Raw genomic sequence first — 45,645 nt, 5'->3', positions numbered from 1 at the left:
ACGATCAGGTAGATAGGCTAGAAGTGGAAGTGCAGTGATGTATGGAGCGGACTAGTACTAATCGGTCGAGGACTTATCCAATGGATAAAAGATTGTATGATGGAATGGTCGATGACTTACAGATTCAGTTTTGAGCGAACAAGAGCTCATATAAATATTGTGTGGTGATGATGGCAAGAAGGACACACCTGTTCCCATCTCGAACACAGAAGTTAAGCTTCTTAGCGCCGAATGTAGTTGGGGGTTGCCCCCTGTGAGACTAGGACGTTGCCATGCAGTATTTTTATTCCGCAATAGCTCAGTTGGTAGTAGCGCTTGACTGTTAATCAAGATGTCGTAGGTTCGAGTCCTACTTGCGGAGTTGGTAGAGTTCCTTGCCCATGGAGAGTTGTCCGAGAGGCCGAAGGAGCACGATTGGAAATCGTGTAAACAGGAAACTGTTTCGAGGGTTCGAATCCCTTACTCTCCGTAAAAAAACTTATATTATGGCCCGTTGGTCAAGCGGTTAAGACACCGCCCTTTCACGGCGGTAACACGGGTTCGAGTCCCGTACGGGTCATTATTCTAGGAGAATTAGCTCAGCTGGGAGAGCGTCTGCCTTACAAGCAGGATGTCGGGGGTTCGAGCCCCTCATTCTCCATTAGAATTTTGTTTCAAAAATATTTGGTCCCGTAGTGTAGCGGTTATCACGCCTCCCTGTCACGGAGGAGATCGCGGGTTCGATTCCCGTCGGGACCGTTAGTTTAAAATATTATTATTATGGTCTGATAGCTCAGTTGGTAGAGCACTTGATTGAAGCTCAAGGTGTCGGCAGTTCAAATCTGTCTCGGACCATATGGAGGGATAGCGAAGTGGCCAAACGCAGCGGACTGTAAATCCGTTCCTTCGGGTTCGAAGGTTCAAATCCTTCTCCCTCCATTTACATTTTTAAACTATGGGATATTACTTGGATAGGGACATAGTTAAACGGTATAACTACGGTCTCCAAAACCGTCATTGTGGGTTCGATTCCTACTGTCCCTGTTTTATTAATATTATTTTGGCGAGTGTGGCGAAGTGGTTAACGCATCGGTTTGTGGCACCGACACTCGTGGGTTCGATTCCCATCACTCGCCCTTTTTTATTGGGATATAGCCAAGCGGTAAGGCAACAGACTTTGACTCTGTCATTCGTTGGTTCGAATCCAGCTATCCCAGTTTTTTATTTATGGCGGTATAGCCAAGTGGTAAGGCATGGCTCTGCAAAAGCTTGATCGCCGGTTCAAATCCGACTACCGCCTTTCACGCTTTTAGGAAGACATGCAAATATGATTGATTTGCCGGTGTGGCGGAATTGGCAGACGCGCTGGACTCAAAATCCTGTGTCCTTACGGACGTGCCGGTTCGACCCCGGCCACCGGTATTAATATAGTGTAAAAGAGTATCAAATAAAACTCTTTATAACTCCTAGAATGTTGTTAAATCAACGTTTTAGGAGTTTTTTTATTTATTACGAATACCAAAAAGAATCAAAGAATTACAAATTATTTGGCTCTTCGTCAAATAAGATTGATGAGCAAATTTCCAAGTAATTATTTGATTACTTGTTTTTTATTTATTATTCATTGTCCCTAATATTTACCTTCCGTACCCAGGCAGCGCTTAGGCTGCTTGCGTAAGTGGCAAAAGTACTTATTTTATTCATTACTGCTGTATAATGGAAATGATACTTGATAAGCTTTTATTTAGAAGGGAGATTTATGGACAGTAAACATACCGATAGTAAGTTAGCGATCTTACGAAAACTATTTATGTCGACCCTTGTCTTGAGTGCTTTCACATTTGGTGGTGGTTATGTCATTATCACTTTGATGCGTAAAACTTTTGTGGAGGATCTAGGGTGGATTGAGAAAGACGAGATGTTAGATTTAGTGGCAATTGCGCAGTCAGCACCAGGTGCGATAGCGGTGAATGGTGCCATTGTCATTGGGTATAAATTAGCTGGTTTATTAGGTGTATTAACGGCAGTCATTGCAACCATTATTCCTCCGTTTACGATCATTACTTTGATTTCTTTCTTTTATGATGCTTTTAGATCGAACGTCTGGATTTCTTTGCTACTAGAAGGAATGCAAGCTGGAGTGGCAGCAGTTATAGTAGCGGTAGTGCTTCAAATGGGTAAAGAAGTGACAGATACAAAAAATCCATTACTCATCACAGCAATGTTAGTTGCTTTTGTTGCCAATTATTTCTTCAATGTGAATGTAATTTTAATTATTTTTGTTGCAGCAACTTTAGGTATTGGTAAATACTTACTTGACCGGCATATGGGAGGTAAAAAAGTATGATCTATTTGCAGCTATTTTGGTCTTTTTTAAAGGTTGGCGCTTTTAGTTTTGGTGGCGGTTATGCAGCTTTACCATTAATTCAAGATGAGATTGTGACCAATCATCAATGGTTGACTCAGCAAGAATTTACAGACTTAATTACTATTTCTCAAATGACGCCAGGGCCGATTGCAATTAACTCTGCAACCTTTGTAGGTAATCAAATTGCGGGGGTTCCCGGAGGTATTGCAGCGACGCTTGGTTCAGTCTTCCCTTCGATTATTCTGGTAACGCTTTTAGCTTATGTCTATATGAAATATCGTAATTTAGCTTCACTACAGTATGTGTTAAAGGCGCTACGACCAGTAGTTGTCGCTATGATAGCAACCGCAGGGATGTCTATTTTAGTGACAAGTTTTTGGGGAGATCAAGTTATTGGCATCCAGACGGTCAACATTATTGCGGTCATTATTTTTGTGATATGTCTTACTTTATTATTTAAAACGAAGTGGGATCCGGTAATGGTGATGATGTTGGCAGGTGTTCTGAATGTTGTGGCTTATTTAGCCAAAGGATTAGCCGTTTAATTAAAGTCAGGATTAGTCAAGGCATATTTCTTTCTCGTTTAGGATGCATCGGCTATAATAATAGGGAGTATAAGAATAGAGAGGATGCTTTATGTGGAATTAGGGGTACACGATTTAGTAACGATAAATAAAGGGGAATCTGCAGAAGGTGCAATTGAACGCACAATGCGATTTGTTCAAGAGATTGAGAAATTAAATTATAACCGGTACTGGTTTGCAGAACATCATAACATGTCTAGTTTAGCCTCTGTATCACCAGAAATGCTAGTTGCTTATGCTGCAGCGAAAACTAACCGTATACATTTAGGTACGGGCGGCACAATGATTATGCATTATTCTCCTTTAAAAATAGCAGAGAACTTCAAGACATTGACCGCTTTAGCTCCAGGTCGAATTGATATTGGGCTAGGTAGAGCGCCGGGATCTGGTCCGGATGAGATTAAGGCATTAGCTGAAGGGCGTCCGCAAACCTTTACAGATATGTACGATAAAATCCAAGTGATTTTAGATTATCTGGCAGACAAGCAAGCACCTGATTTTTATGGAAAGGTACGGGCTATGCCCCAAAATCTGAAACATCTAACGGAACCTTGGATGCTAGGGTCTTCTGGACAATCAGCATTGGTGACGGCACAAATGGGCTTGGGTTATGCCTTTGCGAAATTTTTTGGTATTGAAACGGATCCGGACGTTTTTAAATTGTACCGGGACCGGTTTGAGCCGAGTGCATTTTTCCAAAAACCCAAGGTCATGGTGTCTTATATGATCATTGTGGGCGAAACAGATGAGGAAGCAGATTATTTAGCTAAGCCCATTGAATTGGTGCAAATGGGGATTCGAACTGGTCAACTTATTCCGAATATGACCCCTGAAGAAGCCAAAGACTATAGTTTAGGAGCAGGCGCACAAGCTATATTGGATGATTATCTAACTAAGCGATTTATTATTAAGGGATCAAAAGAAACGGTAAAAGCTATTTTAGATGATGAAATTGAAAGCTTAGGTATCGATGAAATCTTAGTTTACGCGCCGATTTTTGATGAGGACAAGCGACTACAATCATACCGTTATTTAGCGGAGATGTTTGATAAAATTTAATTCGTTATACTTGAGGGGAACTATCGTTGGATAGTTCCCTTTTTAAATGAGATGATAGGCAAAAATGTATTAACTATTTGTTTAGAAAGATTACAATTAGCTAAATGTTTTATTTACATAGTGAAACGATTTAGAAAAATAAAATTATCGTGATAGGTTTCACCGATTATAATTGATATAAATCCCAAAGCTCTCTAACATTGACAGGTTTAGTTGATTTAGATAATATTTAAATAGATATTACCGAAGATGGGATAAGTAAATAGGCATCAATTTAAGAGAGGTTTCGTTTGGTGAAAGAAACTATTGATAAGCATTGAAGATGGTCCTTGAGGTTAAAGTGATTCGAGTGTTTTTGATATAAAAAATCATAAGATGAACTCGTGTGGCGCCGTTATCTGCTAGCCCTATTTTATTTTCTTAATATGATGTGGGGATAAGGGAAAGAAGTTCTTTCTGAATTAAGGTGGTACCACGTGAAATGCGTCCTTAGTCGAGATAGCTAGTTTAGCTGTTTGGACTAAGGACTTTTTTGTTAAAAAATTAGGAAAATGAAAAGAGGAAATAATGATGAAAAAATTGGTTAAATTAATTGGGTTTACTTTAGGTTCTTCATTGCTTTTAGCAGCATGTGGTAGTGGGGCAGATAGCACAGTAAAAGTTGGCCTTGTAGGTGATGATACAACAGTTTGGGATAGCGTTGCTGAACGAGCTAAAGAAGAATACGATATTGATATTGAGTTGGTTAAATTTAATGACTATAACACACCCAATGACGCATTAGCAGACGGTTCAGTTGATTTGAATTCATTTCAAACGATTATTTTTATGAATAATTATGAGGAAGCCTCTGGTAATGATTTCACACCAATTGGTAATACAATCATTACACCACTAGGGATTTATTCAAAGAAACATGACACTATTGAAGAAATTAGTGAAGGTCAATCAGTTGCCATACCAAATGATGTTACTAATGGAGGTCGCGCATTAAATTTACTACAAGAGGCTGGTTTTATTACGCTTGATGAAGAAGCCTCGGCTTCATTCACCCCAACAGTTGATGATATTACAGAGAATCCGTATAATTTAGATATTCAAGAAGTTGATGCAGCACAAACTGCCCGTTCAGTTAGCGATGTGGACTTCTCAGTTATTAATGGTGGTTATGCAGTAGATGCAGGTTATTATCCAAAAGAGGATGCTCTATTCTTAGAGCCAAATTCTGAATCAGCACAACAATACATTAATGTAATTGCTGCTAGAACAGATGAAGCTGATAATGAAACATTTAAACAGATTGTAGAAATTTATCAAACAGAAGAAACAGCAGCCTTAATTGAGGAAGTATATCACGGAGGTCAAGTGCCTGCTTGGGATGACTATGGTTTTGCACCAGTTGAATAATACTCGACCTGATCTCAGTTATATTAAAGTATTCATCAGTTTACGAATTTAATCAAAAAAACGAGCTACCTGAATTAAAAAAATCATGAGCTCGTTTTTTGAGTTATTATGATATCATTTTAAACATTTTCTGCGATATAACGCACTAATTCTGCTGATTTTTCCCAACCTAGACATGGATCAGTAATAGATTGGCCAAATACGTCCCCGCCTGGTTCTTGGCGGCCATCTTGTAAGTAAGATTCAATCATGAATCCACGAACATAAGATTTAATGTCTTCATTCCATTGACGGTTTTGTAAAACTTCTTGAACAATTCTAATTTGGTCTAAATGATTCTTACCTGAGTTATCATGATTGGTATCAATTACAACAAATGGGTTTTTGTAGTCTTCTTTTTTGTAGTAATTAATTGTCTTCACTAGATCTTCATAGTGGTAGTTCGGTACAACTTCTTTATTCTCAAGCGTACCACCACGCAAGATAATATGGGCAAAAGTATTACCACTTGTTAAGACTTCTTGACCTGAGTACATTAGCTCTTGAGGTTTTTGTGCTGCATGCAAGGCATTAAAAGTCACAGTAAGGTTACCAGACGTTGGATTCTTTAAACCAACAGGGCAGTCTAAACCAGAAGCAACGAAACGGTGTTGTTGGTTTTCTACAGAACGGGCACCTACAGCGTGATAAGAAACTAAATCTTCTACAAATTGTAAGTTATCTGGGTACAGCATTTCGTCAGCAGTAGTCATACCTGTTTCAGTAATGACACGACGATGCATGTTGCGAACAGCTTTCATTCCACGAATTAAGCTTGTTTCACCAGTTGGATCTTGTTGGTGTAATAGGCCTTTATATCCGTCACCATTTGTACGAGGTTTATTCGTATATACACGTTGTACAATAAAGACTTTATCTTTCACTTCTTCTTGTAACTTTGCTAAACGGTGTGCATATTCGACAACTGCCTCTTCATTGTCAGCGGAACATGGTCCCATGATTAATAGAAAACGATCATCCTCACCAGACATAATTGCCTGCAATTCTTTATCGCGTGCTTCCTTAATCGCATTCTCTTCATCAGTTAATTTCGCATGTGATTTAATCGCATCGAAATCAACAGTTTCACTTATTGGTTTAAAGCTCATCATATACCCTCCTGTAATCATAGCTCTGAGTATATTCTAACAAAATTGTAATAAAATAGCATTTTTAATCAGCAAATACTTGTATATTCTAATGAATAGTCCTAGTTAAATTATTTGAAAATGCTTTCTTTTTGAATTATGATCATGGCATCGAGGAAAATCAATAGAGGAGAGTGAATCTAATGACAACAAGAATTTATATGATGCGCCATGGGCAAGCTCTATTCAATGTCTTACATAAGATACAAGGTGGGTCAGACTCCCCACTAACTGCCAAAGGTATTCGGCAAGCAGAAATTGCGCGTGATCATTTTGAACGTGAAGGGATTACTTTTGATGTAGCTTACGCATCAACATCAGAACGTGCCAGTGATACATTAGAGATTATTTTAGGACAAAATAAAGGTTATCACCGTTTAAAATCACTTAAAGAATGGAACTTTGGTACATTTGAGGCAGAATCAGAACACTTAAATCCTCCTTTACCATATGGTGATTTCTTTGCGGGTTATCAAGGTGAAAGAGAAGCAGATGTTAGAAATCGAATTAGTAAAGCAGTTAAAAACATTGCGGACAACCATCTTGACCAAACGATATTAATTGTTAGTCACGGTGGGGCAATCGCACAATTCTTTAAAGATAAAACCAATTTTGAAGGCTCTATTTCAAAAGACATTGGTTTTACTAACTGTTCAGCACTTATATTTGATTATCAAGATGGTGAATTTGAATATAAAGATGTGTTAAACCATGATTATAGCCAGCTGTCTGATTAATCGTCTTGGAAAAGGGAAGATGAGAAAAAATCGTTTAGAATTGACGTACTGGACCAAAGCCGAACAATCACGACATATTATTGGCGCATTTTGGGAAGTATCGGACCTTTTTGACTTGTAAAATCCAATGATAAATATTGATATATAACAAAGAGTTGCTTAGGGGCATATTTTTTTGAAAAATGTAAGCGATTTCTATTGACTGAATCATTTTATACCCTTATAATTATTTTCGAAGATGACAATTCGTTTGTTTGTGTAGATAGAATTATTGAGGTTATATTTTTTTCTTAATATTTGTAAGCGGTGTCATCAAAAAAGTTAGGAGATGGGTGAATGAATAATAATCGTATGCAGTTTCCAGAATCGTTCTTTTGGGGGGCATCAACGTCTGCGTATCAAGTTGAAGGCGCAAGTTTAACAAACGGTAAGGGCCCTTCTAGTCAGGATACAAAGGAGTTACCTGAAGGGACAGCTGACTTAACGGTTTCAGTTGACCACTATCATAAGTTTAAAGAAGATATTGCTTTGATGGCAGAAATGGGCTTTAAATCATATCGCTTTTCAATTTCTTGGTCGCGGGTAATACCTGAAGGTACTGGGCAAGTGAATCAGGAAGGATTAGACTTTTATTCAGATTTAATTGATGAATGTTTAAAATATGATATTGAACCAATTGTTACTATGTTCCATTTCGATATGCCAGCAGCTTTAGATGAACGTGGCTCTTGGGGGAATCGAGATTCGGTTGAATGGTTTGTTGACTATGCTAAATTGCTCTTTGATCACTATGGTGATCGAGTGAAATACTGGTTAACAATTAACGAACAAAATATGTTAACACTAGTAGGGAATGTAATTGGAACTTTACGCATTCCTGAAGGTACTGAGAATGTAACCAAAGAAATTTATCAACAAAATCATCATATGTTAGTAGCCCAAGCAAAAGTGATGGAAATCTGTCATCAGGTATTACCAGAAGCGAAAATTGCGCCAGCGCCAAATATTGCTATTGCTTATGCAGCCAGTATGAATCCAGAAGATAATCTAGCAGCACAAAATGCAAACGCTATCAGAAACTGGTTGTATCTAGATATGGCAGTTTATGGTAAATATAATAATTTGGTATGGACTTGGTTAGAGAAACAAGATGCCTTACCAGATATAGTAGAGGGTGATTTGGAATCTTTAGCGAATGCCAAACCAGACTTCTTAGGCATTAATTATTACAATACATTAACGGTTAAAGCTTATGAAGCACCGGAATCAGGAGAAGTAGCCTTTAAGAGCCAACAAGAAAATTCTGGTTTAGAGGATATGTTTCTTGGTGTAGATAACGACTTTTTACCTAAAACAGAATTTGGTTGGGAAATTGATCCGATTGGCTTTAGAGCCACTCTTAGAGAAATATACTCCCGCTACCATCTACCAATTCTTATTACGGAAAATGGTTTAGGGGCTTATGATGAATTAACTGAAGATGGCAAGATTCATGATGAATACCGAATTAACTATTTACGTACACATATTGAACAAATGAAATTAGCTATTGGTGATGGTGTAGAGATGTTAGGTTACAATCCTTGGTCAGCGATTGATTTAATTTCAACGCACGAAGGTATTCGTAAACGTTATGGTTTCATTTATGTTGACCGTGATGATGAACAGCTAGGAACGCTAACTCGTTACAGAAAAGATTCATTCTTCTGGTATCAAGGGGTCATTGCAAACAACGGTAGTGATTTAAGTTAAATCATGAGGAGGTGGTTTCATGGTCAAATATAAAAAGATAGCGCAAGAAATCACCAACTATATTTTGGATAATAAATTAAAACGACATGACAAATTGCCAGTGATTGATGAATTGGTGGTTGATTTTAACGCTAGTAAATCGACAATTATTAAAGCGTTAGATATTCTAGAAGCTAAAGGTCAAATCTATCAAGTCCAGGGGTCAGGGATATTTGTAAGAGATGTTTATATCCCTGGAAAAATCAATTTAAATCGCCCAGAAGGATTGTCAAGGACGCTCCTCGATGAGACGATCGTTAGTCGAGTTGTCAAAGTTGAGTTGATTAAACCGGATGCGACTATCCAAGAATACCTTGAATGTGAACCAAATGAAGATATTTATATGGTACAGAGGACTCGCTATATTAAAGGAAAAATTCATTCTTTTGAGACATCTTATTTAAGAAAGAAATATGTCAGGTATATGAATGAGCAGATTGCTCGCGGATCAATTTTTACCTATTTGGAAGATAATTTAGATTTAAAGCCTAGCTTCTCTAATGCTTTCTTTCAAGTCAAGCAAATAGGAGATGAAGTTGGTAGATTTCTGAATGAACCTGCTGATAATTATGGTTTAGAGTTGATCAACCAGTTCTTCCTATCTAATGGTGCCATATTCGATTACAGCATTTTATGGTATAGCTCAAAACATGCACAATTTTTTGTGCCGTCAAATTTTTACTAAATTAAATAATACAAATTTATTGGAGGAATTATTATGAAAAAAGCACTAATTATTTGTAACGCAGGGATGTCATCATCATTAATGGCTAAGAAAGCCACTGACTTCTTTAAAGGTAAAAATGTTCCAATCGAATTAGATGCAACTACAGTAAGTAAGTCATCAGAATTCTTTAAAAAAGGTGAATTCGATTTATATTTAGTTTCACCACAAATTAAAATGTACTATGATCAAATTGCCAAAGAAGCAGAAGCATCTAATAAATTAGTTGCGAATATCCCGCCACAAGCTTATATCCCAACAGGAGATGGGGTATCTAATTTAGCCAAATTGACTTTCACCGAATTGAAGCCTTTGTTGCAAGCTGAAAAGAATGGTTAAGAGAGGAGGATAAAGAATGGAATCATCAGAAATTCAAACAATTGCATTTACAATTATTCTACACGCTGGGAACGGCCGGACCTTAGTTCATGAAAGTTTCCTATTAATGCGTGCAGGTAAGTATGAAGAAGCAGAGGCCAAATTACAAGAAGCAAATGATGCATTAGTTGAAGCGCATAATGCGCAAACTGACTTATTACATCAATATGCGAACGGTGAAGATATCAATATGGAAATTATTATGGTTCATGCCCAAGATCATTTGATGACTTCAACCACTTTACGTGAAATGGCAGTAGAAATGTTAGAAATGTATAAAGTACTTAAAGGGTAGCTAGAGAAAGGAATGCGGTTAACGTGGTAAGAAGTAAAGAAGTGCAACAACAAGAAAAAGAATTGGCTTTGCGGAACTTTAAGTTTAATCGTTTCTTATTTATTCGTTATGCTTTAGCCTTTAGTGTTATTGCCAATTTATATTGGCTGTTTATGAATCTATTTACACAAGTTTCATCAGTTGTTCTGCCAGCTATTATGGTAATAATTGGGGGAATGGCCGCATTTGAATATTTACGACTGTATTGGACACATGACAATACATTGAAATTTTCAAAAATATATTTTCAAGTGCAGCTTGTTGTAAGCGTATTACTATTTTTTACAACTTTTAGCGAAACCGCATTCAACTATCTATATCCTTTTTTAGGAATGTCAGATGAAGCTATATTACTTGTTTACATTATCCTGGGAGTGGGGTTAGTGGTAGCAGGCATATCTTTATTCAAAATTCAACGAATTGCTAAGAATAAAGATAAGAAATATCAATATATTCAACGATATGAAAAATACACATCTTAAATGATGAAAAAAATTGAAGAAAAGAGTTGTTGAACATGTCTGAAGAAAATAAATCTACTGGAGCTTTTGGCTTCTTAGAAAAATATATTATGAACCCCTTAGGTAAATTGGCGACAACTAAATTTGTCCGTGCCATTATGAATACGGGTATTGCCGTTATTCCATTTACCATTGTTGGGTCTATGTTCTTGGTATTAAACGTATTACCAACAGCTGTTCCAGCGCTGCAAGGTATTTATGACGCAACGATCGGTAACTTTACAGAGTTATACATGTTAGCCAATACAGCCACTATGGGTGTTTTATCCCTATACTTCTCGATTGTCCTAGGTTATGAATTTACAAAAGTTTACGTTGATGATGAAGGGTTAGATATGAACCCAGTTAACGGTGCTTTATTATCACTATTTGCATTCTTGATGGCTATCCCACAATTGGTTTGGCAAGATGGTGCAATGGTTCGTACAACTGAAATCACTGATGCATCAACTATTATCAATGGTTGGGCAATGGGTGGTGACGGGGTAACTCGTTTTGGTACGATTGGTATTTTTACAGCGATCATCATGGGTGTACTTGCTGTGCAATTATACCGTCTATGTATTGTAAACAACTGGGTTATTAAAATGCCAGATGCAGTACCACAAGGGGTTGCAAACTCATTTACAGCCTTAGTACCAACATTTGTTATTGCTTTTACTGTTATTATCTTAAACGGTGCCTTAGTAATGTTTGGTACTGACTTGTTCCAATTAATTCAAGCGCCATTTGGTTTCGTAACACAAATTACGGGTACTTATGTTGGGGTATTGGTTATCGTATTCTTAATCCATGCTTTATGGAGTGTTGGGATTCACGGTTCTACCATTATCACTTCTCTAGTTAACCCAATCTTATTAGCAAATATGGCAGAAAACGCTGCTGGTGCAGACCACGTATTAGCAGGTGAGTTCTGGAATGGATATGTTATTGTCGGTGGGGCGGGTGCTACATTAGGTCTAACAGTATTCTTAGCCTTCTTCGCTCGTTCAGAACAATTGAAAGCCTTAGGTAAAACGGCCATCGTTCCAGCATTATTTAACATTAACGAACCGATTATCTTCGGGGTGCCAATGATCTATAACCCATCAATGTTCTTACCATTTATTGGTGCACCAATGGTTGCAGCAACAATTGCTTACTTTGCAACAGCATTAGACTTTGTAAAACCTATTATTGCGCAACAACCATGGCCAATGCCTGTTGGTATCGGTGCCTTTATTGGGACAGCAGACTGGCGTGCGATTATATTATCATTTGTCTGTGTATTAGCAGCCTTTGCTGTTTACTACCCATTCATTACAAAATACGACAAGACTTTATTATTAGAAGAACAAGCACGTGAGGAAGCAGCAGAAGCTGAGGACGATGACTTCTTTACTTTCTAAGATCTAAATATAATATCATAACAATATAAAAAGGTGATTGCGCCAAGCGCAATCACCTTTTTGACTTTGATTTTAATGGTTATCAGCCATTACACCTACCAGTGGGTGAGGGGGATACAATTCTTCTAAATATTGAATTTCTTCAGCGGATAAAGTGAGGTCAACAGCAGCAACTGCACCATCAATATGGTGAACCTTTGTTGCGCCAACCACTGGAGCAGTCACCTTAGTCAATAGCCAGGCTAATGATATTTCAGTCATAGTAACATGGTGTTTTTCAGCCAATTCATGGACACGTAAGATAATAGCATGGTCTTGATCAGCTGTGTTTTGGTACTTACTTTTCGCATAATTGTCTAGATTCATTCGACGGCTTGCGTTATCACCTGGTAACCTAGATAATCGACCAGAAGCTAGCGCAGAGTAAGGTGTAAGGGCAATATTATTTTCATTAGCAAATCGATTCATTTCTCGTTCTTCTTCTCGGAAGATGAGATTGTAGTGACCTTGTATAGAAATAAATTCAGTTAGATTGTTAGCACGAGCATATGCGTTGGCAGTAGCGATTTGATAGGCATAAGCGTTAGAAATGCCGATATATCTCGTTTTTCCAGCTTTAACCATAGCATCTAAAGCATGCATAATATCTGCCATTGGTGTGTGGTAGTCCCACATATGATAAATATAGAGGTCAACATAGTCCATACCTAGATTAGTTAAACTGGTATTTAATGATTGCTCGATATGTTGATGGGCACTTACTTGATTGTGGCGTTCTTCTTCACTTCGAGGGAGAAATTTAGTGGCTACGACGATATCTTGCCGATTTGCCAGCTGCTTGAGAGCCTTGCCGACATATTTCTCACTTGTCCCGCCTTGATAAGCGATAGCTGTATCAAAAAAGTTGACCCCTTGATCTAGTGCGTGACTGATAATAGCAGTAGTGTCTTCTTGGTTTAAAGTCCAAGCGTGTCCTCCCTTATCTGGATCACCAAAACCCATACAGCCTAAACAAATCCGAGAAACAGATAAATCTGAGTTACCTAATTTGACATATTTCATAATAGCTCCCTCCTCAATAGAGTTAGATTAGGTTAAAGTGTTTAAATGCATTATATAAGCCATCGTCTTCTACAGCATCGGTGATATAATCAGCGGCAGCCTTAATCTCATCGCCACCATTTCCCATAGCAACACCTGTCTCACAAATATTAAACATAGGAATATCAATTTTGGCATCTCCGAAAGCGAAAGTATCTTTGGCATCGATATTTTCATAGGCTAATAAATCCTTAATAGCTGTTTCTTTAGTAATATTGGCTAAAGCTACGTCACCAAAGAGGGCATGTTCGCCGTGACCACCCCAAGTTCCGACTTGATAATCAGGGAATTCTTCTCTGGCATCAAGGTAATCCTGGTATGATTCCAAAATAAAGGAAATCTTGTTAATATCATCACGGTAAAGATCTTGATCAAATAACATTTCAGGGAATGTAGATTCGACTGACACGTCATTAGGATTATGATTACCTTTGTAAGCTACGTAATCTTGTACGGTTTGGCGACCGCGTTCTCTAAAGCCGCTTGACCCGTATAAGCCAGAATTTGCTTCTAGGTAAAATTCTAAGTTGAGTTTCAATAACCAATCAACAATTCTACGGGTCTCTTCACCAGTAAGGTGTTTATGGTAAATAATCTCTCCATCTACTTCAATATAATTACCGTTTCCACCTACATAACCATCAAATCCAATATCTAAAATTTCTTTATACATTTCGGCTTTTGAGCGACCGGTGACTGTAAAAACTTTGTGGCCGTTTGCTTGGGCCTGATGAATGGCTTCTACAGCTGAATCAGGTAATATATTCTCGTAACTTACTAAGGTACCATCTACATCTAGAAAAATATACTTACTTGTCATTAATTAGGCTCCTTTTAATGAAATAAAACGTTTTCATATATAACACTTATATAATAATCGAAAATATTAAGTGGTGTCAAATTGTATGGTACTAATTATTTAAGTCAGTATAAGTTGAAAAAGAAACCGGTAACATGCTATATTATTTTCAATAGGAAAAGCGTTCGGGGGTGTCAGCGTGCAAATCGTGCGAATATTCAATAACAATGCTGTATTAGCGCTAGATGAAGAGGGTGATGAAGTTGTCGCAATGGGTAAGGGGTTAGGCTTTAGTCAGCGGATAGGGAATTTGGTTGACCAAAATAAAATTGAAAAAATTTTTAAAGAAAATGCTGTAGATATTCCTGTCGAAGAATTATTTGTTACCTTATCTACGCCTGAAATTGATAGCTTGTTATCAATTATTGACCTAGCAACTACCGAACTTGGGGAAAAATATCAAGCAAATCTTTATATTACTTTGGCTGACCATATTCATTTTGCCTTGGAACGATTTGAAAAGGGGCTTGTCATTACCAATCCACTTGCTTGGAATATTCGACGACTTTTTCCGGATGAATATGCTATTGGCTATCAGGCCTTAGATATTATTGAGAACTATCTTCGTGTGCGCTTACCCAATGATGAAGCATCGTCTATTGCCTTACATTTAGTGAATGCACGGATGAACCAAGGTCAGATGGACCAAACTATGGAAGTCGTCAAGATTGTGCGAGGTATTCTAGAAGTAGTGACACTTTTTTTCGGCAAAAAGTTTGATACGGAGTCAATTGCCTATAATCGCTTTATGACCCATCTGCAGTATTTTGCCTTGAGGGTTATTCAAGGAGAAGCGCAAAATGGTTCAGGGCAGTTTTTATATGATCAAGTAAAGGAAAATTACCCTAAAGCGACGGCTTGTGCGGAAAAGGTTGATGATTATATTCAACATCAATTTGCCTACAGAATTACGGCTGAAGAGAAGTCATATTTAGCGATCCATATAAACCGTTTAATTGAATCCAACTAATATAAGAAAATATAACGATGTTGAGGAGCATGGTCTTATTTCATATCAGAAGATGAAGAATTGTAGGCCAAAGAAGTAACAGTTATTTGCGGATAAAATGATCATAGCAGAAGTTTGGTAATTACTGCGGGAGTTCAAGTATCTTTTGCAAATTGAATCAAGTGATAGATCAAGTGTAATAAAATGCTAAATATTGAATGTCTTTTGAAAAAGTATTTGCTTTATATAAATGAACGTGATATTATGATGGTGTATTAAGCGCTTACAAAAGAATATACATTCCACTATGGATTGTTACTGATTAGCAGGCAAAACCTAAATGGAAACATAGTAAAGGGGAGACTCTTTATTTCGCTATGTTTTTGTTTGGGTTTTTTTGTGTAAAAAATGAAAAGAGGGATTAGAAATGGCAATAAAAGATTATAAAGCTTTAGCAAACGATATTGTTAAAAATGTCGGTGGTGAAGAGAATGTTAATGGGTTGCGTCATTGTGTTACGCGTTTACGGTTTAATTTAAAGGATGAATCAAAGGCAGATACAGATACCATTAAGCAATTAGATGGCGTTGTGACTGTTATGAAAGCATCTGGCCAGTATCAGGTTGTCATTGGTAATGAAGTTTCCAATGTGTATGAAGCCATTGTAGCGTCAACTAATTTAGGTGGGGATGAATCTAATGGTCAAGATGAACCGGAAAAAGATGACCGTAAGTTAGTTGACAAAGCCATTGACTTTATTTCAGGTGTTTTCCAACCGTTCTTGATGCCTCTTGCGGCAACAGGGATGATCAAAGGTATTGTAGCGATATTGGGAACGATGGGCTTAAATGCTGGAAACAGTGGTTTATATCTCTTACTTCAAGCAGCTGGAGATGCCTTCTTCCAGTACCTACCAGTGATGGTTGCAGTGACTACAGCTAGAAAGCTGAAGATGAATGTCTTTACAGCCTTAGCAATTGCAGTTGCTTTCTTACATCCAGCACTTTCAGCATCAATGCAAAATGATGTGTTATATACGTTATTTGAGGGGACACCATTTGCTTCAGATATTTATTCAACAGTCTTTGGCTTACCATTGATCTTACCTTCAAATGGTTACTTCTCAGCGATTATTCCAATTATTTTAGCGGTTTGGTTAGGCGCTCGATTAGAAAAATGGTTCAAGAAACGGATTCCATCAACAGTGAATTCATTTTTAACCCCATTCTTTACGATTATGATTGCTGTACCGATTGCTTTAATGGTTGTTGGACCAATTGCGACATGGGCAGCTAGCCTGATTGGTGTATTCTTTACTTGGTTGCAAGGTGTATCACCTTTAGTATTCGGTGCGTTACTTGCTGCTTCTTGGCAGTTATTAGTCATCTTTGGATTGCACTGGGGGATTATTCCAATTTCATACTTATTATTAGCTGAAACAGGGTTAAACCCACTTGGACCACTAATGCAAATTTCAACATTTGGTGTGCTAGGTGTCTTAATTGCTATGTTAGTTAAAGGCAAAGAGAAGAAGTTAAAAGATATTGCCATTCCAGGTACAATTTCAACTCTATTCGGCGTTACTGAACCTGTTATCTACGGAATCATGATTCCATTAAGAAAGCCATTTGTTTATGCAATCATAGCGAATATTTTTGCTGGTGCGTATGCTGGTGCGACAGCAACTACAGCGTATCGTACAGGTGGATTAGGTATTTTTAGCTTGATGAACATGATTGATAATGAAGGAAACCTTGGCGCAAACTTTTGGAATGTTGTGATTTCATACGCCATTGCGGTAGCCATTGGTTTTATTTTACAAATGGTATTTCCAGTAAATCGCTTAGCAGAAGAATTGCCAAATGAAACGCTAACCTCTGATCCATTAAAAGGTGAGACTGCTAGTACTGAAGGTGCTGTATCCGATGCGGAAATGGCAGTATCTGCTAAAGAAGAAATTATTGCTAGCCCATTAGTCGGTGACATTTTACCATTATCAGCTGTTGCAGATGAAGTGTTTGCTAGTGGTGCTTTAGGTAAAGGGGTAGCTATTCAACCAAGTGAGGGCAAGGTCCTTGCGCCAGCTAACGGAACAGTTTCTGTACTTTTCAAAACTGGACATGCTGTTGGTATTACGACAGATACTGGCGTAGAATTATTGATTCATATCGGCTTAGATACTGTGAATTTAGATGGTCGCGGCTACACTATTCATGTGGAAGAAGGACAGAAAGTATCTGCTGGAGATTTGCTTGTCGAGTTTGAAATCGGTACCATTAATGAGGCTGGTTATGATACGATAACACCTGTAATAGTAACCAATACGGATAACTTTACAGATGTTTTAACCACAACAGCACCAGCTGTTGCTGAAAATGATTATCTATTCACGATTGTGAAATAAAAGAAAAGGAGTATGAATATGTCTAGAGAATTATCTAAAGATTTCTTATGGGGTGGCGCTACTGCCGCTAATCAATTAGAGGGTGGCTACCTTGAAGGGGGTAAGGGGTTAACAAGTGTTGACCTAATACCTCATGGTGAACAACGATTTGCTGTAACAGCCGGTGAACTGCATTATTCTGAAGTGGCAGAAGGGTCACACTTCCCATCACATGAAGCCATCGACTTCTACCACCACTATAAGGAAGATATTGCCTTATTTGCTGAAATGGGCATGAAATCTTACCGTTTCTCAATGGCTTGGTCCCGCATTTTTCCTACAGGTTTTGAATCAGAACCAAACGAAGAAGGACTAAAATTCTATGAAGCTGTTATCGATGAACTGTTAAAATATGGTATTGAGCCGGTCGTAACAATCAATCACTTTGATGTACCAAAAACATTAATCGATGAGTTGGGTTCATGGCGTGACCGTAGAATGGTTGATTTATTCGTGAATTATGCAACAGCTTTATTTAACCGTTATAAAGGTAAAGTAAAATACTGGATTTCTTTCAATGAAATTAATATGTTGCTACATTTACCATTTATGGGTGCAGGGATTTACTTAGGCGACTTAAGCGAAGCAGAACGGACACAAGTGTTGTATACAGCAGCACATCATGAATTATTAGCGAGTGCCAAAATAACAAAAGTACTTCGTGAAATTGATCCCGAAGCTAAAATGGGTTCAATGCTAGCAGCTGGGGAATACTATCCTTACTCATCTAACCCAGAGGATGTTTGGGCAGCCAACTTGAGTAACCGTGATAACTACTTCTTCATTGATGTTCAAGCGGGTGGAGAATACCCAGAATGGGCAAAAATCATGTTTGAAAATGAAGGAATTGATATTAGGATTACGGCTGAAGATGAAGAAATCTTGCGAGAAAATACCGTAGATTACATTACTTTCTCTTATTACTCAAGTCGTGTATCAAAAGCTGAAATCTCTTCTGATGATATGGTAACAGGGAACGCTTTTAAAGGTGTGAAGAACCCTTACTTAAAAGAATCTGAATGGGGCTGGGCAATTGACCCATTAGGTTTACGTACAACAATGAATGCATTATGGGACCGTTACCGTAAACCATTATTTATTGTAGAAAATGGTCTAGGTGCTGTAGACAAAGTTGAAGCTGACGGTTCAATCAACGACGATTATCGTATTGAATATTTAAAAGCACATATCAATACATTTATGGATGCTGTTGAAGAAGATGGCATTCCATTATGGGGCTATACACCATGGGGGATTATCGACTTAGTATCAGCAGGTACTGGTGAGATGTCTAAACGTTATGGGTTAATTTATGTTGACCGCCAAGATGATGGTAGTGGTGACTTACACCGTTCTAAGAAGAAATCATTCGACTGGTATAAAGAAGTTATTGAAACAAATGGGCAAGCAGCACGCTCCTAATCCGAATTTGCTGATTTGAATTTAAAGTCACTCTTTTACGAGAGTGGCTTTTTTCAATTATATGGAACAAATTTTGTCCAAAGACAAATTGTTTTCACTGAAAAGAGCGAGAATATCATGATTTTCTATCCACACAACTTTGTTTATTTATGTTTTTATAAGGGTATAATGTTTTTTGATGGTAATCATTTTACAAGAAAGCGCTTTAATGGTATCCTAGTTGTGTAAATAAATTGAATGATAAAATAATAAAGAATGGAGCGAATTGTAGAATGGGTCAATATAGATTTCCAGATGGTTTCTTATGGGGCGGAGCTGCTGCTGCCAATCAATTTGAAGGTGCTTTTGATGTAGACGGTAAAGGATTAACTGTTCAAGATGTTACGCCTAATGGTGGAATGGGCGAAATTACAGATGGTCCAACAGAAGATAACTTGAAGTTAGTGGGGATTGATTTTTATAACCGTTATAAAGAAGATGTGGCCCTATTCGCTGAAATGGGCTTTAAAGTTTTCCGTACTTCTATCGCGTGGTCTAGAATCTTTCCTAATGGGGACGATGCTGAGCCGAACGAAGCTGGTTTACAATTCTACGATGACTTATTCGATGAGCTCCACAAATATGGTATTGAACCATTGGTAACCTTATCGCATTATGAAACACCCTTAAACTTGACGAAGAAATATAATGGTTGGACCAACCGTAAATTAATTGGCTTCTTTGAAAAATATGCCACAACTGTATTTAACCGTTATAAAGATAAGGTAAAATACTGGTTAACTTTTAACGAAGTAAATTCAGTATTACATGCACCATTTATGTCCGGTGGTATTGATACACCACCTGAAGAATTATCGAAACAAGACTTGTATCAAGCTGTTCACCATGAATTAGTTGCTTCAGCTTCAGTGACAAAGATTGCTCATGAAATTAATCCAGACTTTCAAGTAGGTTGTATGGTTTTAGCAATGCCAACTTATCCAATTACACCAAATCCAGATGACGTAATGGCTGCGCACTTAGCTGAAAACCAAAATTACTTATTCTCAGATATCCATGCACGTGGTGAGTGTCCAGCTTATATTCATCGTTACTTTGAAGAAAATGATATTGAAATCCAATTTGCTGAAGGTGACAAAGAAGTAATGAAAGAAAATACAGTAGACTTTATTTCTTTCTCTTACTATATGTCGGTTGCTGAGGCAGCAAATCGTGACCAATATCAAGCGGGTGAAGGGAATATTATGGGGGGGATTGCGAATCCTTATCTAGAAGCTTCTGAGTGGGGTTGGCAAGTAGACCCAGTTGGTTTACGCTTAGTCTTAAATCAATTTTATGATCGTTACCAATTACCTTTATTCATCGTTGAAAATGGTTTAGGCGCTAAAGATGTCTTAGTAGAGGGGCCAAATGGTGAAAAAACAGTTGAAGATGATTACCGAATCAAATACATGAATGACCACTTAGTACAAGTGGGGGAAGCCTTGTTAGATGGTGTAGATATTATGGGTTATACAAGTTGGGGATGTATTGACCTTGTTTCAGCATCAACTGCACAAATGTCTAAACGTTATGGATTCATTTATGTTGACCGCAATGATGACGGTACAGGTACGCTTGAACGCTACAAGAAAAAATCTTTTGATTGGTATAAAGACGTGATTGCTACGAACGGTGGCAATTTAAGATAATTGATTAAAGAATGCTGATAGTCGTAAAATGGCTATCAACTTTTTTATTTGGTGAAATTTACCGTTTTGTAGTAGCAATTCCAAGGGACATTTGAATTGAATAGGGTCAAATAGCAAATTCAATTTCAATCTAAATTGGACTACCTCTGGTCAAACGGTGTATAATGCAATTAATTGTGGTAAGAAAATATTAGCCAAATAGAATTTTGGGGGCACAAGTTTGAACAAGCGAGATGTAAATCGTAAGGGAACTAAGGACGATCATTCGTTTCGTCATGTCTATAAAATTGAGCTGAGTGGTTTATTGGGAAACAATTATGATGAATTAGATGACAATAACTTGAAAGTTAATATCAAAAGTATACTATTCAAGATAGTGGCATTCCTGATTGTGGGTGTGATTGCTTTCTTTATTTTTCAAGAGGGTATGTGGGCTACGGATACACGATCAGCTTCCTTGTCAACATTAGCTTTCATTGGGTCAACCTTAGTGGTTGGTTATCTAGCCACATTATTGGTAGAACTTTCATTTGGACGTAAAAGAAAATCTAAGTAAGACCACTAGTTGGCGTTTGACTAGGATGCAAGTGTTAGCATCCTGGCTATTTTTTCGTTCAAAAGTGAAAGTAGATTATTTAGATAATTAAAATATGATAAATTAGTTGAATATTACAGAAATATTACAAGAAATACGGTACAATAAAAGAAAGCTTTTAAGCAAATAGAAATGTGAAGGGAGATAGTTGAATGAAGAAAGTTTCGATGTGGATACTTGGGGCAGTTTTAGCCGTACTAGTAGTGGGATATGGGGTTGGTATTTATTATTATCAATCACATTTCTTACCAGCAACCACTATTTCTAGTGTGAATGTCAGTGGCATGACGCAATCTGAAGCAGAAGTAGCAGTGGCAAAAGCGAATAACGAGCGTACAATGACAATTACAGACCAGAATAGAGAAGTCTCTACAATTAACTTACAAGAAGCTGGCTTTAAACCCAAAGAAACGGATGCGTTCGATACGTTGTTAGCACAACAATCGACTTTCACATGGCCAGTAGAATTTGTTAGCAATGCTTTAAAAATAGTAGATGCTAATGAGAATCATGAATGGACAGTTGACCGTGATGCCTTTAATGCATATTTTGATCAGTTAGATATTGAACAAGCAGATAGCAAACCTTCAACCAATGCCCAGGTAGTGATTAACGATGATACTAAGGCTGTGGAAGTGGTTCCTGAAACGCAGGGAACGGAGGTTACATCAGATTCGTTAGCGGATGCTATTCTATCCAAAGTTGAAGCAGGAACAAGTGAATTAGCATTAGCTGATGCTTATGTGAAGCCAACAGTAACAAGCGATGATGAAGTTATTCAAACAGCGAAAGCTAAATTGAAAGCTATTTTATCAGCGAAGATTGGATTACAAATTGAAGATGAAGTAGTGAATATTCCAAGTGAGACGTTGGCTGCATGGGTAAGTACGGATGATCAAGGAGAAGTTCAAGTAGATGAAGAGGCAATTGATCAATACTTATATGAGTGGAATGTTGAGAATGCCGGTTTAAATCAAAATCATCAATTCCAATCTACTGAATCAGGTGAAGTTACAGTGACATCTGGCACTTATGGTTGGTATATTGAGCGTGACATGACTACACAACGGATTTCTGAAGCTGTTCTTTCTGGTGAAGATACTGTCATTGAACCAAATGTTTGGGGTAGTGGCTATAATCAAGATGATTTCTTTGGTACATCTTATATTGAAGTAGATTTAAGTAAACAAAAGATGTTTGTTTATATTGACCGTGAACAAATGATTGCGACTGATATCGTAAGTGGGAATACAGGTACTGACACGGTGCCAGGCGCTTATGAAATCTGGAACATGGAAAAACCATCTGTTCTAAAAGGGTATAATCCAAGAACGAAAAAAGATTATGCTCAACCAGTAGATTATTGGATGGCCTTTGATTATACAGGACAAGGAATTCATGATGCGAATTGGCAATCAAACTTTGGTGGAAATACTTACCAACAAAATGGTTCCCTAGGGTGTATTAATACACCGCCAGCAACAATGGCCAAAGTTTACGAATTAGCTTATATTGGCTTACCAGTTATCGTATTTTAAAAAGATATTTTTAAAAGAATAGCTTGATATTCTTAGGTTAATAGTTTTTTGGATAGCCTATAAATTGCTAAGGTCGAGAAGTTAACTTCTCGACCTTTTTCTAACTGTACAATTATTTATATAACAGATTGACGTTGGTAATATAACAGTTAAATATGCTAGACATCAAGGATAAATGTTGGTAATATGGAACACAAGATATATAAGAAGGTGAAAGGTACATGATTGAATTTAAGCAAGTAGCGAAGGATTTTATGAATAGTGGTAAGCGTATACAAGCGCTCAATCAAGTGACACTAACCATTCAAAATCAAGAAATATTCGGTTTGGTTGGCGAGAGTGGTGCGGGAAAGTCTACTTTACTACGATTTATTAATGCTTTAGAAAGACCTACTTCGGGGCAGGTAGTTGTAGACAATGTCTCAGTGAATAAACTATCTACTAAAGAACTACGGACATTTCGAAAAGATATTAGCATGGTCTTTCAACAATTCAATCTCCTCAATAACAAAACAGTGGCTGAAAATGTGGCTTTACCTTTGAGTCTACATCAATACGAGAACCCTCTAACGGTAGATGAAGTGTTAGGCTTTGTGGGTTTAAAAGATAAAAGGAATCACTATCCAAGTCAATTGTCAGGTGGACAGAAACAGCGAGTTGGCATTGCACGAGCTTTAATTACACGTCCTAAAATCTTATTAGCTGACGAACCTACATCGGCCCTAGATACGCGCACTACGGGTGAAATTGTTAATGTTCTAAAGGCAGCTTATGATGCTTATCCTATGACTATGATTGTAGTAACACATGAGTTGGAAGTGATTAAGGCATTGTGCCAGAGAGCAGCTATATTAGAAAATGGTCAAATCAGTCAAGTGCTCACAGTTCAATCAGATATACAGGCAGCTTGTGACAATAGCCAGTCTTACGCACAGCAGGTCTTGGAGGTGCTAACAGGTCATGAGTAACTTACAAGTTTATTGGGAACGGTTGATTGATTTTATGCCTGATATCATTGAAAGTCTTGGCGAAACAGGCATTATGATGGGATTCGCTATGATAGCGGCGATTATTTTAGGTTTGCCTTTAGGCACACTTTTATTTCTAACGAATGAAGACAATCCACGGGCGAATAAAGTTGTTTATCAAGTGTTGTCTTTTATCATTAATATCATTCGGTCATTTCCTTTCTTACTTCTGGTGGTATCTATGCAACCGTTAATTCGAGCTACTTATGGACGTGCAACGGGAGATCCAGTAGCTGCATCATTTCCGATGATGGTGATTGCCATCGCCCTCTATGCTCGATTTGTTGAGCAGTCTTTAATGGATGTAGATCGAGGCGTCCTGGAAACGGCGGATGCTTTAGGCGCTAATACTTGGCAATTGATCACTAAATTCTTATTCGTTGAAGCTAAGTCATCTTTGATTATTGGCTATACAACGGCTTTTGTGTCTTTCATTTCCTATTCAACGATTATGGGAGTTGTTGGTGGTGGTGGTATTGGCGATTTCGCGATTAGGTATGGCTACCAACGTTATGAAACCGATATGATGTATACAGCAATTATAATGATTATTGTCATTGTCCAGCTTTGTCAATGGTTAGGGTTAAAAGTTGCGAAAAAAGTCGATCATAGGTAAGTGTTGGTGGTCTTCTTGGCATCATTTATGAAAAAATATTTTTTAATAAGTTGATGTCAACTTAGTATATGGGAATGTTTTTGGGAAAGATTTGGAGGTAAGGTTTATGAAGAAAGGTTTATTATTTACTGGTATGTTGTCAGTAGGCTTATTGTTAGCTGCTTGTGGAAATGGGAGCGAAAGTGCTGAGTCTACAGCTACTGAATCAACAACTAGTGAGGATACAGTCATTAAAGTCGCTTCACATACAACACCGATGACTGATATTGTGGAACTAGCTGCTGAAGCTGTGGAAGAACCTTATACCATTGAGTTGGTTGAAGTTTCAGATAATATTCAATACAATGAAGCGGTTTTAAATGATGAAGTGGATGCTTCTTTTGCACAACATGAACCATTTATGGAAGTCTTTAATGAAGAACGTGATGGTGATTTAGTAGCTATTCAACCGATTTACAACGCAATTGTTGGTTTTTATGCCCCTAAATATGAAAGTTTTGGGGATATTGAAGATGGTGCTGAAGTGGCTATTCCAAGTGACATGACTAATGAAGCTCGTGCTTTACATATTTTAGATGCACAAGGTTTGATTGATGTACCGGATGAAACTTTTGTAACAGTAGATGACATAACAGAAAACGATAAAAACTTAACATTTACTCATGTAGATTTATTGAATTTAAATGCTTCATATGAAGATGGGGTTGACTTAGTATTTAACTATCCAACATATATTTCGGAAATTGGTTTAACACCATCTGATGCTCTTTTCTTAGAAGAAGATGAATCTAATCGATTTGCTATTCAACTGGTTACACGCGAAGGCAATATCGATTCAGATAAAATAAATGCCTTGAAAGCAGCCTTCACCTCTCAAGAAGTGTATGACTACTTGGAAGAATTAGCTGCAAATGGTCACTTAGAACCAGCTTTTGAACATCCTTCTGCAGAATAATATTCAAAAGAAATAAAGTGGATGGAAAATCTCTTTTACTGTCAAGTCATACTAGATAGTTTCAGTCTCGGTACACTCAATTAAGGTCTATCAATTCACATATAAGTATTTTGAAATATAGATATGATCGCTGTTTGGTCATACCTATTTTTTTGGGGGCAACTATTCATTTTCAATATGATTGATCGATTATTGAGGTCAAATGATAACTTATAATATTTACGAATTTCAGCATTTATTGTCTGACAAATACTTATATTAAAGTGTTTTATAAAAAGAATGATTTTGAAAAAAGGCAAATAAGATACAATTATTGTATCTTATTTGCCTTTTGTTGATGCTTACTTTTGCTAGTTCTATATCAGTGATGATAGCGGTTAACGATTAAAAAAACATGATAATTAAATGAGAAGATAGATAAGACAAGCGTTTTACCTGTTTTGCTCTAAAACTTTTTTTAAGTAAATAGGCATTCATAGATTGATTTTTCTAGGCAGTAATATTGAAGTAGTTCGTTTAAATTTGTTAAATTTACTGCAAGCAAAAGTTGCAAATCATTTTGATAACCAATTGATTTGAAGAGTAGAGTAATTATGCAGGTAATCTACAGCGAGTCTGAGTGTGGTGGAATCAGATGTTTACCGATAATGAAAATGAGCTCTGAGCATTTAGTCAGTGAAAGCTGGTTAGACGGGTGAGATCGTTATATCTTTCAGTATTTACTGAATGAGAGATTGTTTGATGGAACAATTTAAATAAGGGTGGCACCGCGGTCAATAACAAATCGCCCCTTCTTAATAGACAAGTTTGTTTATTAGGGAGGGGTTTTGTTGTTTAGCAATGATAGATGTAGAAAATGAGTAGAAAGATTCACCAAGAAAGAGGGAAGGGTATGACAAAAGTTACTTTAATTGTAGGCGCTAATTCATTATCTTCACGACTAAATGGGTTGGTAGCTTATGCCCAGCAAGTTTTATTTGAGTACAAGATTCAAACGAATGTGATACAGGCGCATATGCTGCCAGCCGAGGCCTTAATGACAGCGGATTATACGGATAAGACAATTCAAGCCGTTAATCAACAGGTTTTGAATTCGGATGGGGTATTAATTTTTACACCAATCTTTCAAGGTAGTTATTCGGGTATTTTAAAAGCCTATTTAGATGTGTTACCTAAAAAAGCGCTACAAGATAAGGTTGTTTATGCTTTAGGATTAGGGGGATCTAAACACCACTTGTTAGCCCTGCAATATGCTTTGGAACCTGTTTTAAAAGAATTGGGTACTGAGGAGCTTTTACAATCAACCTTTGCGACGCAAGATCAGGTGGTGAAGGGGGACCAAGATTTTATGATTAGTGATAGCGTGACAAATAGAATTGATGAACAACTTTATAGATTTACCAGTCGTATAGGACACAAAGTGATTAAGGAGGAAGCAAGATGGGAAAAAATCGTATAAGAATTGCTACAAAAGACGATGCACCAGCATATTTAGCATTAATTCAAGAAGCATTCCAAGAAGTTAAAGATTTAGGTATTGATTGGCCGTCAACTAATGCTACTTTAGCATCTGTAACAGAAAATATCGAAACGGGCATTGCATTAGTATTGGAACGAGATGAACAATTGATTTCGACGATTACTATTAGACAACCATGGGAAATTGATACGCCAATTTCACACTATCCTTTCTTGTGGTGGTTTGCCACTGCTAATGAATTTAAGGGGCAGGGGATTGGAAAGAAATTCCTTAAACAAGTAGAAGAAGAGTTTTTAATCAAAACTTTAAAAGCACCAGCTTATGTATTAGGGACTTCTGGTAAAAGACATCCTTGGTTATTAGATATGTATTTAAGAAATGGTTATCAAATTTTAGGGACTCGAGAAGATCCAAATGATATTGGTGTTTCTTTATATAAGGTGCTAATTCCAGAACGGTTTAACGAAAGTGTCCTACGCGTTGAGGCCTCATATTATCAATATGAAGATTTAACTATTTAAGGATTTAGAAAAGTAATACATACAAAGACGGCTGAATAGCCAACAAAAGTTTACAACAATTAGGAGGAGAAACTCATGTCAGCATTTTTTAATTGGGAATATGTTGTATCCTTTTTCCCAAAAATACTATCCGCACTCCCCATCACACTAGCAATCGTAGCAGTTGCAACAGCTGTTGGTATGATACTTGGATTGCTTATCGCTTTTATTAGAATTGAAAAAATACCTGTTTTATCTCAAATAAGTCAGGTATTCGTATCTTTTATCAGAGGGACACCGATATTAGTGCAATTATTCTTGGTTTACTATGGTCTGCCAATTATCTTTACCGCTTTAGCCAATATTGAAAAGATTGATTATGTTTATATCACGTATGGATTGAGTACAGCGGCCTTTTTCTCAGAAATCTTCCGGTCTGCTATTTCAAGTGTAGCAACTGACCAAAAGGAGGCTGCGGCATCAGTCGGCTTAACTAGGGAACAGACTTATCGTCGGATTATCTTACCACAAGCAGTCCGCATTGCTATCCCAGCAACAGGAACCATGATTGTTAGTTTATTACAAGATACATCGCTCGCCTTTTCATTAGGTGTCATTGATGTGATTGGTAAGGTAAGAGCTTTAGCAGCCTTAACTTATCGATCACTTGAAGGTTACTTTGTGGCAGCTATTATCTTTATTGTTTTGAGTATTTTATTGGAACGACTATTTACTAGGTTAACCAAACGTTTCCAATTCCAGTCAAAAGCAAAAGCTCAAACACAAGGACTTGATCCAGAGATCCTAATTAAAAATGATGAAATATTTCAGACTTATACACTTAAAGGCGAAAAGGGGGAGACCTATTGATGAGACGTCATTCAAATTTAATAAGATGGGGATTATTAACATTTCTGACAACAACATTATTAGCAGCTTGCGGGTCAGCTAACGCAACAGATGAAGCCACAGCTTCTAATCCAAATGCAGAAACGGTTGTCGTTGGAACTGGGAATGGCTATCAGCCATTTGTGTACTTAAATGAAAATGGTGATTTAACAGGATATGATGTGGCTGTCCTTGAAGCAATTGATGAGAAACTTGATGGTTATCAATTTGAATATGAGTCTTCAGATTTCAAAAATATTTTAACTTCATTATCAGCTGGTAAGGTTGATTTAGCAGCTCATCAATATGAATACAATGACGAAAGAGCATCTAAATATCTATACGGGGACGTGGGATATACTGACTATACCCTATATATTGTGAACGAAGCTGGTGAGGATCAATATAGTAACTTGGATGAACTACAAGGCAAGAAGGTCTTTGCATCACCAGGTTCTAACGTAGCCTACTTATTAGAGCAATATAATAGCGAACATCCAAATACGGATGAACAAATTACGATTGTCTATAATGAAAATATTGGTGAACTCTTAGTTACTGGCTTAAAAAATGGTGCGGCAGATGTAGCAATTTTAACCCAATACGATGCCAACAAATATAATGAACAGTTCGACGCTAACTTAGAAATTACTTCTGAACCAATCAGTGTATCTAAAACTTACTTCCTATATGATAAGGCAGATGAAGAGTTGAAAGATGCTGTTGATGGTGCTTTACAAGAATTAATAGATGAGGGTACTTTAGCGGAATTATCGATTGAATATTTAGGTGACGATTACACCCAATAAGTGAATAAAGGTGGAGAAAATATGATGAAGAAAGTGACACATCGGATAAAGAACAAACGGTTTATTTTAACAGGAATTACCTCAGTATTGTTGCTAGCAGCTTGTGGCAATGCTGGTGCAGCAGAGGGTAATCAAGCAGCAGCTAACCCGGATGCCGAAACAATTGTTGTTGGGACTGGGAATGCTTATCAACCATTCGTCTATTTAGATGAAAATGAGGAATTACAAGGTTATGATATCGAAGTTTTACGGGCTGTTGATGAAAAATTAGATCAATATAACTTTGAATATGAATCAATGGATTTTAAAAATATCCTGACTTCATTATCAGCGGATAAGGTTCAACTTGCTGCCCATAATTATGCGTATAATGACGAGCGCGGTGCTAAGTATTTATATGGAGAAGAAGCTTATAACAATTATGCACACCACATCGTAGCAGATGAAAGTACTGGCCAAGTCTATCAGTCATTGGATGACTTAAAGGGGAAAAAGGTATTTGCATCTCCTGCTAGTGAAGTCGCCAATATACTAGAAACATATAATGCAGAAAATGAAGACGCTATTGAAATTGTTTATAGTGAAGCAACGGGTGAATTATTAGTATCTGGCTTAAAAAATGGTACGGCAGATGCAGCAATTCTTACGAAATTTGATGTCGATAAATATAATAAACAATTCGATATCCATCTTCAACCGTCAGATGAAGCCCTTAAAACTGCTGGTATTTACTACGTATTCCAGAAAGGTGATGAGCAATTACAATCTGCTGTAGACAGCGCCATTAAAGAATTGCGTGAAGAAGGTACCTTATCTGAACTTTCAGTCGAAATTCTAGGTGCCGATTATACTAAATAAGGAAAGGGGCTTTTATATGCCTATTGATTTTACAGCTATTTCAGAAGCCTTTAAAGCGGCCATTCCCTTTATTCCGGTCACTTTAAGATTAGCTTTTATACCTTTACTGATTGGTAGTTTGTTTGGGTTACTTATTGCCTTAGCACGTTTTTATCAAGTACCTATTTTAGGTAGATGCCTAAACGGACTTGTTACTATGGCCAAAGGGATTCCTGTCGTTTTAAGTTTAATGGTCGCTTACTTACTGTTCTCAGATTTATTTGACCAAGTAGTGACCAGCTTAAGTTTACCAATCCGCTTTTCAGATATTAATCGTGAATACATTGGTATTTTCGTTCTGGCATTTACTGCTAGCATTTCCTTATCAGAAATTTTTCGTGGCGCTCTAGCAGCTATCCCTAAAGCACAGTGGGATGCTGCGGCTTCTATTGGATTAACACAATCTCAAACAATTATCCGAGTGATCTTTCCACAGATGATGCCAATCGCTTTACCGATGATTTGTAGTCAACTTATTGTCTTGATCAAAGCTTCATCATTAGTATCTTTAGTGTCAGTGGTAGATGTGTTAAATGGGGCGTTAATTACTGCTACGACAAGTTATACATTCCTAGAATCATATATTGCAGCAGCTATCATTTATTGGGCACTATCGTTTGCAGTAGAACAAGTTTTCCATCTATTTGAACGTCATTATACTAGAAAAGTTGTGAGAGGAAGTGTCCTATGATACAAGTAGAGAATATTCACAAAAAGTTTGACCAAAATGAAATTTTAAAAGGAATTGATTTAACTATTAACCAGGGGGAAGTGGTCGTAATTATTGGCCCTAGTGGTTCAGGAAAGACAACTTTCTTACGTTGCCTAAACTTTTTAGAACGAGCGGATAAAGGATACTTAAAAATAGGTGACCAAAAAGTGAATTTTGAAAAGGTGTCTAAGAAAGAAATTTTAGATATTCGCAAGAAAACAGCCATGGTTTTTCAACAATATGCATTGTTTTCTAACCGCACTGCACTTGAAAATGTGATCGAGGGTTTAGTGATCGCTCGAAAGGTACCGAAAAAAGAAGCAAGTGACAAAGGGCTTAAACTCTTAGCAAAAGTAGGTTTGGAAGGAAAAGAGCACCATTATCCACATGAACTTTCCGGTGGACAACAGCAAAGGGTTGGTATTGCACGTGCTTTAGCTTTAAACCCTGAAGTCATTTTATTTGATGAACCAACGTCTGCCTTAGACCCTGAATTGGTAGGGGAAACGCTAGAAGTTATTAAAGATGTTGCCGAAAGTGGCTCTACTTTAGTGATTGTAACGCATGAAATGCAATTTGCTTATGAAGTGGCTGATAGGGTAATCTTCATGGAGAATGGTGTAATTGTTGAACAAGGAACACCTGAAGAAGTGTTTGACAATGCCAAAGAAGAGCGTACGCAAAACTTCCTAAAAAGAACAGCCGTATTTGCACGTTAGGCCACTGTAAGTTGATTGAAAGTGATATTTGATTACGGAAGATTATTCGATAGAAAAGAGCCGCATTTCCATAATGAGATGCGGCTCTTTTGATGTGCTATTAGCTAGCATTTATTATTTTAATAAATCTTGGATAGGTGTATGAGTACGATTTTGTGACTCAGCTACCCCTTCGTGTGTCAAGTAACCTTGGTAAGTATTGATACCAGTTAGGATTGTTTCATTTCTTTTAGCAGCAGCTTCAACGCCTTGATTGATAATCTGGCTAGCATATTTCATTGTGGCATTTGTTAATGCAAGAGTTGACGTGCGTGGTACTGCTCCAGGAATATTTGCTACTGTATAGTGAATGACATCATGTTTTACGTAAATAGGATCTTGATGGGTTGTTGGGTGAGTTGTTTCAAAGTTCCCACCTTGGTCAACTGCGATATCAACCAAGACAGATCCAGGTTTCATAGTTTTCACCATGTCTTCTGAAACCAGTACTGGGGCACGGCGACCAGTTACTAATACTGAACCTACTACAATATCAGCGTCTTTGATCACTTGACGGATATTTTCTTCATTAGACATTAAAGTAGTGACTTTATCGTTTAGAAGATCTTCTAATTCACCGAGGCGACCAGTATTTACATCTAAAATTGTGACGCGAGCACCCATACCAACAGCTATTTTAGCAGCATTATAACCGACAGTTCCGCCACCAATAACCACAACATGGCCAGGAGCAACACCAGGTACGCCCGAAATTAAGGTACCAGAGCCACCGTTTTGTTTTTCAAGATAATGGGTACCAACTTGAATAGCCATTCGTCCAGCAACTTCAGACATTGGTGTTAATAATGGTAAGGCACCGTTTTCTACCATAGTTTCATAAGCAATAGCCGTTACTTTATTTGCTAATAAAGCTTCAGTTAATTCATTTTCAGGTGCTAAGTGGAAGTAGGCAAATAATATTAAATCTTCATGGAAGTAATCATATTCAGAAGCTAATGGTTCTTTTACCTTAATAACCATTTGGCTAGCCCAAATTTTGGCTGGATCACTTTCAATTTTTGCACCAGCTGATACGTATTCTTCATCAGTAAATCCTGATCCTATACCAGCATTTTCTTCTATTAAGACAGTATGTCCATTATTTACAAGGGTCCTAACATTATCAGGCGTTAACCCCACACGGTCTTCTTGTGCCTTAATTTCTTTAGGTATTCCTATTTGCATTTAAACTCCTTCTTTCTTCTTAATGCTAAACCTTCATTTATATTGTATCATAAAAAGTCAAGTTACCCAATCCAATCTAATGATTGGCTGAAGCGTTCCTTATTGACCGCCAAATCATGATCAATAAAAAAACAATGCCGAAATAGCCTGCTACTACATAAACTAGATTAACTAATTGGTCAAAGGGCAGAAATAAGCCAATAGCTGTGGCGATTAGTCCTAAAACAGCTGTTGCTACTTTATTGGCGCTTGTTTTATCAGTAGTGACAGATGCGGCCACGTTCCACAAAATTGACACCACAGTAGAATATATAGCTAGTAAAATAATGATAATAAAAGCATAAGCTAACCAAGGGTTTAATTGATTAGCGATGGTTAATGTTGGCACCTGTGCACCTGCAACTAGAGAGAAAGCACCTAGAAAGGCCATGTATAAAATAAAAATACCTAAGGCATAAATCCCAGATGATAAAAGGGCAGCTAGCTTTGTTTCCATTTGATTATTTGCTTGAATGCCTATTTGGGCGATAAAACCAGCATTTAAAATGATGATTAAGCCAACATAGTTTAAGGCAGATACTAGCCAATTTCCTGATGCTGCTTGGATTGTGCGGGAAGCAATCGCCTGGTGTACCATATCTGTTACTTGGCTAAGATCTCCGTGATAAGTAAAAAAACTGAGTAAACCTAAAATAATTGCAAAGATGGCGATGGCTGGTCCAATATTTCCTAATATATGCGTAATTTTATTCATTCCTAACATGACAGTAATAGCAGAAACGACATACATAAGGCCGGAACCCACATAAACGGGTAAGCCAAATTGTTGTTGAATAGTAGCGCCTGCACCAGCAACCATAACTGCGTAGGTTAAAAACAGGGTAATTAAAGTGATGTATTTATAAATAGCACCAATTTTATTTCCAGCAAATACTTTAAAAACGTCATTTGGACTATCTAAATTTTGCTTACCAGCAAAACCTGCTTTAAAAAATTCAGTACCTGAAAAGCCTACTGCAAGGAAGGTGGTCATAACACCTAAAATACCTGTCCATTCGTGCGCAACGAAGTACTGCATGATTTCTTGTCCCGTGGCAAAACCTGACCCAATTAGCGTGGCAGTCATCGCTCCGGCCATGACAAATACTAGATGCCAACTGGCGGTACTAGTATTCTTTTTATTTTGTTTCATAGTTAATCCTTTCAAATCGCTAGTTAGAACGGCGATATTTTTTTCTATTCATTATGATAACAAAATAAATGTTTCGTGTAGATGAAAATACCATAAAGACATCTGGAACTGTCCGTTGACTCAGTATAAAATATGATATAATCAGTGGGCGAAAGAAGCCATTTGATTTCGTATACGTGACATAGTATCTATATAGAAAGAAGCGACAGGATGACGAATCATATTGTATTATTTGAACCAGAAATTCCAGCAAATACCGGTAATATTGCCCGTACGTGTGCAGCAACTGACACCCATTTACATTTAATTGAACCGCTTGGCTTCAAGACAGATGATAAACATTTAAAACGTGCAGGTTTGGATTATTGGAACGCTGTAGATATCACTTACCATGCTAGTCTTGATGACTTTATGGCGTATTTAGGAGACCAACGTTTATATTTAGTAACAAAATTTGCCCATCATATTTATTCAGATATTGATTTTGGTAACAATGATCAAGATCAAGACATATTCTTGATGTTTGGTAAGGAAACAACTGGATTACCTGAGGACTTTATGCGCGCTCATGAAGACCAATGCATTCGTATTCCAATGGACGATACCCATGTGCGGTCATTAAACTTATCTAATTGTGCTGCTTTAGTCATCTATGAAGTACAACGTCAGCAAGCTTTTAACCAGCTAGAGCTCACGCATCATTATGAAAATGATAAATTAGATTAATCTTTTTTAACGTAGCTAGGTCATCAATCACCTAGCTGCGTTTTTTATTTTGGAATAGAAATCACCATGGTTTGTATGATTGTGCTGATCTAATATATACTGCCTTGTGGTTCTATGTTTGATCAACTTAATGTTATAATAAGATAAAGGTGAAAGCGATTTCAAAAGGTAAATATCTATTTCGGAGGTGTTGATGATGCGAAAATTTCAATCTCTTAGCGAATGGAGAAGCAGCTTGATACGGTTTCCAATGGTCATACTATTTGGTGTTATTGCGACTACTTTAGTGATGTATATGAACCACGCACCTTATGATCAACCGATGATAATGGTTGAAACGGGTGTCTATGCGAGTATAGTTGGTATGATGTTGGCCACTTTGGGACAAGTGACTTATGAACGTTTTATGCAAGAACAGCGTCCCATTCAGGCTTTTGGTATTCAGGGGCTTACTGGAATATTAACTGGCGTATATTATGTTGCCGCTAGTCGGACCACTGATTTTTTCTCAAGTCATTTATTTACGAGAACGAATATTGGTTTATTTCTTTTAATGCTATTGATTATTTGGCTACCATCAATTAAAAACGAAGGATTAACTTTTGACCAAAGTTTTCGAATTTGGTTTAAGTCATTCTTTGTGTCTATGGTGTATACTGGGATCTTGATGCTTGGTATTAGCTTGATACTTGGTGGTTGGTCAATCCTTATTTCTAATGTAGAAGGAGAATTATATTGGGATATTTTTTCAGTATTAGCTTATATTTTCTTTCCTTGGTACTTATTGTCTCAGCAATCCGTATTCACCCGACCATTCATCGAAGAAACGGGCAAGATGACATCTGAAGTGAGCAAATTCTTGGATGTCCTTTTAACAAAAATATTTATTCCAATTGTATCGATTTATACGATGATTATTTTCATCTATTTTCTCTCTAATTTAGGCAACTGGATGAATATTACGATCGAATTTGTAATGGTATCCTATTTAATTGTGGGTTGGATGGTCCTATTCTTAGTGGCCGTAATCGAAAGACCGTTAGTGACGCGCTTTACTCAGGTATATGCTGTGGCAGTCCTTATTGCCTCGGTATTCCAGATCTATCGGTCTGTTATCTACACGAATGTTTATGGTGTGACGATGAGCCGGTATATGTTGATGCTATTCTGTTCTATTTCAGCTATTGGCGCCATTTTATATCTACTAAAAAATCAATGGTTGCCCTTGGTGGTTGCAGTGGGGCTATTTATTGCAATGATGCCGCCAGTTGATGCCATCTCTGTCTCAGCAGCTAGTCAAGCTGGAATAGTCAATGATATCTTAGCTGACTATCCTGATTTAATTACGGATGGTCAATTAGCTCTAACAACCGAAAATGTCAATCAATTGGATAACACGACAGCTCAGAAAATGAAACAGTCGCTTAGATATCTTGATAAATACAATGAATTAGACCGTGTTTTCCAAATACCAGAAGATTTTGATGTATATCAAGATTTGCGTGTTTTTGATGGTGTTCAGACGGATGATAATGGTAATGATTATCAAAGCAGTTATTCTTTTTCAGCGATCTTAAAGGCTGAACAAGAAGTAGCAATACCTTTTAATAGTCATGATGGTGGGGAAGTTATCTTACTACATAGCCATGATGGATTAGAGACGTTTACTGCTTTAGAGCAGAACTTTAGTCAGCAGATTATAAATGTCACACGCCTAGAAGTGACTGTTGAAGACAAAGGTGAAGTGTTGCAATTTGATTTGGCCGAACTAGAAGATTTAGCCGAGGATAATTATGCTGATTTGACCAGTAATCAGGCGACCTTCAACCAAGAGTCAGACTCATATCTAGCAACATTAATCGTGCAAGACTTTAGCATCTACTCCCAAACAGGAGACGACAAAGACCGTTCAGGGTCTGGCAATTTCATCTTGATACTATCAGAAAAATAAAATATTCATGAAGAGGAAGGTGAGACAAAAGTCGGCTAGAACGGACCTATTGGACCAAATCCGAACAATAACGAAATGTGATTGATGCATTTCGGGCAGTATCGGACAATGTTGGCTTTTGAAATCAATTATAAACATTTTTATATAGGAAAGAGAGGCTGAGATATTTTTGTCCCAGCCTCTCATTTTTCATCGTTTGTGGCCCATATTGAAGAGTATCATATTGCCTTAATCTTCCAACGTTCCCTTTCTTGGCGTCGACACTCACACCCTGTGAAGTTGGGTTCGTGTCTCCAGAAAGGGCTGCGTTTCAGATTAAGTTGTAGCTGACTGCGTCATCTATTGCCTTAATCTTCCAACGTTCCCTTTCTTGGCGTCGACACTCACACCCTGTTTTAGTTGGGTTCGCTTTGGCAGTCAAGTCTCCACTTCAGAATAGTTTGCATCACACTCTGTGTGATGCAAACTATTCTTCCAGTGTTACCGGCCTGAGCGCCAAAGCTCACACCCTTTATAATAAGTTTATGTTAATTATGTCTTTTTTCCATTGTGCTTTGTTTTTCTACGTGGGAGAATAGGTTGAAATGTCCTCCAAGTCGCTATTTTGGTTAGACGTTTTTTGTAATATACAACTAGAGTCTGAGTGAATGTATTGGATTTCTGGTAAAATAGTAATGAAAAAACTGTAGATAAATAGGATAGGAAGAAAACAATGCGAAATATTTTTGAATCGAATGATCGAGATATGTATTCGGATGATTCAAATCTCACTTTGTGGCAAAAGTTCCGCAGGTTATGGCAACGATATCGGGTAACCCGGTGGTTGATTTTGGTTATCTTGGCGGTTGGATTTGTCATGGAAGCCTATTTGCTGATAGGCGCTAAGACTACTGATGTGAGTGACTTGCCGACGAAATTGCAGGTAACAACCGAATTTTACGACCAAGACGGTGAGTATGCTGGAGAAATATCCAATGATGCCGGAACTTATGTCGAACTAGAAAATATATCAACGAATATTCAAGATGCGGTCATATCAACAGAGGATAAGCGGTTTTATGACCATCACGGGTTTGACCCAATAGGTATCGCACGTGCAGCTTTTGGTTACGTAACAAGTGGTCAAATTGTTGGTGGTGGATCAACGATTACGCAGCAATTAGTCAAGAATGCTTTTTTAGATAATGATCAGTCCTTGATGCGTAAATTAAAAGAATTGTTCTTAGCTTTTGAAATTGAAAAGAACTATACCAAAGAAGAAATTTTGGAAATGTATTTAAATAATGCTTACTTTGGGAATGGCGCTTATGGGGTAGAAGACGCCAGCTTAAAATATTTTGGTGTGTCAGCCTCTGAAGTGACTGTAGGAGATGCGGCTGTTATTGCCGGTGCTTTAAAAGGGCCAACCATTTATAACCCTATAGATGATTATGATGCTACATTAGACCGACGAAATACTATTATACAATTAATGGTGGATAATAAATTTCTTACGCAAGAAGAAGCTGATGCTACTATTCATACGGAATTGGTACAGATGAATAATGATACTTCAAGTGATGCTTATGCTTATCCGTATTACTTCGATGCTGTAATTAACGAGGCTATTGATAAATTTGGTTTATCTGAAGAGGATATTATGAATGGTAATTACAAGATCTATACCAACCTCAACCAGACATATCAGGCTGAACTAGAGTCAACGTATAGTGATACGTCTTTATTCCCTACATCGCCATCAGGTGAACTTGCTCAATCTGCTTCTGTTGTGATGGATCCGAAAACAGGTGGCGTAATGGCTTCAGTTGGTGGAACAGGCGACTATTCATTCCGTGGCTTTAACCGTGCTACCCAAATTTCACGAAGCCCAGCTTCAACAATTAAACCGTTATTGGTTTATGCTGCCGCCTTGGAAAATGGTTATACTGCCCAATCTGTTATTCCAGATGAACAAAAGTCATATGGTGCAGATAATTATTCTCCAGAAAACTGGAACTATGAGTATGCAGGAGATATCTTACTATGGGATGCAGTAGCAAAATCTAAAAATACGACAGCTGTGTGGTTGATGAATGAATTAGGTATTCAAACAACGATTGCCAAATTAGATGACTTTGGTATTCCGTATACTGAGGAAGATAAAAACTTGAGCTTAGCCCTAGGAGCCTTTAATAATGGTGGCGTTTCACCATTGCAAATGGCTTCTGCCTACTCAGCTTTTGCAAATGGTGGGGTTCGTTCAGAAGGTCAGTATATTACGCGTATTGAGGACCAACAAGGAAATATCGTTGTAGAAGAACAAGAGCCAGTTCAAAACCAAGCAGTGAGTGCAGAAGTTGCAGATGAAATGACCGCTGTTTTAATGTCAGTATATGATGAAGGTGGTACTGGTGCTACTATGGAACCTGAAGGTTATGAAATCGCTGGTAAGACTGGTTCAGCAGAATCTGCCAACTTTACATCAGGAAATGCGGATGAATGGGATATCGCCTACACACCTGATGTGGTGATTGCTACTTGGTTTGGTTTCGATGATACAGATGATGATACTTACTTATGGTATGGATCAGCTGGTTCATCTAAATTAGCCTTCTCAGATGTCTTAAGTGGTATTTTGAATTCAAGTCCAGGTACCACATTTAGTGTGCAATCAGCCTACGATGAATATAATCAAATCCAATCTGAACAAGCAACAATTTCTGAAGAATCATCATCTGAAGAATCCTCTTCTGACAATGAATCAGAAGACAGGTCGGTATTGGATTCAGTGCAAGAATTCTTCCAAGGATTATTTGGCGGACAATAGCTAATCCCTTTTGACTTTCAATGAATCTTAAAGAATGTTATATTGGAAAATGTAGTTGAAAAAGGTCAAGTTGACCAGGAACAATTTTAAGGAGTGAAAATTTTGGCAAATATTTACGATACAATTAACCAATTAGAACGTGACATCCGTGAAGAAGCAGCGTACAAAGATTTAGTAGCCGCTGTTGAAGCTTTAAAAAATGATCAAGAAGCATTTGATATCTATACTGAATTCCGTGCACTACAATCTAGCTTCCAATTCAAAGCCCAATTAGGCCAAGAAATTACTGAAGAAGATGAAAAAAATGCTAACGAATTACAAGAGAAATTAGCTAACAACGAAGTGATTTCTAGCTTGATGGATAAAGAACGTGCTTTAAATACGTTAGTTGAGGACATTAACAAAGGTGTTTCTAGCCCAATCAACGAAGTATACCAATCATTAGCAGAGAAAGCTGAAGGTCAAACTGAAGCTTAATGTAATTGATAAAATTTAATCTATAATAAGCGAAAGCAAACAGTAAATTATTGCAAGCTTAGAAGAGGTCAAGGAACATCCTTGGCTTCTTTTTTATCATTATTTTCCAATTTTAAATCAGTTTAAAACATCTTTAAAAAACCTTAAGACGGCGTCATCTTTCACAAGTTTGACTTCTGTATGTTAAAATGAAAATAAGGCAATCTAACAGTTTTTAAGGAAAATGCCAATAAATTTATGAACGGAGTAATCAATATGGTGAGATTTATACATACAGCAGATTTGCATTTAGACCAGACCTTTAAAAATTTACCAATCAAAGACGATTACTTGCAATATGCCTTATCAGAAGCAACATTAAATTCATTCGATAACCTTATTCAAACAGCAATTAATGAACAAGTAGACTTTTTCTTAATAGCCGGTGATATTTACCACGGTGCACGGGCGACTTTGCGCGCACAATTTGCTTTTTTGAGTGGTATGCAACGGTTAGCTGATGCGGATATTCCTGTTTATATGATTTATGGAAACCATGATTTTGATGCTGACGCTGACCATCGCCTAAAATTACCAAAAAATGTCTATATTTTTGGAGCCGAACCAGAAACCAAATACTTATCTACTCCAACAGGAGAGAGCGTTGCTATTACTGGTTTCTCTTATGATCAACAATGGATTTTTGAAGACCGGTCAGAAAACTATCCAAACCGTGATGCATTAGTGGATTATCATATTGGGATGCTTCATGGTGATAACTCAACTACTGATGGTCAAAAACGCTATGCACCATTTAATCCAAGTCAATTAGCCAGTCACGGTTATGATTATTGGGCCTTAGGACATATCCATAAAGGCCAAGTCATATATGAACAACCGGCTATGGTTTATCCAGGAAATATTCAAGGCACTAGTTTCAAAGAAGATGGGCCTAAAGGTGCCTTAATCGTTAACTTAAGTAAAGGACAGCCAGCTGAATTAGAATTTGTTGAAACGGCGGAATGGCAATTCCAACATTCAACACGTGACTTAGGACCAATAAATAGCCTAGATACTTTAAGAAGCACAATTGAAACGGCGCTACATGACCATATTATGTATGCGAAAGATGAAGCAGTAAATGTCATTTCTCGTTTGACCTTTATGACTGATGGTGATGAAGAAGCATTATACTGGTGGAATACCTATGCTGACGAACTATTGGAGCAATTGCAATGGTCGTTAAGGAATCAAAATGCCAATCGTGAGCAAAAAGTTTATCTTGTTTCACTTAATGTTGAGGTGAAAGATCAAGCTGTGTGGTCACCGTCACCAGTCTTTAACGAAAGTATGAAACAAGCTTTTGAAAATATAGTTTCTGATACAGAGCAATATCAAAAAGTAATTGAAGACCTTGGAAAGAATGGACAATGGCAACGCTTGATTGGCGCTACAATCGATCAAGATCAATTTAAAGCTGATATATTAGCCAAGGCAAAAGAAAAAATTATTGTGGAACAAGCAAGTTATAGCCAGGAACAAAGGAGATTTTAGCCATGCATATTCAACGATTTGAAATATTTGGGTATGGAAAATGGGTGGACCAATCCTTCCAGCTCACCCCTAATTTAAATGTTTTTTCTGGTTTAAATGGTTCGGGAAAAACTACCCTCATGTCATTTTTATTAAGTGTCATGTTTGGCTTTCCAAATACGCGCCGAAAGAATGCGAGAAATTATGATACGAATGATAATGTGAAATACGGTGGCCGTTTATACTTAACCAATACCAAATATGGCGATGTCATGATTGAACGGACAAAAACCAATGGCAAACAAAAATTAACTTATACGATTAATGAAGGTGAAAAACAAGTTGCAAATGACGTTTCATTTTTGTGGAATGATTTAAGTAAATCTGATTATCTTGCTTATTTTGGCTTTTCTGAAGACGACTTAATGGATTTTGTTTGGGATGATGAAGAAGACTTTGCTAAAAGCTTGATGTCAATTGGAATGTCAGGACGCCAAGTATTAACAGATATTACGCCGAGTATGCGTAAAGATGCTGATGAAATCTTTAAACCCAATGGAAAGAAGCCATTACTTAACCAAAAGATTCAAGAGATTGAAGCAGCAGAAGGTCGTCTGAACAAAGCACAAGATAAAGAAGAAGATTACTTTGATCTACGCCAAGCTTATGAACAAGAAACTAGCAGACTTAATCGTTTACAAACCAACTTGAAGGATGCAACTAGTGGCGAAATACAGTTAGAGCTCGCTAATCAACAGTCAACATCTATGAATGAATATCTTCAATTACATGATGAACTTAAGCATTTTAACTTTATTGAATTCGAACCTGAATTAGCTAATAAGTGGTTACAATACGAAAATCAAAGCCAACACATTGACCAACAATTAGCTGAGCTAACCGATGAAACTGAGAGTCAGTTGATTGCTGATGAAAGTACTAGTGGTCATTCAGCAGGTATGAATTGGATTGTTAACCATCCTAATATCAGTGAACAAATGGTTGTTGAAGCACGTGCTTTTAGAGATAGAATGCGTCAAAATGAAGAATTCAGTCAAGAATTGATTGAACGCCGCTATGAAAAACAGCGATTAATGTCCTTACTTGGGGCAGAAGACATGTCAGAGTTGCCAGATGAATTAACTGCTGAGGAAAGAGCTTATTGGCAACAAAGATATAAAGCGTTAGAAAATAAACGTGTTTTCTATAATCATAGCCAAAGTGATATGAATAATTTAGCAGAAAAAGCGCAATCACTTGAAGATGAATATACACAATTATCTTATGAGCTGGAAGAGCTTGAAGCAAATGGTCGCCAAAATGATCGGTGGATTCGTTTACTTGGTGGTGTACTTACAGGTATAGGAATTATCTTATTAGTCGGCTATTTTGTAAGCTCACTTACTTTCTTTTTCGGTGCAGGAGTAGCAGCTACTATTGTAGGTATTTTTATTTTGATTATTGGTATGGTGGTCCAAAATGCTAAATTAACACAATATGAAAATAAAGTAGAAGCTTATGATTTAGACTTACAAGATATCCAATCTGAACTAAATGAAGTTCAACGTAACAAAGAAATTCAAGAAGAACAATTGGCCAACTTATCTGCAGAGTCGACAGATATTGTCACCGAATTAGATAAACTATTAGCCGAAAAAGGTGGATCTTCAAATATATCCTCTCAAGTATGGTTGGAAGATACTTATGTTGATGAAATTTTTAATTTAGACCATAAGATTCAACAATTAGAAATGACCCTGGGTGTTTCTAGTTTCGGCAAAGCCCATGAACAGCAATGGGCAGATTATGCTGCAACATTAGCAGAAGGTGAATTAAGTGAAGATATTTACTTCCAACAATTTGAAGATGATTATCTAGCTTTAAGGCGTCAGCAAGCAGACCAGGACTATGCATCGTATGAAGAACAAAGTCGTGCCAATAGACGTCAACAATTACAGGCAGAATTGTCTGCTATTAGAGCGGACCAAGAGCGCATTCTTGACCAATATAACTACCCATCAGGTGAAGAATTATTAGCTGCTATTGACCAACAAAAGAAAATGAAACAGAAACAAAATCGTCATGATATTTTAGCTAATCATTTAGATTTAGACTTAGCCGTTTACTTACAACAAGATCGTTCTGTTAGTCAACAATTAACAGACTTACGAACAGAAATTACGAATATGGAAGAAGAAATTGCTGAGTTAACACAGTCAACCGCTGATAAACGTAGTCAAATTCAAGAAATTGCAAATGAAGGTATGGCACCAGATTTACTGCAAGCCTATCAAGCACTAATTGATGAAGCTTATCAGTTGTCTGTTGAATGGGCAGCTAACAAACTAGCCATTGCAACTTTTGAAAAAGCTACTGTAGGTGAATCATCTGATGTTAAAGAACGTGTACTCACAAATGCTTCTCGATTCTTGCTTGACCTATCTGATAGTCGCTTTACCAGTTTAACATTTGGTGAAGAGGGCATGTCAGTCCGTCTAGCTGATGATGCTGAAATGTCGGTGAATCAATTGTCTCGCGGTGAAAAAGCTTTGTTATTTGTAGCTATGCGTTTTGCCTTTATAGATGCACAGCTTGGTAATATTGAATTGCCAATTATTATAGATGAAGCATTTTCACATTTAGACAGAAAATACCGAGCAAATATTTACCGCTTCCTACAAAAATTTGCGTCTTCACACCAAATTATATTCTTTACGGTAGATGATACCTTATTAGATCTTGTAGAAGCACCAGCGCAACATGTGCTGTAGAAAGGAAAGAGATGGACAATTTACAAATTTTTGACGTAGCGCTAGATCAAAACTTTAATATCTATGTATTGATTAAAGTAGCTGAAGTACGAGAAGACCGGAATGGAAAAAAATACATATCTTTCACTTTCCAAGACCGGTCTGGCTCAATCGAAGGCAAATTCTGGGGAGCGACTGAACAAGATATTGAACAATATACATCTGGTCAAGTAGTGGCCTTAGCCGGTAAAAGAGAACTTTACAATGGTAAACCACAAGTTCGAATTAACAGCTTACGCTTAGCCAACGATTCTGAACCTAATGATCCTTCAGATTACGTTGAACGCGGTCCAATGACTAGACAGGAAATGGTCAATGAAGTATTGGCTACTGTCGAGAGTATTGAAAATACTACAATTGATGCGATTGTTCGTTATTTATTACGTGAAGTATCCTGGGATTTCTTTACTTATCCAGCAGCTAAAAAAAACCACCATGCGTACGTAGGTGGACTGGGCTTTCATACCATATCTATGTTACGGTTGGCGCAATCAGTAGCAAATCAATATGATAATATCAATAAGGATTTACTATATGCTGGTGTAATTATCCATGATATTGGTAAAACAGTTGAATTCACAGATCCTATGTCTACTGAATATAGTGTAGAAGGCAACTTGATTGGACATATTTCAATCGTGGATGAGATGATCACGCTTGCTGTTGATAAACTAGGGTTTGATCAATACAGTGAAGACGTTGTCTTATTAAAACATATGGTATTGGCACATCATGGTAAACAAGAGTGGGGGAGTCCGGTGTCACCACATCTATTAGAAGCTGAAATACTGCATCATTTAGATAATTTAGATGCTTCTATTCAAATGATGACCACTGCTTTAGATCATACGGCGCCTGGTGAATTCTCAGCACGTATTTTTGGCATGGATAACCGAGCATTTTACAAACCAAAAGGCCAGACTGAAGTATTGATGGACCAAGAAAATGATGATGCTAGTCAAATATTGGAAGAAACAGACAAAGATTTACCATTTTTTGAATAAAATGGTGATAATCTATTTTTAAATTTCTTTTCTTTAACTAGTTTTTCAGTATCGAAGATCATATTTTTATCTCTCAATTGTAGGGTAATTTTGATAAAAATATTCATGCGAGGATCTCCTATCTATTAGTTTTGGTTAACTTAATGATAATGGAATCCTCGTTTTTTTGCGAAAAAAATTGGACCAATGCCTTTTTTGAACTGACCCCTGTCAAGTAGACAGATAAAAAAATAAGTTTTTTTGAGACTAGAATTATCTAGTCTTTTTTTAATTACAAAATACAA

General features: G+C 37.3%; 39 protein-coding genes, 12 tRNA genes, 1 rRNA gene and 1 other annotated feature. Of the genes, 47 read left to right on the top strand and 5 right to left on the bottom strand.

Annotated elements, in window-relative coordinates:
• Positions 1 to 160 precede the first annotated feature (160 nt).
• The 17 genes from rrf (at position 161) to CJ191_RS06775 (ending at position 5,397) form a co-directional block, all read left to right on the top strand.
• Positions 161 to 276 (top strand): 5S ribosomal RNA (rrf, locus tag CJ191_RS06855).
• Between the two features lie 11 nt (positions 277 to 287).
• Positions 288 to 361 (top strand) — tRNA-Asn (locus CJ191_RS06850).
• Between the two features lie 21 nt (positions 362 to 382).
• Positions 383 to 469, top strand: a tRNA-Ser gene (locus CJ191_RS06845).
• A gap of 18 nt (positions 470 to 487) precedes the next feature.
• Positions 488 to 559 (top strand) — tRNA-Glu (locus tag CJ191_RS06840).
• Positions 560 to 567: 8 nt separating this feature from the next.
• Positions 568 to 640: transfer RNA gene (locus CJ191_RS06835), tRNA-Val, on the top strand.
• Between the two features lie 25 nt (positions 641 to 665).
• Positions 666 to 738 (top strand) — tRNA-Asp (locus CJ191_RS06830).
• Between the two features lie 23 nt (positions 739 to 761).
• Positions 762 to 834, top strand: a tRNA-Phe gene (locus CJ191_RS06825).
• A 3-nt stretch (positions 835 to 837) separates the two neighbouring features.
• A tRNA-Tyr gene (locus CJ191_RS06820) sits at positions 838 to 918 on the top strand.
• A gap of 34 nt (positions 919 to 952) precedes the next feature.
• Positions 953 to 1,023 (top strand) — tRNA-Trp (locus tag CJ191_RS06815).
• Between the two features lie 19 nt (positions 1,024 to 1,042).
• Positions 1,043 to 1,115: transfer RNA gene (locus CJ191_RS06810), tRNA-His, on the top strand.
• 9 nt (positions 1,116 to 1,124) lie between these two features.
• Positions 1,125 to 1,196 (top strand) — tRNA-Gln (locus tag CJ191_RS06805).
• Between the two features lie 12 nt (positions 1,197 to 1,208).
• A tRNA-Cys gene (locus CJ191_RS06800) sits at positions 1,209 to 1,279 on the top strand.
• Positions 1,280 to 1,317: 38 nt separating this feature from the next.
• A tRNA-Leu gene (locus tag CJ191_RS06795) sits at positions 1,318 to 1,401 on the top strand.
• Positions 1,402 to 1,738: 337 nt separating this feature from the next.
• Positions 1,739 to 2,326 (top strand): chromate transporter, encoded by a 588-nt coding sequence (locus tag CJ191_RS06790; protein ID WP_070467892.1) that lies wholly within the window; start codon positions 1,739 to 1,741, stop codon positions 2,324 to 2,326.
• Positions 2,323 to 2,892 carry a chromate transporter gene (locus tag CJ191_RS06785; RefSeq protein ID WP_070467893.1) on the top strand — a complete coding sequence of 190 codons (570 nt, stop codon included), beginning with the start codon at positions 2,323 to 2,325 and terminating at the stop codon, positions 2,890 to 2,892. Before CJ191_RS06790 ends, CJ191_RS06785 begins: the two co-directional genes overlap by 4 nt.
• Before the next feature lie 84 nt (positions 2,893 to 2,976).
• A complete protein-coding gene (locus tag CJ191_RS06780; protein ID WP_180960951.1) occupies positions 2,977 to 3,990 on the top strand; it encodes an LLM class flavin-dependent oxidoreductase in 1,014 nt (337 codons plus the stop codon).
• A gap of 570 nt (positions 3,991 to 4,560) precedes the next feature.
• Entirely contained in the window at positions 4,561 to 5,397 is an 837-nt protein-coding gene (locus CJ191_RS06775) for a MetQ/NlpA family ABC transporter substrate-binding protein (RefSeq protein WP_102199370.1), read from the top strand.
• Between the two features lie 119 nt (positions 5,398 to 5,516).
• Here the strand turns inward: CJ191_RS06775 and CJ191_RS06770 are convergent, their stop codons facing one another.
• Positions 5,517 to 6,545, bottom strand: a complete 1,029-nt coding sequence (locus tag CJ191_RS06770) for a 3-deoxy-7-phosphoheptulonate synthase (RefSeq protein WP_070467896.1) — start codon at positions 6,543 to 6,545, stop codon at positions 5,517 to 5,519.
• 182 nt (positions 6,546 to 6,727) lie between these two features.
• Here CJ191_RS06770 and CJ191_RS06765 point away from each other — a divergent pair, with 182 nt between their 5' ends.
• The 7 genes from CJ191_RS06765 to celB all read left to right on the top strand — a co-directional run bounded on the left by CJ191_RS06765 (position 6,728) and on the right by celB (position 12,457).
• Entirely contained in the window at positions 6,728 to 7,321 is a 594-nt protein-coding gene (locus tag CJ191_RS06765) for a histidine phosphatase family protein (protein ID WP_102199369.1), read from the top strand.
• Between the two features lie 336 nt (positions 7,322 to 7,657).
• Complete coding sequence (locus CJ191_RS06760) at positions 7,658 to 9,073, top strand: glycoside hydrolase family 1 protein (protein WP_070467898.1); 1,416 nt, start codon at positions 7,658 to 7,660, stop codon at positions 9,071 to 9,073.
• Positions 9,074 to 9,092: 19 nt separating this feature from the next.
• A complete protein-coding gene (locus CJ191_RS06755) occupies positions 9,093 to 9,797 on the top strand; it encodes a GntR family transcriptional regulator (protein ID WP_070467899.1) in 705 nt (234 codons plus the stop codon).
• 33 nt (positions 9,798 to 9,830) lie between these two features.
• Entirely contained in the window at positions 9,831 to 10,175 is a 345-nt protein-coding gene (locus CJ191_RS06750; protein WP_070467900.1) for a PTS cellobiose transporter subunit IIB, read from the top strand.
• Positions 10,176 to 10,191: 16 nt separating this feature from the next.
• Positions 10,192 to 10,509, top strand: a complete 318-nt coding sequence (locus tag CJ191_RS06745) for a PTS cellobiose transporter subunit IIA (RefSeq protein WP_102199368.1) — start codon at positions 10,192 to 10,194, stop codon at positions 10,507 to 10,509.
• A 41-nt stretch (positions 10,510 to 10,550) separates the two neighbouring features.
• Positions 10,551 to 11,030: a hypothetical protein gene (locus tag CJ191_RS06740; protein WP_146001969.1), complete on the top strand. Its 480-nt coding sequence runs from the start codon at positions 10,551 to 10,553 to the stop codon at positions 11,028 to 11,030.
• Positions 11,031 to 11,065: 35 nt separating this feature from the next.
• Positions 11,066 to 12,457 (top strand): PTS cellobiose transporter subunit IIC, encoded by a 1,392-nt coding sequence (gene celB, locus CJ191_RS06735; RefSeq protein WP_070467903.1) that lies wholly within the window; start codon positions 11,066 to 11,068, stop codon positions 12,455 to 12,457.
• A 72-nt stretch (positions 12,458 to 12,529) separates the two neighbouring features.
• Here the strand turns inward: celB and CJ191_RS06730 are convergent, their stop codons facing one another.
• On the bottom strand, positions 12,530 to 13,519 hold the full coding sequence (locus CJ191_RS06730; RefSeq protein WP_102199366.1) for an aldo/keto reductase: 990 nt from the start codon (positions 13,517 to 13,519) through the stop codon (positions 12,530 to 12,532).
• 22 nt (positions 13,520 to 13,541) lie between these two features.
• Positions 13,542 to 14,378 carry a Cof-type HAD-IIB family hydrolase gene (locus CJ191_RS06725; RefSeq protein WP_102199365.1) on the bottom strand — a complete coding sequence of 279 codons (837 nt, stop codon included), beginning with the start codon at positions 14,376 to 14,378 and terminating at the stop codon, positions 13,542 to 13,544.
• A 178-nt stretch (positions 14,379 to 14,556) separates the two neighbouring features.
• Here CJ191_RS06725 and licT point away from each other — a divergent pair, with 178 nt between their 5' ends.
• From licT to CJ191_RS06645, 16 genes are all read left to right on the top strand, one after another.
• Positions 14,557 to 15,387 (top strand): BglG family transcription antiterminator LicT, encoded by an 831-nt coding sequence (licT, locus tag CJ191_RS06720; RefSeq protein ID WP_102199364.1) that lies wholly within the window; start codon positions 14,557 to 14,559, stop codon positions 15,385 to 15,387.
• Positions 15,388 to 15,793: 406 nt separating this feature from the next.
• Complete coding sequence (locus CJ191_RS06715) at positions 15,794 to 17,770, top strand: beta-glucoside-specific PTS transporter subunit IIABC (RefSeq protein WP_102199363.1); 1,977 nt, start codon at positions 15,794 to 15,796, stop codon at positions 17,768 to 17,770.
• An 18-nt stretch (positions 17,771 to 17,788) separates the two neighbouring features.
• The gene (locus CJ191_RS06710) at positions 17,789 to 19,231 is read left to right on the top strand and encodes a 6-phospho-beta-glucosidase (protein WP_070467908.1); all 1,443 of its coding nucleotides are present in this window, start codon (positions 17,789 to 17,791) and stop codon (positions 19,229 to 19,231) included.
• Positions 19,232 to 19,503: 272 nt separating this feature from the next.
• On the top strand, positions 19,504 to 20,922 hold the full coding sequence (locus CJ191_RS06705) for a glycoside hydrolase family 1 protein (protein WP_102199362.1): 1,419 nt from the start codon (positions 19,504 to 19,506) through the stop codon (positions 20,920 to 20,922).
• Between the two features lie 220 nt (positions 20,923 to 21,142).
• Entirely contained in the window at positions 21,143 to 21,478 is a 336-nt protein-coding gene (locus tag CJ191_RS06700) for a hypothetical protein (RefSeq protein WP_102199361.1), read from the top strand.
• 191 nt (positions 21,479 to 21,669) lie between these two features.
• On the top strand, positions 21,670 to 23,055 hold the full coding sequence (locus CJ191_RS06695) for a L,D-transpeptidase family protein (protein ID WP_102199360.1): 1,386 nt from the start codon (positions 21,670 to 21,672) through the stop codon (positions 23,053 to 23,055).
• Between the two features lie 221 nt (positions 23,056 to 23,276).
• Positions 23,277 to 24,023, top strand: a complete 747-nt coding sequence (locus tag CJ191_RS06690; protein ID WP_102199359.1) for a methionine ABC transporter ATP-binding protein — start codon at positions 23,277 to 23,279, stop codon at positions 24,021 to 24,023.
• The gene (locus tag CJ191_RS06685; protein WP_102199358.1) at positions 24,016 to 24,699 is read left to right on the top strand and encodes a methionine ABC transporter permease; all 684 of its coding nucleotides are present in this window, start codon (positions 24,016 to 24,018) and stop codon (positions 24,697 to 24,699) included. The genes CJ191_RS06690 and CJ191_RS06685 overlap by 8 nt, the downstream gene beginning before the upstream one ends.
• Positions 24,700 to 24,805: 106 nt before the next feature.
• The gene (locus tag CJ191_RS06680) at positions 24,806 to 25,654 is read left to right on the top strand and encodes a MetQ/NlpA family ABC transporter substrate-binding protein (RefSeq protein ID WP_102199357.1); all 849 of its coding nucleotides are present in this window, start codon (positions 24,806 to 24,808) and stop codon (positions 25,652 to 25,654) included.
• Between the two features lie 566 nt (positions 25,655 to 26,220).
• Positions 26,221 to 26,449, top strand: a binding site (T-box leader).
• Positions 26,450 to 26,546: 97 nt separating this feature from the next.
• Positions 26,547 to 27,113 carry an NAD(P)H-dependent oxidoreductase gene (locus CJ191_RS06675; RefSeq protein WP_102199356.1) on the top strand — a complete coding sequence of 189 codons (567 nt, stop codon included), beginning with the start codon at positions 26,547 to 26,549 and terminating at the stop codon, positions 27,111 to 27,113.
• Positions 27,095 to 27,655, top strand: coding sequence for a GNAT family N-acetyltransferase (locus CJ191_RS06670; protein WP_102199355.1), 561 nt, complete (start codon positions 27,095 to 27,097; stop codon positions 27,653 to 27,655). Before CJ191_RS06675 ends, CJ191_RS06670 begins: the two co-directional genes overlap by 19 nt.
• 75 nt (positions 27,656 to 27,730) lie before the next feature.
• Complete coding sequence (locus CJ191_RS06665) at positions 27,731 to 28,504, top strand: amino acid ABC transporter permease (RefSeq protein WP_102199354.1); 774 nt, start codon at positions 27,731 to 27,733, stop codon at positions 28,502 to 28,504.
• Positions 28,504 to 29,331 (top strand): transporter substrate-binding domain-containing protein, encoded by an 828-nt coding sequence (locus CJ191_RS06660; protein WP_102199353.1) that lies wholly within the window; start codon positions 28,504 to 28,506, stop codon positions 29,329 to 29,331. Before CJ191_RS06665 ends, CJ191_RS06660 begins: the two co-directional genes overlap by 1 nt.
• Before the next feature lie 24 nt (positions 29,332 to 29,355).
• Entirely contained in the window at positions 29,356 to 30,189 is an 834-nt protein-coding gene (locus CJ191_RS06655; RefSeq protein WP_102199372.1) for a transporter substrate-binding domain-containing protein, read from the top strand.
• A 16-nt stretch (positions 30,190 to 30,205) separates the two neighbouring features.
• Positions 30,206 to 30,919, top strand: coding sequence for an ABC transporter permease subunit (locus CJ191_RS06650; protein WP_102199352.1), 714 nt, complete (start codon positions 30,206 to 30,208; stop codon positions 30,917 to 30,919).
• Entirely contained in the window at positions 30,916 to 31,659 is a 744-nt protein-coding gene (locus tag CJ191_RS06645) for an amino acid ABC transporter ATP-binding protein (protein ID WP_102199351.1), read from the top strand. The genes CJ191_RS06650 and CJ191_RS06645 overlap by 4 nt, the downstream gene beginning before the upstream one ends.
• 114 nt (positions 31,660 to 31,773) lie before the next feature.
• Here the strand turns inward: CJ191_RS06645 and ald are convergent, their stop codons facing one another.
• Together ald and CJ191_RS06635 are read right to left on the bottom strand one after the other, a co-directional pair.
• Positions 31,774 to 32,883 (bottom strand): alanine dehydrogenase, encoded by a 1,110-nt coding sequence (ald, locus tag CJ191_RS06640; protein WP_070467919.1) that lies wholly within the window; start codon positions 32,881 to 32,883, stop codon positions 31,774 to 31,776.
• A gap of 76 nt (positions 32,884 to 32,959) precedes the next feature.
• Positions 32,960 to 34,075 (bottom strand): YkvI family membrane protein, encoded by a 1,116-nt coding sequence (locus tag CJ191_RS06635; RefSeq protein ID WP_102199350.1) that lies wholly within the window; start codon positions 34,073 to 34,075, stop codon positions 32,960 to 32,962.
• 210 nt (positions 34,076 to 34,285) lie between these two features.
• Between CJ191_RS06635 and trmL the strand changes: the two genes are divergently transcribed.
• From trmL to CJ191_RS06595, 7 genes are all read left to right on the top strand, one after another.
• Complete coding sequence (gene trmL, locus CJ191_RS06625) at positions 34,286 to 34,801, top strand: tRNA (uridine(34)/cytosine(34)/5-carboxymethylaminomethyluridine(34)-2'-O)-methyltransferase TrmL (RefSeq protein ID WP_070467921.1); 516 nt, start codon at positions 34,286 to 34,288, stop codon at positions 34,799 to 34,801.
• A 196-nt stretch (positions 34,802 to 34,997) separates the two neighbouring features.
• Positions 34,998 to 36,752 (top strand): DUF4153 domain-containing protein, encoded by a 1,755-nt coding sequence (locus tag CJ191_RS06620; RefSeq protein WP_102199349.1) that lies wholly within the window; start codon positions 34,998 to 35,000, stop codon positions 36,750 to 36,752.
• Positions 36,753 to 37,464: 712 nt separating this feature from the next.
• A complete protein-coding gene (locus CJ191_RS06615; protein WP_102199348.1) occupies positions 37,465 to 39,558 on the top strand; it encodes a transglycosylase domain-containing protein in 2,094 nt (697 codons plus the stop codon).
• Positions 39,559 to 39,651: 93 nt separating this feature from the next.
• Positions 39,652 to 40,035: a YlbF family regulator gene (locus tag CJ191_RS06610; protein ID WP_083272754.1), complete on the top strand. Its 384-nt coding sequence runs from the start codon at positions 39,652 to 39,654 to the stop codon at positions 40,033 to 40,035.
• A 255-nt stretch (positions 40,036 to 40,290) separates the two neighbouring features.
• The gene (locus tag CJ191_RS06605) at positions 40,291 to 41,568 is read left to right on the top strand and encodes a metallophosphoesterase family protein (protein ID WP_257994142.1); all 1,278 of its coding nucleotides are present in this window, start codon (positions 40,291 to 40,293) and stop codon (positions 41,566 to 41,568) included.
• Positions 41,569 to 41,570: 2 nt separating this feature from the next.
• Positions 41,571 to 44,318 (top strand): AAA family ATPase, encoded by a 2,748-nt coding sequence (locus CJ191_RS06600; RefSeq protein ID WP_102199346.1) that lies wholly within the window; start codon positions 41,571 to 41,573, stop codon positions 44,316 to 44,318.
• 11 nt (positions 44,319 to 44,329) lie between these two features.
• Positions 44,330 to 45,361 carry a 3'-5' exoribonuclease YhaM family protein gene (locus CJ191_RS06595; RefSeq protein WP_102199345.1) on the top strand — a complete coding sequence of 344 codons (1,032 nt, stop codon included), beginning with the start codon at positions 44,330 to 44,332 and terminating at the stop codon, positions 45,359 to 45,361.
• Positions 45,362 to 45,645 lie beyond the last annotated feature (284 nt).

It is taken from the genome of Aerococcus viridans (assembly GCF_002871935.1).
Lineage (GTDB): Bacteria > Bacillota > Bacilli > Lactobacillales > Aerococcaceae > Aerococcus > Aerococcus viridans_B.
The sequence above is the reverse complement of the archived record's forward strand: the minus strand, read 5'-3'. Positions and strand labels throughout refer to the sequence as shown.

Excerpts from the sequence above, each read along its gene's own strand:
- CJ191_RS06780 (WP_180960951.1), top strand. The coding sequence starts at position 2,977 with ATGCTTTATGTGGAATTAGGGGTACACGATTTAGTAACGATAAATAAA.
- CJ191_RS06770 (WP_070467896.1), bottom strand. The coding sequence starts at position 6,545 with ATGAGCTTTAAACCAATAAGTGAAACTGTTGATTTCGATGCGATTAAA.
- CJ191_RS06600 (WP_102199346.1), top strand. The coding sequence starts at position 41,571 with ATGCATATTCAACGATTTGAAATATTTGGGTATGGAAAATGGGTGGAC.
- CJ191_RS06715 (WP_102199363.1), top strand. The coding sequence starts at position 15,794 with ATGGCAATAAAAGATTATAAAGCTTTAGCAAACGATATTGTTAAAAAT.
- CJ191_RS06675 (WP_102199356.1), top strand. The coding sequence starts at position 26,547 with ATGACAAAAGTTACTTTAATTGTAGGCGCTAATTCATTATCTTCACGA.
- CJ191_RS06725 (WP_102199365.1), bottom strand. The coding sequence starts at position 14,378 with ATGACAAGTAAGTATATTTTTCTAGATGTAGATGGTACCTTAGTAAGT.
- CJ191_RS06595 (WP_102199345.1), top strand. The coding sequence starts at position 44,330 with ATGGACAATTTACAAATTTTTGACGTAGCGCTAGATCAAAACTTTAAT.
- CJ191_RS06765 (WP_102199369.1), top strand. The coding sequence starts at position 6,728 with ATGACAACAAGAATTTATATGATGCGCCATGGGCAAGCTCTATTCAAT.
- CJ191_RS06605 (WP_257994142.1), top strand. The coding sequence starts at position 40,291 with ATGGTGAGATTTATACATACAGCAGATTTGCATTTAGACCAGACCTTT.
- trmL (WP_070467921.1), top strand. The coding sequence starts at position 34,286 with ATGACGAATCATATTGTATTATTTGAACCAGAAATTCCAGCAAATACC.
- CJ191_RS06670 (WP_102199355.1), top strand. The coding sequence starts at position 27,095 with ATGGGAAAAAATCGTATAAGAATTGCTACAAAAGACGATGCACCAGCA.
- CJ191_RS06710 (WP_070467908.1), top strand. The coding sequence starts at position 17,789 with ATGTCTAGAGAATTATCTAAAGATTTCTTATGGGGTGGCGCTACTGCC.
- CJ191_RS06760 (WP_070467898.1), top strand. The coding sequence starts at position 7,658 with ATGAATAATAATCGTATGCAGTTTCCAGAATCGTTCTTTTGGGGGGCA.
- CJ191_RS06655 (WP_102199372.1), top strand. The coding sequence starts at position 29,356 with ATGAAGAAAGTGACACATCGGATAAAGAACAAACGGTTTATTTTAACA.
- CJ191_RS06785 (WP_070467893.1), top strand. The coding sequence starts at position 2,323 with ATGATCTATTTGCAGCTATTTTGGTCTTTTTTAAAGGTTGGCGCTTTT.
- CJ191_RS06755 (WP_070467899.1), top strand. The coding sequence starts at position 9,093 with ATGGTCAAATATAAAAAGATAGCGCAAGAAATCACCAACTATATTTTG.
- CJ191_RS06790 (WP_070467892.1), top strand. The coding sequence starts at position 1,739 with ATGGACAGTAAACATACCGATAGTAAGTTAGCGATCTTACGAAAACTA.
- CJ191_RS06685 (WP_102199358.1), top strand. The coding sequence starts at position 24,016 with ATGAGTAACTTACAAGTTTATTGGGAACGGTTGATTGATTTTATGCCT.
- CJ191_RS06660 (WP_102199353.1), top strand. The coding sequence starts at position 28,504 with ATGAGACGTCATTCAAATTTAATAAGATGGGGATTATTAACATTTCTG.
- CJ191_RS06645 (WP_102199351.1), top strand. The coding sequence starts at position 30,916 with ATGATACAAGTAGAGAATATTCACAAAAAGTTTGACCAAAATGAAATT.
- CJ191_RS06680 (WP_102199357.1), top strand. The coding sequence starts at position 24,806 with ATGAAGAAAGGTTTATTATTTACTGGTATGTTGTCAGTAGGCTTATTG.
- CJ191_RS06615 (WP_102199348.1), top strand. The coding sequence starts at position 37,465 with ATGCGAAATATTTTTGAATCGAATGATCGAGATATGTATTCGGATGAT.
- CJ191_RS06705 (WP_102199362.1), top strand. The coding sequence starts at position 19,504 with ATGGGTCAATATAGATTTCCAGATGGTTTCTTATGGGGCGGAGCTGCT.
- ald (WP_070467919.1), bottom strand. The coding sequence starts at position 32,883 with ATGCAAATAGGAATACCTAAAGAAATTAAGGCACAAGAAGACCGTGTG.
- CJ191_RS06690 (WP_102199359.1), top strand. The coding sequence starts at position 23,277 with ATGATTGAATTTAAGCAAGTAGCGAAGGATTTTATGAATAGTGGTAAG.
- CJ191_RS06635 (WP_102199350.1), bottom strand. The coding sequence starts at position 34,075 with ATGAAACAAAATAAAAAGAATACTAGTACCGCCAGTTGGCATCTAGTA.
- CJ191_RS06620 (WP_102199349.1), top strand. The coding sequence starts at position 34,998 with ATGCGAAAATTTCAATCTCTTAGCGAATGGAGAAGCAGCTTGATACGG.
- CJ191_RS06775 (WP_102199370.1), top strand. The coding sequence starts at position 4,561 with ATGAAAAAATTGGTTAAATTAATTGGGTTTACTTTAGGTTCTTCATTG.
- CJ191_RS06750 (WP_070467900.1), top strand. The coding sequence starts at position 9,831 with ATGAAAAAAGCACTAATTATTTGTAACGCAGGGATGTCATCATCATTA.
- celB (WP_070467903.1), top strand. The coding sequence starts at position 11,066 with ATGTCTGAAGAAAATAAATCTACTGGAGCTTTTGGCTTCTTAGAAAAA.
- CJ191_RS06650 (WP_102199352.1), top strand. The coding sequence starts at position 30,206 with ATGCCTATTGATTTTACAGCTATTTCAGAAGCCTTTAAAGCGGCCATT.
- CJ191_RS06665 (WP_102199354.1), top strand. The coding sequence starts at position 27,731 with ATGTCAGCATTTTTTAATTGGGAATATGTTGTATCCTTTTTCCCAAAA.
- CJ191_RS06695 (WP_102199360.1), top strand. The coding sequence starts at position 21,670 with ATGAAGAAAGTTTCGATGTGGATACTTGGGGCAGTTTTAGCCGTACTA.
- CJ191_RS06745 (WP_102199368.1), top strand. The coding sequence starts at position 10,192 with ATGGAATCATCAGAAATTCAAACAATTGCATTTACAATTATTCTACAC.
- CJ191_RS06730 (WP_102199366.1), bottom strand. The coding sequence starts at position 13,519 with ATGAAATATGTCAAATTAGGTAACTCAGATTTATCTGTTTCTCGGATT.